This is a genomic window from Ensifer sp., assembly GCF_031989085.1.
Lineage (GTDB): Bacteria > Pseudomonadota > Alphaproteobacteria > Rhizobiales > Rhizobiaceae > Ensifer.
In genome coordinates this window covers 281057-332680 of sequence record NZ_DALZXU010000005.1, presented here as the reverse complement: position 1 = coordinate 332680, position 51624 = coordinate 281057, and the positions used below count along the sequence as shown (strand labels likewise).

The 51624-nt window shown below is 63.2% G+C and carries 54 protein-coding genes (1 of these 54 running past the window's edge); 33 read left to right on the top strand and 21 right to left on the bottom strand.

Annotated elements, in window-relative coordinates:
* The 3 genes from RTP54_RS22150 to dnaG form a co-directional block, all read right to left on the bottom strand.
* On the bottom strand, window positions 1-532 hold a 532-nt coding region (locus tag RTP54_RS22150; protein WP_312365798.1), incomplete at its 3' end, for an aminotransferase class I/II-fold pyridoxal phosphate-dependent enzyme.
* A 321-nt stretch (window positions 533-853) separates the two neighbouring features.
* Entirely contained in the window at window positions 854-2719 is a 1866-nt protein-coding gene (recQ, locus tag RTP54_RS22145) for a DNA helicase RecQ (RefSeq protein ID WP_312365797.1), read from the bottom strand.
* 142 nt (window positions 2720-2861) lie between these two features.
* Window positions 2862-4853, bottom strand: a complete 1992-nt coding sequence (gene dnaG, locus RTP54_RS22140) for a DNA primase (protein WP_112815399.1) — start codon at window positions 4851-4853, stop codon at window positions 2862-2864.
* A 237-nt stretch (window positions 4854-5090) separates the two neighbouring features.
* Here dnaG and RTP54_RS22135 point away from each other — a divergent pair, with 237 nt between their 5' ends.
* Complete coding sequence (locus tag RTP54_RS22135; protein WP_312365796.1) at window positions 5091-6008, top strand: hypothetical protein; 918 nt, start codon at window positions 5091-5093, stop codon at window positions 6006-6008.
* Here the strand turns inward: RTP54_RS22135 and RTP54_RS22130 are convergent.
* On the bottom strand, window positions 5989-6438 hold the full coding sequence (locus RTP54_RS22130) for a GatB/YqeY domain-containing protein (RefSeq protein WP_112812216.1): 450 nt from the start codon (window positions 6436-6438) through the stop codon (window positions 5989-5991). The two genes, RTP54_RS22135 and RTP54_RS22130, sit on opposite strands and share 20 nt — an antisense overlap.
* A gap of 327 nt (window positions 6439-6765) precedes the next feature.
* Between RTP54_RS22130 and carA the strand changes: the two genes are divergently transcribed.
* Window positions 6766-7971 carry a glutamine-hydrolyzing carbamoyl-phosphate synthase small subunit gene (gene carA / locus RTP54_RS22125; RefSeq protein ID WP_112815398.1) on the top strand — a complete coding sequence of 402 codons (1206 nt, stop codon included), beginning with the start codon at window positions 6766-6768 and terminating at the stop codon, window positions 7969-7971.
* Window positions 7972-8179: 208 nt separating this feature from the next.
* On the opposite strand, the gene RTP54_RS22120 is transcribed toward carA, so the two are convergent.
* Window positions 8180-9070: a LysR substrate-binding domain-containing protein gene (locus RTP54_RS22120; protein ID WP_312365795.1), complete on the bottom strand. Its 891-nt coding sequence runs from the start codon at window positions 9068-9070 to the stop codon at window positions 8180-8182.
* A 115-nt stretch (window positions 9071-9185) separates the two neighbouring features.
* Between RTP54_RS22120 and RTP54_RS22115 the strand changes: the two genes are divergently transcribed.
* The 3 genes from RTP54_RS22115 to RTP54_RS22105 all read left to right on the top strand — a co-directional run bounded on the left by RTP54_RS22115 (window position 9186) and on the right by RTP54_RS22105 (window position 11334).
* On the top strand, window positions 9186-9947 hold the full coding sequence (locus tag RTP54_RS22115; protein WP_312365794.1) for an SDR family oxidoreductase: 762 nt from the start codon (window positions 9186-9188) through the stop codon (window positions 9945-9947).
* Between the two features lie 19 nt (window positions 9948-9966).
* Entirely contained in the window at window positions 9967-10839 is an 873-nt protein-coding gene (locus tag RTP54_RS22110; protein ID WP_312365793.1) for an NAD(P)-binding domain-containing protein, read from the top strand.
* Window positions 10840-11028: 189 nt separating this feature from the next.
* Complete coding sequence (locus RTP54_RS22105) at window positions 11029-11334, top strand: helix-turn-helix transcriptional regulator (RefSeq protein ID WP_112812212.1); 306 nt, start codon at window positions 11029-11031, stop codon at window positions 11332-11334.
* A gap of 138 nt (window positions 11335-11472) precedes the next feature.
* Here the strand turns inward: RTP54_RS22105 and RTP54_RS22100 are convergent, their stop codons facing one another.
* On the bottom strand, window positions 11473-12675 hold the full coding sequence (locus RTP54_RS22100) for a pyridoxal phosphate-dependent aminotransferase (protein WP_312365792.1): 1203 nt from the start codon (window positions 12673-12675) through the stop codon (window positions 11473-11475).
* Between the two features lie 457 nt (window positions 12676-13132).
* On the opposite strand from RTP54_RS22100, the gene RTP54_RS22095 reads away from it, so the two are divergent.
* The 3 genes from RTP54_RS22095 to RTP54_RS22085 all read left to right on the top strand — a co-directional run bounded on the left by RTP54_RS22095 (window position 13133) and on the right by RTP54_RS22085 (window position 17410).
* Entirely contained in the window at window positions 13133-15478 is a 2346-nt protein-coding gene (locus RTP54_RS22095; RefSeq protein WP_409517180.1) for a marine proteobacterial sortase target protein, read from the top strand.
* Window positions 15468-16136, top strand: coding sequence for a class GN sortase (locus tag RTP54_RS22090; RefSeq protein ID WP_112812209.1), 669 nt, complete (start codon window positions 15468-15470; stop codon window positions 16134-16136). The genes RTP54_RS22095 and RTP54_RS22090 overlap by 11 nt, the downstream gene beginning before the upstream one ends.
* Before the next feature lie 125 nt (window positions 16137-16261).
* Window positions 16262-17410, top strand: a complete 1149-nt coding sequence (locus tag RTP54_RS22085) for a PQQ-dependent sugar dehydrogenase (protein WP_312365805.1) — start codon at window positions 16262-16264, stop codon at window positions 17408-17410.
* A 14-nt stretch (window positions 17411-17424) separates the two neighbouring features.
* Here the strand turns inward: RTP54_RS22085 and RTP54_RS22080 are convergent, their stop codons facing one another.
* Window positions 17425-17853, bottom strand: a complete 429-nt coding sequence (locus RTP54_RS22080) for a hypothetical protein (protein ID WP_312365791.1) — start codon at window positions 17851-17853, stop codon at window positions 17425-17427.
* Window positions 17854-17969: 116 nt separating this feature from the next.
* Between RTP54_RS22080 and RTP54_RS22075 the strand changes: the two genes are divergently transcribed.
* From RTP54_RS22075 to RTP54_RS22065, 3 genes are all read left to right on the top strand, one after another.
* Entirely contained in the window at window positions 17970-18866 is an 897-nt protein-coding gene (locus tag RTP54_RS22075) for a DMT family transporter (protein ID WP_112812207.1), read from the top strand.
* Between the two features lie 704 nt (window positions 18867-19570).
* The gene (locus tag RTP54_RS22070) at window positions 19571-19786 is read left to right on the top strand and encodes a cold-shock protein (RefSeq protein WP_077504822.1); all 216 of its coding nucleotides are present in this window, start codon (window positions 19571-19573) and stop codon (window positions 19784-19786) included.
* Between the two features lie 142 nt (window positions 19787-19928).
* Window positions 19929-20375: a BA14K family protein gene (locus tag RTP54_RS22065; RefSeq protein ID WP_112812206.1), complete on the top strand. Its 447-nt coding sequence runs from the start codon at window positions 19929-19931 to the stop codon at window positions 20373-20375.
* Between the two features lie 89 nt (window positions 20376-20464).
* On the opposite strand, the gene RTP54_RS22060 is transcribed toward RTP54_RS22065, so the two are convergent.
* Both RTP54_RS22060 and RTP54_RS22055 read right to left on the bottom strand, forming a co-directional pair.
* Complete coding sequence (locus tag RTP54_RS22060) at window positions 20465-21106, bottom strand: MBL fold metallo-hydrolase (RefSeq protein ID WP_077504821.1); 642 nt, start codon at window positions 21104-21106, stop codon at window positions 20465-20467.
* Between the two features lie 69 nt (window positions 21107-21175).
* Window positions 21176-21340 (bottom strand): hypothetical protein, encoded by a 165-nt coding sequence (locus tag RTP54_RS22055; RefSeq protein ID WP_312365790.1) that lies wholly within the window; start codon window positions 21338-21340, stop codon window positions 21176-21178.
* 243 nt (window positions 21341-21583) lie between these two features.
* Here RTP54_RS22055 and RTP54_RS22050 point away from each other — a divergent pair, with 243 nt between their 5' ends.
* Entirely contained in the window at window positions 21584-22204 is a 621-nt protein-coding gene (locus tag RTP54_RS22050; protein WP_112812238.1) for a DUF1236 domain-containing protein, read from the top strand.
* Window positions 22205-22546: 342 nt separating this feature from the next.
* A complete protein-coding gene (locus RTP54_RS22045; RefSeq protein ID WP_112812205.1) occupies window positions 22547-22813 on the top strand; it encodes a hypothetical protein in 267 nt (88 codons plus the stop codon).
* An 81-nt stretch (window positions 22814-22894) separates the two neighbouring features.
* Here the strand turns inward: RTP54_RS22045 and RTP54_RS22040 are convergent, their stop codons facing one another.
* Window positions 22895-23785 (bottom strand): branched-chain amino acid aminotransferase, encoded by an 891-nt coding sequence (locus RTP54_RS22040; protein ID WP_312365789.1) that lies wholly within the window; start codon window positions 23783-23785, stop codon window positions 22895-22897.
* Between the two features lie 271 nt (window positions 23786-24056).
* Between RTP54_RS22040 and RTP54_RS22035 the strand changes: the two genes are divergently transcribed.
* The 4 genes from RTP54_RS22035 (at window position 24057) to RTP54_RS22020 (ending at window position 27475) form a co-directional block, all read left to right on the top strand.
* On the top strand, window positions 24057-24539 hold the full coding sequence (locus RTP54_RS22035; protein WP_112812203.1) for a MarR family winged helix-turn-helix transcriptional regulator: 483 nt from the start codon (window positions 24057-24059) through the stop codon (window positions 24537-24539).
* A 45-nt stretch (window positions 24540-24584) separates the two neighbouring features.
* A complete protein-coding gene (locus tag RTP54_RS22030) occupies window positions 24585-25286 on the top strand; it encodes a response regulator (protein ID WP_065786378.1) in 702 nt (233 codons plus the stop codon).
* A 130-nt stretch (window positions 25287-25416) separates the two neighbouring features.
* A complete protein-coding gene (locus RTP54_RS22025) occupies window positions 25417-26799 on the top strand; it encodes an ATP-binding protein (RefSeq protein ID WP_312365788.1) in 1383 nt (460 codons plus the stop codon).
* A gap of 49 nt (window positions 26800-26848) precedes the next feature.
* A complete protein-coding gene (locus tag RTP54_RS22020; RefSeq protein WP_312365787.1) occupies window positions 26849-27475 on the top strand; it encodes a tetratricopeptide repeat protein in 627 nt (208 codons plus the stop codon).
* Here RTP54_RS22020 and RTP54_RS22015 read toward each other — a convergent pair.
* The 5 genes from RTP54_RS22015 to RTP54_RS21995 all read right to left on the bottom strand — a co-directional run bounded on the left by RTP54_RS22015 (window position 27374) and on the right by RTP54_RS21995 (window position 30326).
* Window positions 27374-27937: a dual specificity protein phosphatase family protein gene (locus tag RTP54_RS22015; RefSeq protein WP_112812200.1), complete on the bottom strand. Its 564-nt coding sequence runs from the start codon at window positions 27935-27937 to the stop codon at window positions 27374-27376. The two genes, RTP54_RS22020 and RTP54_RS22015, sit on opposite strands and share 102 nt — an antisense overlap.
* A gap of 4 nt (window positions 27938-27941) precedes the next feature.
* On the bottom strand, window positions 27942-28283 hold the full coding sequence (locus RTP54_RS22010; RefSeq protein ID WP_112812199.1) for a tRNA-binding protein: 342 nt from the start codon (window positions 28281-28283) through the stop codon (window positions 27942-27944).
* 15 nt (window positions 28284-28298) lie between these two features.
* Window positions 28299-29117 carry a pyrroline-5-carboxylate reductase gene (gene proC, locus RTP54_RS22005; protein ID WP_312365786.1) on the bottom strand — a complete coding sequence of 273 codons (819 nt, stop codon included), beginning with the start codon at window positions 29115-29117 and terminating at the stop codon, window positions 28299-28301.
* Window position 29118: 1 nt separating this feature from the next.
* A complete protein-coding gene (locus tag RTP54_RS22000) occupies window positions 29119-29619 on the bottom strand; it encodes a YbjN domain-containing protein (protein WP_112812197.1) in 501 nt (166 codons plus the stop codon).
* Between the two features lie 446 nt (window positions 29620-30065).
* Complete coding sequence (locus tag RTP54_RS21995; RefSeq protein ID WP_112812196.1) at window positions 30066-30326, bottom strand: accessory factor UbiK family protein; 261 nt, start codon at window positions 30324-30326, stop codon at window positions 30066-30068.
* Window positions 30327-30517: 191 nt separating this feature from the next.
* Here RTP54_RS21995 and lgt point away from each other — a divergent pair, with 191 nt between their 5' ends.
* The 6 genes from lgt to RTP54_RS21965 all read left to right on the top strand — a co-directional run bounded on the left by lgt (window position 30518) and on the right by RTP54_RS21965 (window position 36737).
* Window positions 30518-31363, top strand: coding sequence for a prolipoprotein diacylglyceryl transferase (lgt, locus tag RTP54_RS21990; protein ID WP_312365785.1), 846 nt, complete (start codon window positions 30518-30520; stop codon window positions 31361-31363).
* Between the two features lie 12 nt (window positions 31364-31375).
* On the top strand, window positions 31376-32521 hold the full coding sequence (locus RTP54_RS21985; protein ID WP_312365784.1) for a class I SAM-dependent methyltransferase: 1146 nt from the start codon (window positions 31376-31378) through the stop codon (window positions 32519-32521).
* A 212-nt stretch (window positions 32522-32733) separates the two neighbouring features.
* Window positions 32734-33528: a peptidoglycan editing factor PgeF gene (gene pgeF / locus RTP54_RS21980; protein ID WP_312365783.1), complete on the top strand. Its 795-nt coding sequence runs from the start codon at window positions 32734-32736 to the stop codon at window positions 33526-33528.
* 1 nt (window position 33529) lies between these two features.
* Window positions 33530-34681, top strand: coding sequence for a M24 family metallopeptidase (locus RTP54_RS21975; protein WP_112812192.1), 1152 nt, complete (start codon window positions 33530-33532; stop codon window positions 34679-34681).
* Between the two features lie 89 nt (window positions 34682-34770).
* Complete coding sequence (locus tag RTP54_RS21970) at window positions 34771-35598, top strand: hypothetical protein (RefSeq protein WP_312365782.1); 828 nt, start codon at window positions 34771-34773, stop codon at window positions 35596-35598.
* Window positions 35599-35804: 206 nt separating this feature from the next.
* The gene (locus tag RTP54_RS21965; protein ID WP_112812190.1) at window positions 35805-36737 is read left to right on the top strand and encodes a ribose-phosphate pyrophosphokinase; all 933 of its coding nucleotides are present in this window, start codon (window positions 35805-35807) and stop codon (window positions 36735-36737) included.
* An 85-nt stretch (window positions 36738-36822) separates the two neighbouring features.
* Here the strand turns inward: RTP54_RS21965 and RTP54_RS21960 are convergent, their stop codons facing one another.
* The 3 genes from RTP54_RS21960 to RTP54_RS21950 all read right to left on the bottom strand — a co-directional run bounded on the left by RTP54_RS21960 (window position 36823) and on the right by RTP54_RS21950 (window position 40186).
* Window positions 36823-37200 carry a DUF779 domain-containing protein gene (locus RTP54_RS21960; RefSeq protein ID WP_112815384.1) on the bottom strand — a complete coding sequence of 126 codons (378 nt, stop codon included), beginning with the start codon at window positions 37198-37200 and terminating at the stop codon, window positions 36823-36825.
* A gap of 186 nt (window positions 37201-37386) precedes the next feature.
* On the bottom strand, window positions 37387-38895 hold the full coding sequence (gene adh / locus RTP54_RS21955; protein WP_312365781.1) for an aldehyde dehydrogenase: 1509 nt from the start codon (window positions 38893-38895) through the stop codon (window positions 37387-37389).
* Between the two features lie 334 nt (window positions 38896-39229).
* On the bottom strand, window positions 39230-40186 hold the full coding sequence (locus tag RTP54_RS21950) for a helix-turn-helix domain-containing protein (protein ID WP_312365780.1): 957 nt from the start codon (window positions 40184-40186) through the stop codon (window positions 39230-39232).
* Window positions 40187-40435: 249 nt separating this feature from the next.
* Here RTP54_RS21950 and RTP54_RS21945 point away from each other — a divergent pair, with 249 nt between their 5' ends.
* The 6 genes from RTP54_RS21945 (at window position 40436) to RTP54_RS21920 (ending at window position 47127) form a co-directional block, all read left to right on the top strand.
* Entirely contained in the window at window positions 40436-41617 is a 1182-nt protein-coding gene (locus tag RTP54_RS21945; protein ID WP_312365779.1) for a benzoate/H(+) symporter BenE family transporter, read from the top strand.
* 246 nt (window positions 41618-41863) lie between these two features.
* Complete coding sequence (locus tag RTP54_RS21940) at window positions 41864-42469, top strand: 50S ribosomal protein L25/general stress protein Ctc (protein ID WP_112812186.1); 606 nt, start codon at window positions 41864-41866, stop codon at window positions 42467-42469.
* Between the two features lie 282 nt (window positions 42470-42751).
* Window positions 42752-45124: an EAL domain-containing protein gene (locus RTP54_RS21935; RefSeq protein ID WP_112815414.1), complete on the top strand. Its 2373-nt coding sequence runs from the start codon at window positions 42752-42754 to the stop codon at window positions 45122-45124.
* Window positions 45125-45154: 30 nt separating this feature from the next.
* Entirely contained in the window at window positions 45155-45889 is a 735-nt protein-coding gene (locus RTP54_RS21930; RefSeq protein ID WP_312365777.1) for a substrate-binding periplasmic protein, read from the top strand.
* Between the two features lie 62 nt (window positions 45890-45951).
* Entirely contained in the window at window positions 45952-46671 is a 720-nt protein-coding gene (gene pth / locus RTP54_RS21925; RefSeq protein ID WP_112812184.1) for an aminoacyl-tRNA hydrolase, read from the top strand.
* A gap of 3 nt (window positions 46672-46674) precedes the next feature.
* Window positions 46675-47127: a GNAT family N-acetyltransferase gene (locus RTP54_RS21920; protein WP_112815379.1), complete on the top strand. Its 453-nt coding sequence runs from the start codon at window positions 46675-46677 to the stop codon at window positions 47125-47127.
* A 3-nt stretch (window positions 47128-47130) separates the two neighbouring features.
* Here the strand turns inward: RTP54_RS21920 and clpS are convergent, their stop codons facing one another.
* Window positions 47131-47442: an ATP-dependent Clp protease adapter ClpS gene (gene clpS / locus RTP54_RS21915; protein WP_112812182.1), complete on the bottom strand. Its 312-nt coding sequence runs from the start codon at window positions 47440-47442 to the stop codon at window positions 47131-47133.
* A gap of 205 nt (window positions 47443-47647) precedes the next feature.
* On the opposite strand from clpS, the gene ychF reads away from it, so the two are divergent.
* Complete coding sequence (gene ychF / locus RTP54_RS21910) at window positions 47648-48751, top strand: redox-regulated ATPase YchF (protein WP_112812180.1); 1104 nt, start codon at window positions 47648-47650, stop codon at window positions 48749-48751.
* A 53-nt stretch (window positions 48752-48804) separates the two neighbouring features.
* Here ychF and RTP54_RS21905 read toward each other — a convergent pair whose 3' ends face one another.
* A complete protein-coding gene (locus RTP54_RS21905) occupies window positions 48805-49914 on the bottom strand; it encodes a hypothetical protein (RefSeq protein ID WP_112812235.1) in 1110 nt (369 codons plus the stop codon).
* 253 nt (window positions 49915-50167) lie between these two features.
* Here RTP54_RS21905 and RTP54_RS21900 point away from each other — a divergent pair, with 253 nt between their 5' ends.
* The 3 genes from RTP54_RS21900 to RTP54_RS21890 all read left to right on the top strand — a co-directional run bounded on the left by RTP54_RS21900 (window position 50168) and on the right by RTP54_RS21890 (window position 51517).
* Entirely contained in the window at window positions 50168-50620 is a 453-nt protein-coding gene (locus tag RTP54_RS21900) for a MaoC family dehydratase (RefSeq protein ID WP_312365775.1), read from the top strand.
* Window positions 50620-51090, top strand: coding sequence for a MaoC family dehydratase (locus tag RTP54_RS21895; protein WP_112812178.1), 471 nt, complete (start codon window positions 50620-50622; stop codon window positions 51088-51090). Before RTP54_RS21900 ends, RTP54_RS21895 begins: the two co-directional genes overlap by 1 nt.
* A gap of 214 nt (window positions 51091-51304) precedes the next feature.
* Window positions 51305-51517, top strand: a complete 213-nt coding sequence (locus RTP54_RS21890) for a hypothetical protein (RefSeq protein ID WP_112812177.1) — start codon at window positions 51305-51307, stop codon at window positions 51515-51517.
* Window positions 51518-51523: 6 nt separating this feature from the next.
* Here the strand turns inward: RTP54_RS21890 and RTP54_RS21885 are convergent, their stop codons facing one another.
* Window positions 51524-51624 carry the final stretch of an adenine phosphoribosyltransferase gene (locus RTP54_RS21885; RefSeq protein ID WP_112812176.1) on the bottom strand. Its footprint extends 445 nt past the window's final position, so the window shows 101 of its 546 coding nt (coding positions 446-546); its start codon lies off the right edge, out of view; its stop codon occupies window positions 51524-51526.

Here is a 51624-nt window from a genome sequence, read left to right as displayed (position 1 = left end):
TGGCAATCAGCTTGAAGCGGCTGCCTTCGGCCTTCTTCAGCTCTTCCTCCAGCGCTGCCATGTCGTTGTTGGCATAGCGGAAGCGCCTGGCCTTCGACAGCCGCACGCCGTCGATGATCGAGGCATGGTTGAGGGCGTCGGAGATGATCGCATCCTCTTCGCCGAGCAGCGTCTCGAACAGGCCGCCATTGGCATCGAAACAGGAGGAATAGAGGATCGTGTCCTCAAGGCCGAGGAACGACGAGATGCGCGCCTCCAGCTGCTTGTGTTCTTCCTGGGTGCCACAGATGAAGCGCACCGAGGCCATGCCGTAACCGTACCGATCAAGCGCCGCCTTCCCGGCTTCCGCCAGCTCCGCATTGTCGGCAAGGCCGAGATAGTTGTTGGCGCAGAAGTTCAACACCCGCTCGCCCGAGGCAACCTCGATCTCGCCCGCCTGCTTCGAGACGATCACCCGCTCGGACTTGTAAAGCCCCGCCGATTTGAGGCCGTCGAGCTCGGAGCGAAGATGGGAGAGAAAAGCTGATGTCATGGCTGGCCGCTTTCACCGTGAAGAGGACATTTCGTGCCAGACGAGTACCACGCCAGCTTTCCCGTTGCAGCAAAATCCAGCGATTTGAGGGGTTCGGGCGGCGTTCAACAGGGAAAACGACAGGGCATTGCATGATGGGCCCGCTCGCTCGACATTTTATGTCGCGTCCTCGTCCGCGCCGGAAAGATTGCTTCGGGGAAGTTGCGCATACGTGTGCGGACGACGAGGCTGGAACGGTGTGTCCACATGAGCGCCACCTATCGCGCCGCCGACGCGGCGCGATAGACTGAACGCTTGCCATGCCTGCGCTTTGGCGCGCCCTTAGCCTTCCAGATACCCGTCGATGACAGCCAGGAACGCCTCGCCGTAGCGTTCGCGCTTGCTTTCGCCGATGCCGGGGATATCGAGCAATTCGTCGAAACCGCGGGGGCGCTCCTTGGCGAGCGCGATCAGGGTGGCGTCCGGGAAGACGACATAGGGCGGGACGTTCAGGTCCTTGGCGATGGTGAAGCGTTCGGCGCGCAACAGTTCGAACAGCTCGAGATCCGAACCGGCGAGATCCGCGCGCTCGCGCTGGCTGCCGGATTTGGCCTGCCGTGCGGCCTTGCCGGTCTGCGGACGGTCCTTGCGAAACAGCACCTGGCGCTCGCGCTTGAATACGGCGCGCGCCTCCGGCTCGAGCTTGATCGCGCCGAAGGCCGTGTGATCGACGCTGACGAGACCGGCGGCCAGCAATTGCCGAAACACCGATTGCCATGTCCGGGCCGGCAGATCCTTGCCGGCGCCGAAGACCGGGATATCGACGTGGCCGAAGCGCTCGGTCTTTTCGTTGATCGTGCCCATCAGCACGTCGACGACATGGCCGGTGCCGAAGCGTTCGCCGGTGCGGTAGACGGCGGCGAGCGCCTTGATCGCGGCCTCGGTTCCGTCCCAGGTTTCGACCGGCTTCAGGCAGGTGTCGCAATGGCCACAGCGGCCGGGATGCGCCTCGCCGAAATGCGCGAGAATCGCCTGGCGGCGGCAGCCCGCCGTTTCGCAGATCGCCAGCAGCGCGTTGAGCTTGCCGCGCTCGATGCGCTTGATGTCGTCGGCGGCCCCGCCCTCATCGATCATCCGGCGGCGCTGCAACACGTCGGCCATGCCATAGGCCATCCAGACCTCGGACGGCTGGCCGTCGCGGCCGGCACGGCCGGTCTCCTGGTAATAGGCCTCGACCGACCCCGGCAGATCGAGATGGGCGACATAGCGCACGTCAGGCTTGTCGATGCCCATGCCGAAGGCGACGGTCGCGACCAGGCAGAGACTTTCCTCCTTGAGGAACGCGTCCTGGTTGGCGTCGCGCAGCGTCCGGTCCATGCCGGCGTGATAGGGCAGCGCGCGGATCCCCTGCCCGTTCAACCACTCGGCCGTATCCTCGACCTTGGCGCGCGACAGACAGTAAACAATACCGGAGGAGCCGCGAAAGCGCGTGAGGAAACGCAGCAGCTGCTGGCGCGGCTGGTCGCGCTCGACGATTTCATAGGCGATATTGGGACGGTCGAAGCTGGTGGTGAAGACTTCGGCGCCCTGCAACGACAGACGCTCGATGATGTCTTCACGGGTATGCGGGTCGGCCGTCGCCGTCAGCGCGATGCGCGGCACGCCGGGGTAGCGCTCGGCGAGAAGACCGAGCGTGCGGTATTCCGGCCGGAAATCATGGCCCCATTGCGACACGCAATGGGCCTCGTCGATGGCAAAAAGCGCGATGCGGGCATTGCCGATGAGGTCGGCGAAACCATCGGTGACGATGCGCTCAGGCGTGACGTAGAGCAGGTCGAGCGTACCGTCGGCGATCTGCCGGCGCACGGCTATGGCCTCCTCACGCGTCAGCGATGAGTTCAGCGCCGCAGCATTGACGCCGAGCTGCTTCAGGGCCTCCACCTGGTCGCGCATCAGGGCGATCAGCGGCGAGACGACGACGCCGAGGCCAGCGCGGCAAAGAGCCGGGATCTGGAAGCACAGCGACTTGCCGGCACCGGTCGGAAACAGAACGACGGCGTCACCGCCAGCGGCCACATGCTCGACCACTTCCTGCTGCCGGCCGCGGAAAGCCGAATAGCCATAGACGCGCTTCAGCACATCGAGCGGATTGCCAACACCTTCGGTCTCGAACAGGCGCGCGGCGGAGGAAGTCTGTGTGTGCTGCATGGAATCGCTTTCGTCGGGCGCCCAGTATGGGGTTTGGGCGGGGCGGATGCAAACTGACGGGCCGAAACCGTAGGGCCGTCCTCTATCCCGCAGGCGTGTAAAGGTGCCGGCAGGCGGATGGCCGGGGTATCGAGCGACAGGACTACCGGGCCGCCGGCCCCTTCACCCGTCCCGAAAGCACGCCGAATCCTTCGATGATCGCTTCCTGGTTTTCAAGCCGCGTCACTTCGAGCTGGACTTCCTGCAAGGTGCGCAGAAGCTGCGGCACGGCTTCGAGGTCTGCCTCCTCCGTTGCATGCGCCAGTTCGCGCTCGAGCTCGCGGCGCTGCCAGTGCAGTGCCTTGGAGCGCTGGTGCAGCGCCAGCGCCTGCAGGTAGCCCTCGCGGGCATCCTCAGGCGCTGCAGCCGCCGTCGCCGTCCAAAGGCGTGCATAGCGGATTTGCTGGTCGATCGCCGCAATCAGCGGGGCAAAGCCCTCGGCATCCAGCTGCTCCACCAGCCCCTCGCGCGTCAGGCGCGGGCCGTTGGCCGCAGCGGCATTCAGCACCGTCGCCCAGCAACGCTGCAGATCGCGATGGTCGAACTCGATCGTCGAGATCTCGTCATACTCGTCAAACAGCAACTGCGGGTGATTGACGATGGTGAGCGCCAGTACGCTTTCGCGCAGCGACGGCACCGCCTGCTGGCCGCTGACGAGCGACGAGCGCGCCAGCCGATCAGAGATAGCCGTCGGGCCTGACGTGTTCTGCTGCTGACGCCCGCCGGGGCCACCTCGCTGGCCGCCGCCCTGGCGATTGCCACGCTCGAACTGGCGCCGCTCACCGCCGCGGCCGGGGCTTGCCGCCTGCAGGAAGGCATGCAGCCGGTCGCGCATGTCCTGACCATAGTGACGCCGGACGCTTTCGTCGGCGATGACGGCGGTCACCTGCTTGAGTTTCGCTTCGAGCTCGGCGCGCTTTTCCGGCGTGTCGAACGAGCTGCCCTGGATTTCCCGCAGCCACACCATCTCGGCAAGCGAGCGGGCATTGGCCAGCACCTGGTCGAACGGTGCCCGCCCCTCCTGGCGCACGAGATCGTCGGGGTCCTTGCCGTCGGGCAGCATGGCGAACCGCACCGAGCGGCCGGGCTTCAGATGCGGCAGCGCCAGATCGACGCCGCGGTTGGCGGCGCGGATGCCGGCACCGTCGCCGTCAAAGCACAGCACGGGCTGCGACGTCATCTTCCACAGGAGGTCGAGCTGGTTTTCGGTGAGCGCGGTGCCAAGCGGGGCAACGGCATTCTCGACGCCGGCCTGATGCAGCGCGATCACGTCCATATAGCCTTCGACCGCAATGATGGTCGCCGCAGCATCCACCCCGGCCATCGCCCGCCGCGCCCGGGCAAAGTTGTAGAGCACGTTGCCCTTGTGGAAGAGCTCGGTCTCGTTGGAATTGAGATACTTCGCCGGCGCATCGGGCGACATGGCGCGACCGCCGAAAGCAATCACCTTTTCGCGCGACGACAGGATCGGAAACATGATGCGGTCGCGGAAACGGTCGTAGGAGACAGGCACATCGGGCCCATGCACCACCAGGCCGCAGGCCTCGATCTGGTCCTTGGCGATCCCCTTGCCGGCCAGAAACTCCTTCAGCGCATTGCGGCTGTCGGGCGCAAAACCCAGTCGAAAGGTCTCGATCGTGCGGCCGGTCAGCCCGCGTTCGCGCAGATAGGCGCGCGCCTTGGCGCCATTGGCCTGCTGCAGCTGGTCCTCGAAGTACTGCGTCGCCAGCTCCATCACGTCGAGCAGGCTGGTGCGTTCCTTCTCGCGTCTCTCGGCCTGCGGGTCGGGCTGCGGCATCGCAACGCCGGCCATGTCGGCGATCTGTTGCACCGCCTCCGGGAAGCTCAGGCCTTCCAGATCGGTCAGAAACCGAAAATGATCACCGGTGACGCCGCAGCCGAAGCAATGGTAGCGGCCCTTGCGGTCCTCGCAGTGGAAGCTCGGGGACTTCTCGCCGTGGAACGGGCAGCAGGCCCAGTAGTCGCCGCGCGAGACATTGGTCTTGCGCCGATCCCAGGTGACGCGTTTGGCGATCACGTCCGAAATCGGCACGCGGTCGCGTATCTCGTCAAGAAAGGTCTGTGAAAAGCGCATGGATACCCCTGGTCGATCTTCCATATAGGCGGGCAGAACGCCGGACGCCACAGCGCAAGGCAACCGTGCCCGCAATTCACAGGCTCCGGCCACCGCTATCTCTGCCCAGGCTTGACCGAGCGGGCCCGACGTCACACGCCAGACGCGAATGCACGCTTTGATGCTGACCGTCCGTCGATCTTGACTCTGATCGGATGCGATAGGATGAATTCGCCTCCTGCCCTCGGATCCCGCATCATGGCCATCTCCGTCGAAGCACTTGCATCCAACGCCGGGTTCTTCAACGCCGTGCTCAGCTATGCGCGCGGAATGGTGGCGATGTATGGCGCAAACCCGCGGCTCGCTTCGATCTTCGCCTCGCAGCAGCGCTGGCTGATGGCGCAGTCGGGCCTTGCCCTCTACCACGAGCGCAACCCGCAGGATCCGGCAAGCGGCCTCTATTCCGGCCGGTTCATCGACTATATCGTCGCAAACGAGATCGCCAGCCGCAACACGGCCGCCTCCTTCACCCAGGAGATGGTCGCCTATCGGTTCGCCCGGCATATCGCCGATCGGCCGGACAAACGGGCGCGACCGCTGGAGCCGACCGAGGCGGCGCTCGACTATGTCTGGAAATGGCTGCAGGCCCATCTGACTATACTGGACGCACTCGACGGCGGCGCAAGAGCGGTTGCGCTCGAGCAGGCGCCTGATGTCTTTGCCAGGCTGCAGCCGGCAATCGCCCATGCGCTCGTCGGCAACGAACGGGTACGCCGCCCGGGTCCGACCTTCGATCTCTTCACCTGGGTCAATTCCGGCGGCGTCGTCATGGACGACCTCTTTTCGCGCATCGCCGCGTTCGATCCGGACGCGCCGCGCACGGAAATCGGTGCCGTGTCATCGAGCGATCTCAGCGATCGCTTCATGATCTCCAAGACGCATCTGAAGCGCATCTTCGGCAAGGCCGCGGAATTGGGAAGCATGGGGTGGGAAGGCGCGCCGGGCCGTGGCAGCCTCTGGCTGTCGCGGGACTTCATCCGCGAATATTGGGACTATCAGGCAGAGAAATTCGCGCTGATCGACCTTGCCTGTGAAAGGCACTGCGGCACCGCCCGTGCCGCAACGGCGCCCGCTGCAGATGAGCGGGCGCTGTCGTTTACTTCAGCAGGTCCTTGACCAGGCCCGAGGCCTTGGCGAAGTCCATCTGGCCGGGATAGCGCTCCTTGAGCGCATTCATGCACTTGCCCATGTCGCGAAGCCCATGTGCGCCGGTTTCCTGGATGACGGAGGCGCAGAGTTCACGCACCTTGTCTTCCGACAGCTGTGCCGGCAGGAACTGGTTGATGATGGCGACTTCCTGGCGCTCCTGCTCGGCAAGCTCCGGCCGGCCGCCCTGATCGAACATGCGCGCGGATTCCTCGCGCTGCTTGATCATCTTGGAGAGGATCTGCAGGATCTCTTCATCCCCGACCGGGTCCTTGCCAAGACCACGGTTGGCGATATCACGGTCCTTGATCGCGGCCTGGATCAGTCGCACGGTCGAGGTGCGCCGCGTATCCTTGGCCTTCAGGGCTTCTTTCAGTACCTCAGCGAACTGGTCGCGCATGTCTTTACTCCATGTCGAAGCCGGCCCGCGGTGCTCATGCCCGGAACCGGTTCGATGCGTCAATGTTGTCGTCGTCTTAAACCAGTGTGGCAGGTGCAATCAAACGGATTACACAACCGCTTGAATTATAAGGAATTTTATTTCCGGACAATTCACAGCGGCCGGTTGACCGGGCTTTGCGCTTTGGCTATTTTCCCGCACCTGCACGACATCGGCATGTGAGCACTTTTCGCGGGGATTCCGCGCGTCCATGCCTGAGCACATGAAATGGCGATCAGCCGCCGGGCTTTCAAGCCCCGCGCTCCACGCCGCAACGGGATAGGAACGATGACCGCGACACCCGCATGGACCACTGAAAAACCCACCGCATTGCTCGTTCTGGCCGACGGTACCGTCATCGAGGGCAAGGGCATCGGCGCAACCGGCAAGGTGCAGGCGGAAGTCTGCTTCAACACGGCGCTCACCGGCTACCAGGAAATCCTGACGGACCCTTCCTATCTGAGCCAGATCGTCACCTTCACCTTCCCGCACATCGGCAACATCGGCGCCAATGACGAGGACATCGAAGACCTGACGCCGGCAGCACGCCACGGCGCGGTCGGCGTCATCTTCAAGGCCGACATCACCGATCCCTCGAACTACCGCTCCGTCAAGCACCTGGATGCCTGGCTGAAGGCCCGCGGCATCATCGGCCTCTGCGGCATCGACACCCGGGCGCTCACCGCCTGGATCCGCGAAAACGGCATGCCCAACGCCGTCATCGCCCACGACCCCTCCGGCGTCTTCGACATCGAGACGCTGAAGGCGGAAGCCAAGGCCTGGAGCGGGCTCGAAGGCCTCGACCTTGCCAAGGTCGCAACCTCCGGCCAGTCGTCGCAGTGGAGCGAGAAGCCCTGGGTGTGGGACGAAGGCTATTCCACGCTCGGCGAGACCGAGGCTGCCTATCACGTCGTCGCCCTCGACTACGGCGTCAAGCGCAACATCCTGCGCCTCTTCACCGGCCTCAATGCCCGCGTCACCGTGATGCCGGCAACGACGAGCGCCGAAGAGGTGCTTGCCCAGAAGCCGGACGGCATCTTCCTCTCGAACGGCCCGGGCGACCCGGCGGCAACCGGCAAGTATGCCGTGCCGGTCATCCAGGACCTGTTGAAGAGCGACATTCCGGTGTTCGGCATCTGCCTCGGCCACCAGATGCTGGCGCTGGCGCTCGGCGGCAAGACCGAGAAGATGCACCAGGGCCACCATGGCGCCAACCACCCGGTCAAGGATCACACGACAGGCAAGGTCGAAATCGTCTCGATGAACCACGGCTTCGCGGTCGATTCGAAGTCGCTGCCGGAAGGCGTTGAAGAGACTCACATTTCGCTGTTCGACGGCACCAATTGCGGCCTTCGCGTCGCCGGCAAGCCGGTGTTTTCGGTACAGCACCACCCGGAAGCCTCGCCAGGCCCGCAGGACAGCCATTACCTCTTCCGCCGGTTCATGAACCTGGTACGCGAGAAGAAGGGCGAACCGGCACTCGCAGAGCGCTGAGCGACCGACCGAGACAAGCTTTAAAGGCCCGCCACGTGCGGGCCTTTTGCATGAAGCGAGCCGTTGGCATGCCGAAAAAGCGTGAAGCCCGTTCAGTCCACTCTCATTCCGGCCTTGTGCCGGCGGCAACCGGGCTAATCGTGTCGGCCGTCTCGGGGTCTGTCTCGAACGGGACTGTTCGAGCAGGCGCCTGCACTGCCGCCCAACCTCACCCTTCCGGCACATGCGCGACAATAAAGTCGACCACGGCGCGCACCGATGGCAACTGCCCACGCCGGTGCGGCATCAACAGCGTCGTCGTCACGCTGCCCGCTTCCCAATCCGCAAGCACGCGCATCAGCCTGCCCGCCTCGATTTCCGCCCGGCAGATCTTGCGCGGCAGCGCGGTGATACCGAGACCTGACACGGCGGCCGACAGCAGCACATCGGATTCGTCGGCCACGAAGCGCGGCATGGGGCGAACCCGGACGACCACGCCTGCTTCGTTGCGCATCGTCCATCCCTCCGCAGTCAGGGAGGCGAGCAGTCCGTCATGACGGGAAAGCTCGCTCGGATCGCGCGGATGTCCGCTGGTTTCCAGATAGGCGGGTGACGCCACCAAGAGGATCGCATCCGTTGCCACCCGTCGCTGAACCATGCCGGAATCTGGCAGCGGCGCGAAGTGGTCGCGCACGGCAATGTCGAACCCCTCCTGCACCACATCGACGAAACGGTCGGTCGCGTGCAGCATCACTCGCATCTTCGGATAGGCCTGCGCCAGCGGCGGCAACAGCCCTGCCAGCATCATCTGCGCCGTCGGCACCGAGGCCGTGATCCTGACGGTGCCACTCGGCTCGGCAAGCCGCCCCTTGACGACCGCCTCGGCTGCCTCAGCCTCGATCAGCATCGCCGCGGCGTGCCGATAAAAATCCTCGCCGATCTCGGTCACGGTGAAGCGGCGCGAGGTACGGTTGATCAGCCGCACGCCGAGCGTTCGTTCCAGTTCGGCCACGCGCTTGCTCAGGGTCGATTTCGGCACGTTCAGCGCCCGTGCCGCTGGCGCGAACCCCTTGTGATCGACCACATGGGCAAAGACGATGAAGTCGTTGAGATTGCGCATCGCAGGCTCCATTGTCTACAAATGTGGACGATAGATCCACATTTGCCTATCTTACGCAATATCGTCCACGAAATTATCTCTTACCTATCGAAACCGAACATCGAAGGAAGAGACAATGGGTATCTATCAGGACAGGAAAGCGGTCGTCATCGGCGGCACGCACGGCATGGGCCTTGCCACAGTCGAGCGGCTCGTCGACGGCGGTGCCGAGGTGCTGTTGACCGGCAACAACGAGTCCAACCTCGCCCGGATCCAGCAGCGCTTCGGACCGCGCGTCCACGCGGTAAGGTCCGACATCTCCGACCTGGGTAAGATCGCCGTGCTCGGCGCGACGGTCGGGCAGAAGCTCGGCTCGATCGACCTCCTGCACGTCAATGCCGGCACGTCACTGCTGGAACCCTTCGATCAGGTGACGGAGGCTTCCTACGACCGCCAGTTCACCATCAACACCAAGGGCGCCTTCTTCACCGTCCAGCGGCTGGCGCCGCTGATCCGCGACGGCGGCTCGATCGTCTTCACCTCGTCCGTCGCCGACGTCGGCGGCCACCCGGGCATGGCGGTCTATAGCGGCAGCAAGGCGGCGCTGATCTCGTTTGCCTCCGTCTTTGCCGCCGAGCTTCTGCCGCGCGGCATCAGGGTCAACTCGGTCAGCCCCGGCTTCATCGACACACCGACGAAGGGCGTGGCCGGCGTTACCGATGCGGAGCGCGCCGAATTCAAGGCGCTCGGCGACGCCATAACGCCGATGGGCCGCAACGGTACGGCCGACGAAGTGGCGCGCGCCGTGCTGTTCCTCGCCTTCGATGCCACTTTCACGACCGGCGCTCGCCTGACCGTCGATGGCGGTCTCGGCCAGCAATTGTCGCCTGCAGCCTGAAACGGAGGGGAGAAGCGCTATGTCCAAAGCAAAGTCCATTTCCGTCATCGGCCTCGGCGCCATGGGTACGACGCTCGCCGGCGCCCTTATCGACACGGGCAACACCGTCACCGTCTGGAACCGTACCCCGGCGCGCGCTGACGCGCTTGCAGCCCGCGGCGCCAGTCGGGCAGAAACGGTTACTGAAGCCATCGCGGCAAGCGACGTCGTCATCCTGTGCCTCACCGACTACCCCGCAGTCGATGCGACGCTTGCAGACCTCGGTGCGGCGATCGCCGGCAAGACAATCGTCAATCTCACCAATGGTCGTCCGGACGAGGTCCGGGCGATCGCCGCCCGGCTTGGCGAACAGGGCGCGCGCTATCTCGACGGCGGCATCATGGCGACGCCACCGATGATCGGCACGCCGCACGCCTTCATTCTCTATAGCGGCGATCGCGCGGCATTCGAGGATGCCGAGGCGCTGTTGGCCACCTTCGGCCAGAGCCATTATCTCGGCGAGGATCCCGTTCTTGCTGCCGTCAGCGACCTTGCATTGCTGTCGGCGATGTACGGCCTCTTCGGCGGCTATCTGCACGCAACGGCACTCGCCGGCAGCGTCGGCTTTACCGCGAAACAGTTCCTTCCCCTGGTCGAGCCGTGGCTTGCCGCGATGATGACGGCGCTGCCCGACTATGCAGAGCGGATCGACAGCGGCGAGCACGCCCGAGACGTGATGTCGAACCTTCAGATGCAATCGGTGGCGATCGGCAACATCGTCGCCGCAAGCCGCAGCCAGGGCATCGACCCGGCGTTCATGGAGCCGATCGAACGGCTGGCGAAAAAACGTCTCGCCGCCGGCTTCGGCAACGATGAGGCCTCCGGCATCATCGAGGCCATGCGCGGGAAATAGGGGGCGCTGCGTGCCCCGGCCGCACCATCGGGTTGCCCGTTCGCCGAGGCGGGCCCTCGCCACCTTGCCGCGCGCAAAACCTCGCGCAAATGGCACGACAACGGCCCGCGGTCGAAACGCCGCGGGCCGCCTGCTGGTGGTTGACCCGGTGCCGGCCTTCACGCATCCTCGTTGCAACTGGAGGCGACGATGATCACAGGTTCACAGTGCCGGGCCGCCCGGGCGCTCATTGAAATTTCGCGCGAGATGCTGGCGACGTTCTCGGGCGTCGACGAAGACACGATCCAGAAATTCGAACGCAAGCTGGAGAAGCCGTCGGACGCGGTCATCCAGTCGCTAACACATGCGCTGGAAAATGCCGGCGCCATGTTTCTGCCAGAAGGCGAGCGTGGCATTGGCGTCTGCCTGAAGTTCACCCGTTCGGAGGCTCGCCGCCTCTCCATCCTCGAAAGCGAGGGCGGCGTCGTGGGCGACGACGAGGTTCCGGGCGCCTGAACCAAGGGCAAATCGAAACTGATTTCAACGCCTTAACCGGCGGGATTGAATCAATTTGACCGCTTGTTGAATCGGTTTGCCAACAAAAAAGCCCGCCGTTTCCGGCGGGCTTTTTCATCAGATGCAATGCCTTGAAGCTTACTTGCAGGCTGCGCAGAAGCGCTGGATGCGACGGCAGGCTTCCTCGAGCTGCGCTTCCGACGTCGCATAGGAGATGCGGAAGTTCGGGCCGAGACCGAAGGCCGAACCGTGCACGACGGCAACGCCTTCGGATTCGAGCAGCTCCGAAACGAAGTCTTCGTCGGTCTCGATGACCTTGCCCGATGGCGCGGTCTTGCCGATCAGGCCGGCGCAGGACGGGTAGACGTAGAATGCGCCTTCCGGCGTCGGGCATGCGATGCCCTTGGCCTGGTTCAACATCGACACCACGAGATCGCGGCGACCTTCGAAGATCTTCTTGTTCTCGGGGATGAAGTCCTGCGTGCCGTTGAGCGCCTCGACGGCGGCCCACTGGGCGATCGACGTCGCACCCGAAGTCTGCTGGCCCTGGATCATGTCCATGGCCTTGATGAGCTGAAGCGGGCCGGCCGCATAGCCGATGCGCCAGCCGGTCATGGCATAGGCCTTGGAGACGCCGTTCATGGTCAGCGTGCGATCGTAGAGGCCGGGCTCGACCTCGACCGGGGTGGCGAACTTGAAGTCGCCATAGGTCAGGTGTTCGTACATGTCGTCCGTCAGGATCCAGACATGCGGGTGCTTCATCAGAACGTCGGTCAGCGCCTTCAGCTCGGCATGGCTATAGGCAGCGCCCGACGGGTTGGACGGCGAGTTGAAGATGAACCACTTCGTCTTCGGCGTGATCGCCTTGTCGAGGTCGGCGGGCTGGAGCTTGAAGTTGTTTTCCTGCGTCGTCGCAACGGTCACCGGTGTGCCGCCGCACAGCGCCACCATCTCCGGGTAGGAAACCCAGTAAGGCGCCGGGATGACCACTTCATCGCCCGCGTTGAGCGTCGCCATGAAGGCGTTGAAAAGAATCTGCTTTCCGCCGGTGCCGACGATCGTCTGGGCGGCGGTGTAGTCGAGGTTGTTCTCGCGCTTGAACTTCTTGGCGATCGCTTCGCGCAGTTCCGGAATGCCCGAAACCGGCGTGTACTTCGTCTCGCCGCGGTTGATCGCGTCGATCGCCGCCTTCTTGATATTGTCCGGCGTGTCGAAATCCGGCTCACCTGCGCCAAGGCCGATCACGTCGCGTCCCTTCGCTTTCAGCTCGCGGGCTTTCTGCGAAACGGCGATGGTGGCGGAAGGCTTTACACGGGAAAGAGCATCGGCAAGGAAGGCCATGATGAAAGGTCCTGATCGTTTCGAGACGCGGTGAGCGCTACGGAACGAAAAAGCCAGGCTCCATAGCGGTTAGGTCTATGTCGAAAGACGCCCGGTCTTGCAAGCGCCAGGGTATGAAAAACCGCGCGAATCCGGGCAAAATGCGTCACCATGACAAAGTTTCATGAGTGTCATCAGAAATAGCGATCGTCGTCGGATCGCCGCTGCTTTGCCGCGCACAACTCTGACTGGACGCAACGGTCGCGGCACCAGTTGCCGGCAGCACCCGCGGCTCCAGTGGACAGGAACGTCCAGGTGTTGCGATTTATTCAGAAAAATCAGCGCAATTCCGCAATTTTCAGAAAGCCATAATTTAGCCACGACAACTGTCGCGGTCCGCCGCAATTCCGTCCAGCAACAGCCGGCTTCCGGGCCTTTCCTCCCATGATCCGAACGCATGGCATCACGGGGGTATGCAATGTTTCTCGACGACGAAATCGCTGAATCACGAACACGACGGAACGAGGCGCGCTGGGGCATGTATCTGGCGCTGGCAGCGCTTGCCGCCTGCATCGTGATGATCGTGGGATTGATGACCCAGGCCTCGGCCCAGACGGCAAATCCGCAGCCGCAGCAGATGGCCGGTTATGTCAGGCCCAACGACATGGGCACCGGCGCGCTGCTCTTTCCATCGAAGGAGCCCGGCTATTTCGTCGAGGCGCCGCGCCTTGCCACCGACGTTCAGATCGACGTCAACGGCCCGATCATGCGCACCCGGGTCACGCAGCGGTTCGAAAACCCGAGCAAAGGCTGGGTCGAAGGCACCTATGTCTTCCCGCTTCCCGATGATTCCGCCGTCGACACCCTGAAGATGCAGATCGGCGAGCGCTTCATCGAAGGTCAGGTGAAGCCGCGCCAGGCCGCCAAGGAGATCTACGAACACGCCAAGGCCGAAGGCAAGAAGGCAGCCCTCCTCGAACAGCAACGCCCCAACCTCTTCACAAACCGTGTCGCCAACATCGGCCCGGGCGAGACGGTCGTGGTGCAGATCGAGTATCAGAGCGGCGTGCGCCAGTCGAACGACGCCTTCAGCTTCCGTTTCCCGATGGTGGTTGCGCCGCGCTACAATCCGCAGCCGATCGTCCAGACCGTAGACCTCGACAGCCGCTCGGGCTATGCCGTCAGCGATCCGGTCCCCGATCGCCAGAAGATCGAGCCGCCGGTTCTCGACCCGCGCGAAAACGCCAAGATCAACCCGGTGACGCTGACCGTCAACTTGAAGGCCGGCTTCCCGATCGGCGAGGTCACCTCGGCCTTTCACGAGATCGACACAGTCACGACCGACCAGCTGTCCCGCAAGATCACGTTGAAAGCCGGCAGCGTTCCGGCCGACAGGGATTTCGAGCTCGGCTGGAAGGCGGTCGAAGGCAAGAGCCCCTATGCCGGTCTCTTCCGCGAGACCGTCGGCGGCAAGACCTATCTCATGTCCTTCGTCACCCCGCCGGTCACCGCCACCAATGCCGACAAGCTGGTGAAGCGCGAGGTGGTTTTCGTCATCGACAATTCCGGATCCATGGCCGGCCCGTCGATGGAGCAAGCGAAGGAAAGCCTGGCGCTGGCGATCTCGCGGCTGAAGCCGGAGGATCGTTTCAACGTCATTCGCTTCGACGACACGATGACCGTGCATTTCCCTGCACTTGTCGAGGCAACGCCGGACAAGCGCGAGAATGCCATCGCCTTCGTGCGCGGCCTGACCGCCAATGGCGGCACCGAAATGCTGCCGGCGCTCGAAGCAGCCCTGCGCACGCAGGGACCGGTCGCACCGGGCGCGCTTCGCCAGGTGGTATTCCTCACCGACGGCGCCATCGGCAATGAAGGCCAGCTGTTCCAGGAAATCCAGAACAACCGTGGCGACGCCCGCGTCTTCACCGTCGGCATCGGCTCGGCGCCCAACAGCCATTTCATGACCAAGGCTGCCGAATACGGCCGCGGCACCTTCACGCTGATCGGCTCGGAAAGCCAGGTGGCCGCCCGCATGGGCGAGCTGTTCACCAAGCTCGAAAGCCCTGTCATGACCGACATCTCGGCAACCTTCGAAGGTGCGGCCACGGGCGACATCACCCCCAACCCGATGCCCGATCTCTATCGCGGCGAACCGGTGGTGCTGACGGCCGAACTCGCGGGCGAAGCGCCGGAAGGCAAGATCCGAATCGTCGGCAAGGCCGGCGACCAGCCGTTCCGGGTCGAGATGGATATCGCCAAGGCGGCGTCAGGCGAAGGCATCGCCAAGCTCTGGGCCCGCCGCAAGATCGACGATCTCGAGGCAAGCGCCTCGGCAATCGCCGATCCGGCATCGCTCGACAGCCAGATCGAGGCAGTGGCGCTGGCCCACCACCTGGTCTCGCGCGTCACCAGCCTCGTCGCCGTCGATGCGGCGCCGTCGCGGCCGAGCGGTGAAAACCTGAGCGAAACCGATCTCCCGCTCAACCTGCCGGCCGGCTGGGACTTCGGCAAGGTCTTTGGCCAGAAGCCCGACGCAAACGGCACAGTCGACGAGCGCGAGGCTTCGGCGACAAGCCGCACGAAGCTGGCCATGATGACGGCAGACCGCATGCTGGCCGCGCCGACGGCGCGAGCCGCCGGCCTGATCGCCGAAGCCAACAATCAGGTGAACCTGCCGCAAACGGCAACCGAAGCCGACAAGCAGATCCTCATTGGCCTGATGCTGCTCGCCTTCGCACTTGTTGCCGGAAGCACCTTCGTCTTCTGGCGCGGGCAGATCGCCGCCCTCGTCGTTTCAGGGGTTCGACGCCATGGCCGCTGACGACGACCTGCCCGGGCCACGCCCGGGCTTCCTCGCCCGTCTCTCGGCGATCGAGACCGTCGTGGTCGCGATCATTGCCCTGTTCGCCCTTGCCGGCCTGATGCTGATCGGCAAGGGGTTTTACATGAAGGCCAAGGCCGAGGTCTCCCAGGTGCTCTTGAAGGAAAGTTTCGAGGCGCAGCTGCATGGAAAGACCGACGGCAAGCCCTGGCCCTGGGCCGATTTCGAGACCACCGCCGAAATCACGGCGCCGCGCATCAACCGCTCGGCGATCGTGCTGAAGGGCGCAAGCGGCCAGGCACTGGCCTTCGGCCCCGCCTGGCTCACCAACACCCCTCTTCCCGGCGACGAAGGCACTTCGGTCATCGCCGCGCACCGCGACACGCACTTCCGCTGGCTGAAGGATGTGTCCCCGGGCGACCTCCTGGTCCTGACCCGAAAGGATGGGCGCCGTTTCCTCTTCCGTGCCGGACAGGGCCGTGTCGCACGCTGGGACGAGAGCGGCATCAACGCCGCCGCCGGCGGTCACCACCTGGCGCTCGCCACCTGCTTTCCCTTCGATGCCATCGAGCCCGGGCCGATGCGCTACATCGTGACTGCCGAGCTCGTCGGCGAGCAACAGCCGGTGCCACTGACGACGGGCTCGATCTCGAAATAAAGCCTTTTTGATCCGATGTGACTTGAACGAACCGGTCGACCGCTCCAGCTTGCCCTGCAACGGCATGAACGCAGCGGAGATATCGAATGCGGCAGACACCGACGGCAAGGCTGGAAACGACCTCGATGACGCGGACCGTTCGTCCTCTTGCACTGCTCGCAGGCCTGATTGCCCTCACCGCACCCCTTGCCGCCAGCGCCCAGGAAACCCGCGAGTTCCCGTCGCAGCACGGGGATGTCCTGGTCGAGACGCTGGCAAGCGGCCTTGAACATCCCTGGTCCGTCGAAGCGCTTCCGCATGGCGGCTATATCGTCAGCGAGCGCGCCGGCCGGCTGCGCATCATCCGCGACGGCAAGGCTTCAGCACCGCTTGCGGGCGTGCCTGAGGTCGCCGAACAGGGCCAGGGCGGCCTGCTCGACATCGCGCTCGCCCCTGACTTTGCCACCAGCCGCACGCTCTACCTGACACTCGCCGCCAATGGCGACGGTGGCTACGGCACGGCGCTGGTGCGCGCGACGCTGTCGGCGGACGAGACGACGCTGACCGACGTCAAGGAACTCTTCCGGATGAACAAGCTGACCCGCAAGGGCCAGCACTTCGGCTCGCGCATCGCGATCGCCCCCGATGGCAGCCTGTTCTTCGGCATCGGCGACCGCGGCGACCGCGACCGCGCCCAGGATATGCGCGACCATGCCGGCTCGATCCTGCACGTCAACGCCGATGGCAGCATTCCTGCCAATAACCCCTATCGCAACGGCACCGAAGGCCTGGCGGAAATCTGGTCGAAAGGCCATCGCAATCCGCAAGGCATTGCCTTCGACCCGAAAGACGGAACGCTCCTGACCGTCGAGCACGGCGCCCGTGGCGGCGACGAGATCAACAACCCGCAGCCAGGCCACAATTACGGCTGGCCGGTGATCACCTACGGCAAGGACTATTCCGGCGCCGAGATCGGCGAAGGAACGACCAAGGACGGCTTCGATCAGCCGCTTTACTATTGGGATCCTTCGATTGCGCCGGGCGCGCTTGCGGTCTATCGCGGCGCGATGTTTCCCGAGTGGGACGGCAGCCTGCTGGTGGCGGCGCTGAAATATCAGCTGCTCACGCGGCTTGAGCGGGACGATACCGGTGCGGTCACCGCCGAAGAGCGCCTGTTCGACGGCGAGTTCGGCCGCATCCGCGATGTCGTCGTGGCGCCGGATGGTGCGCTTTTGATGGTAACGGACGAGGAGGATGGCGCGTTGCTGCGCGTCTCGAAGGCACCGACGCAATAGCCTGCCGGGCCGGTCTAGAGGCCGGCGCGGACCTCCCTGCGGAACACGAATTTCAAGCCGGACCAGATCGCATCGATAGCGCAGACCTTGGTATCGACCAGGCCGAGCGGCAGGAATATCGCGCGCAGGATGTCTTCCGTCAGCGTCGTCGGCACCTTCGATGCGCGCTTCCGCCACGAGATCCACATCATCCCGTCAGCCTTCAGGCTTGCGGCAAGCCGCAGCGCTGATGTTTCCAGCTCTGCCCTGTCCACCGCGAAGACGTGGATATAATCATGCCGACGCGACGCCGCCGCGCCGAGTGCGGTTTCGCAACCGGCGAACCCGGAAAAACCGGCAAGGTCGCGAAGGTCACCGGGGACGCCGAGCAACAATGCCGACTGCCCGTCCCTCAAGCCAAGCTTGCGGACAAGCGGTGTTCCGGAATAGCCGCTGTCGGTCATTTCCATTATCCGGCTCGCAGGTTTGTCGGCATTTCACGCGGATCGGTGCGCAACGATGAGCCTTGCCCGGGAAAATCGCAACTGATAGACGGCGAGGCATCTGAGGAGATGCCATCATGACCCGCGTTCAGGCCAATCTGTTCCTGCTGTTTTCCGGCGCCATCTGGGGTGCCGGTTTCGTCGCCCAGTCGACGGCAATGCAGGCGATCGGGCCGCTCTGGTTCATCACGCTCCGCTTTGCCATCGCGACGCTGGTAGCGCTTCCCCTCGCCGTCATCGAAACACGACGCGCGCCGCAGCCGCTGACTGGCAGGACGATACGCAATTTCAGCTTCGTCGGGCTCGCGCTTTTTGCCGGCGCCGTCACCCAGCAATATGGGTTGCTTACCACCAGCGTCACGAATTCCGGCTTTCTAACCGGCCTTTACGTCGTCTTCGTCCCGGTCCTGACGGTGATCTTCCTGCGGCGCAAACCACATTGGATCATCTGGCCCGGCGCCCTGTTGGCGCTGTTCGGCATCTTCCTCTTGAGCGGCGGCGCGCTGTCGAGCCTGACCGGTGGCGACTATCTGACCATCGTCTGCGCCCTGTTCTGGGCGCTGCAGATGATGCTGGTCGGCATGTTTGCAGCCGACAGCGGCCGACCGATGTTGCTGTCCATGACCCAGTTCGCCGTCGTGGCCGTGCTCAGCTGTGCCGTTGCCCTGGCAAGCGAACCCTTGAGCATGGAAGCGATCACGGGCGCGCTGCCGGAAATCCTCTATGCCGGCATCTTCTCGAGCGGCGTCGCCTTCATCTGCCAGGTCGTCGGCCAGCGCTACACGACGGCGCCGCAGGCGGCGATCTTCCTGTCGAGCGAAGCGCTGTTTGCGGCCTTCTTCGGCGTGCTCCTGCTCGGCGAGATCATCACGCCGATCGGCTATGTCGGCTGCGCCATCATTTTTGCCGCCATGCTTATCGTCGAAATCGTGCCGGAATTGACGAAGGGGCGGACCAAGGAAGCCGCGGCCTGACGGCTGGGCGGCACGGGGCGCGGCCGCGGCAGAACTATAAACCCTGCATTTTCCGGGTATTGCACTGCTGCGTTACTTGTCGCTGCGTCAGTCAGCAAAGCTGTTGCTTGACATTGAAACGGTTCGCTGCAACCGAGCGTTTTTCGAGTATTACTTGCAGGTTTTCTGCAAGACGGATTGGTATTGTCCAAAACGACCGCGCTTCGGCGAGAAGCCTCAAACATATCAGTCGCTTGCCTGAAAGGTCGGTCAGATCGAGCGCACTTGCGCCTCCCCGATTGCGTCAAAAAAGGGCGCAAGGCGCTCAACTTCTCGGTACATCCGTTCAAAAAGCTGTGATTTCAACAGCTTGCGATGCATCATGGATATCACCTGAAAAAATCGCAACTGACCGAATTTTGAGCAATGGCAAGACGCAATACCATTTCTGAAAAGTTTTGCTTGCCAATTCAAAATAAACCCATCAATCTTACTCTGTTCGGGCAATCTACGAGCATGGGAAGATCTTGAAATAAAAGCGGGCCGGAGACGCAAAAACTCCGGGTAGCCAGACTGGGGGGATGCTTCGAAGCAACCTTTCCGATGGCTGGCTGCGGTAACAGGAACCTTTCCTCAAACATCGAGACCTGCCTGCCCAACGCCCAACCGGGCACACTGCAATGCTACCCGTCCGTCAAACGGGTGGAGAGAAAAGGACCTGACGCATGGCCGAAACTGGCACTGTAAAATTCTTCAACACCGACAAGGGCTTTGGTTTCATCAAGCCTGACAACGGTGGAGCGGATATCTTCGTACACATCTCCGCTGTCCAGGCTTCCGGCCTGAACGGCCTGTCGGAAAATCAGAAGGTAAGCTTCGACACCGAACCGGATCGCCGTGGCAAAGGCCCCAAGGCGGTCAACCTGCAGGTCTCCGGCTAACCCCGGTCCTGCTGAAAGTTTCAAGTTGAAGCCCGGCAGCGATGCCGGGTTTTTTTGTTCAGGCTCCGTTCAGTTTGGCACGGCTAACTTTCGGTCATCATGAAGGCCGGAAACGCTCCGGACCCTGCACAGGATTGAAGCCATGAACAAGTTCATCAAAGCGACGGTTCTCTCGGTCATCGCCGCCGCCTCGGTTCTCCCAACCCTCGGCACGGCCGAGGCTGGTGACTGGAACCGCCACCGGCACTATGACCGTGGCGACGCCGTAGCGCTCGGCGCGCTTGGCCTGGCGACCGGCGTCATCATCGGCGGCGCGATCGCCTCGCAGCCGCCGCGCTATAGCGAGCGCGTCTATATCGACCCCGAGCCCGACTACTACGAGCCGCGCCCGGTTTACCGTCCCCGTCCGGTCTATCGTCCCCGTCCCGTTGTCGTCGACAACTACGGTGGCGGCGGCGGCTACGGTTCGCTCGAGCCTTGGACGCCGTCCTGGTACCGCTATTGCTCGCAGCGCTACCGTTCGTTCAACCCCGACAACGGCACCTTCCGCGGTTATGACGGCCGCAGCTATTTCTGCAACGCCGGCTGATCTCAAAGCCCCTACGCACGCCTTGAAACAAAAAGCGCATGCCTCCCGCGAGGCATGCGCTTTTTCATTGGCATCGCTGTCGGCGGGACTCAGAGGCCGCGCAGGTATGGATTGGTGCGACGCTCCTCGCCGATCTGGCCGCCGGGACCATGGCCACAGATGAAGCCGACCTGATCGCCGAGCGGCAGGATCTTGTCGCGGATGGAATCGAGCAGTTGCTGGTGGTTGCCGCCGGGAAGGTCGGTGCGGCCGATCGAGCCGTGGAACAGCACGTCGCCGACATGGGCGAAATTCTGCACCCGATTGAAATAGACGACATGGCCGGGCGCATGGCCGGGGCAATGCAGCACCTCGAACACATGATTGCCGAAGGAAACGGTATCGCCGTCTTCCAGCCACTGGTCGGGCACGACATTTTCGACCTTCATCGCCAGCCCGAACTTCTCGGCCTGTTCTTCCAGCCGCGACAGGAGCGGCAGATCGTCCTTGTGCGGTCCGATGATCGAAAGCCCAAGCGCTTCCTTCAGCTCCTTGGCGCCGCCGGCATGGTCGATGTGGCCATGTGTCAGCCAGATCGCCTTCAGCGTGATGCCGTTTTCCTTGATCGTCTGCAGGATCACGTCGACGTCGCCGCCGGGATCGACGATCACGCCTTCCTTGGTTTCTGCATCGAAGAGAACCGTGCAGTTCTGTTGGAAATGGGTAACCGGGATGATGCCCGCCTGTAACATGCCGTCTGCGCCTCGCTCGGATATCGATGCCACAGCTATAGCGCCAAACAGCAGAAGGCACAGCGCCATTTAGCGCAGGCTGGCAATTTCCGACGTGAAGGATTGTGGGGCGGGCAATTGGACTGTTGTCAGCAGCAGGGCCGCGACAAACACTTCGGCAGCAACCACGATCGCCACCACCGGGCGCAATCCGTTGACGGCGGGGTTTACCTGATTGATGGCTGCATTCGACATTGAACCTCCCTCTCCTGCCACGCTGACTGTCCATGCGCGGGGCAGATCGCTGATCGTTTCCCTCGGGCGCCTGCCCGACATGGACAGGAAAACACCTCGATCGCGAAACGGTTCCATCCGTACAAATGCAGATTGAACCGCTGCAGTCTCAGTATGTCGCGTCTTCACATTTCGTGACGTTCCCGAGGGAACATCCCCATCGGCGCCGCGTTTGCCCCTCAGCCATAAAGAAGGAGCATGATGATGAAGAACCTTACCCGCCCCCTGTTGCGAACTGCCGCGGCTGCGGGTTTCGTCCTCGTAGCCGGTTCTGCCGCCTTCGCTGACATGACCGCCACCACCGTTACCGACCTTAATGTGCGCGCCGGCCCTGGTCCGCAATATCCGACCGTTGGCCTGGCCACGCGCGGCAGCACCGCCGTGCTCGACGGCTGTATCGAAGGCAGCAAATGGTGCCGCATCGATGTAAACGGCCTGCGCGGCTGGGTCTATGCACAGTATCTGACATCGGATCTCGGCGGCGCGGCCGTCGTGGTGCAGGATCGGCGCTCCGACCTTGCCGTTCCCGTCGTAACCTATGAGGCACAGGCCGGCGATCCGGCGCTGCCGGCACCGGGTGACGAGCTCATCGGCCCTGTCGAAGATGTCGAGCCGATCGTGCCGCCGGATAACGTGCGCACCTATGTCACCACCAATGCCGGTGACACTGTCTACCTCAACGGCGAAGTCGTGGTTGGCGCCGAACTGCCGCAGGCGGTCGAAGTGCGCCGCGTGCCGGACTACACCTATGACTATGCCAGCATCAACGGCCAGCCGGTCCTGGTCGAGCCGGCGACGCGCCGCATCGTCTACGTCTATCGCTAAGCGATCCCCATCCGCATAGGCCAAATGTGCAACTCCAGCGGCTGACGTCGCTGGAGTTTTCGTTTGCGCTGCAGCGAATCACCCTGATCTTCCGGATTTATTGCTGCTTGAGCCGACGCCTCTACTCAAACGCCGTAGTAATTCTGTCGCTTTTCGCCTGGATGAGCAAAAAACGCATCGCCTTCCGGGTGAAATCGCAACATTTTAGCGAGCAAAGCCTTCGCTGAAGACGCCCATGACTTCCGCAAATTGACAAGACTCAGGATTAGGCCTCAACCTGTCCTTGCCGGATCATCGGCGCTTGGCGGCTCGTCTTCGACGAGCCTCGATACGGAGGGATCAATGGAAGCATTAATGCCCATCATTACCCAATTGATCGCGGGGGCGGCCGGCGGAAACGCGGCCAGCGCAGTGTTGAAGCAACAGGCTTTCGGTGTCGTCGCACGCACGATCGTCGGCGCCATCGGCGGCCTCGGCGGAGGATTCCTGATCCAGATGCTCGGCGGCGAAGCGGCCGCGACCGGTCTCGCCATGCAGGCGCTTGGCGGCCTGGTGGGCGGCGGCGTGCTGAGCGGCATCGTCGGTCAGTTCCTCGGCAAACAAGCCTGACGCCTTCCGAACGATATCCGTAGCAAGACAAAAGGCGGCCCCGGGCCGCCTTTCTTAGTTCAGGTCTGGAGAAAGGGCCGATTACTCGGCGGCGGCCGCAACCGGATAGACTTCCTTCATGTAGTCGTTCATCAGCGTTTCGCAGATGGTGGCCGGTGTGAAGCGATAGGGGCCGATCTCGGAAACCGGCGTGACTTCGGCGGCAGAGCCGGTGAGGAAGCACTCGCTGAAGTCGGAGAGTTCCTCCGGCATGATCGCCCGCTCGACGACCTGGTAGCCCCGGCGCTTGGCAAGCTCGATGACGGTGCGGCGCGTGATGCCGTCGAGGAAGCAGTCCGGCACCGGCGTATGGATGACGCCGTCCTTGACGAAGAAGATGTTGGCGCCGGTCGCCTCGGCCACTTGGCCGCGATAATCGAGCATCATCGCATCGGCATAGCCCTTGGCCTCGGCCGCATGCTTGGAGATGGTGCAGATCATGTAGAGGCCGGCCGCCTTCGATTTCGACGGTGCCGTCTTCGGATCGGGGCGACGCCATTCAGCGATATCGAGGCGAATGCCCTTGAGCTTCTCGGCCGGGTTGAAGTAGCTGCCCCACTGCCAGATGGCGATGGCGACATTGATGCGGTTATGCTGGGCGGATACGCCCATCATCTCGCTGCCGCGCCAGGCGATCGGCCGGACATAGGCTTCGGAAAAGCCCTGGCGCTTCAAAAGCTCGACGCTGGCCGCGTCCAGCTCCTCGACAGAGTAAGGGATCTTGAAGCCCAGAATTTCAGCGGAGTTGTGTAGGCGCTGATTGTGTTCGGTCAGCTTGAAGATACGGCCGCCATAGGCACGTTCGCCTTCGAACACCGCGCTTGCATAGTGCAGGCCGTGGGTCAGCACGTGGACCTTGGCGTCCTTCCACGCGACAAACTCGCCATTGAACCAGATTTCGCCGTCCAACTGATCGAAGGGAACCGCTGCCATGATGTCGTCCTCCGGCGCGTGTGCGCCATTCTTGCTGTTGATTATCTTCCCGTTTTCAGTTTATCGGCAAACTGATTGTGGGAAAATTCAATTTCGAGATTTTGGATTTGCGATCAATGCGGCGCAGCATATCCTCATGAGATGTTATCGCCGCCAAATGTCTCGCTTACCGAGCATGAACGCTAACAACGCAGTAAAAATATGTCAATAAAGCTGACATATTTTTTCGATTGTTTCGTAAGTTGCAACTTGGCTGAAAGGAAATGACCGCGTGGCCGGCCAATCCAAGGAAAACACCCGATATGTGGGCGACACCGTCGCGCACGACGATGACACGATCGACTTCGAGATCATCGAGTTGCTTTTCTTCGCCTATCGCGACTTCACGTCGGATCCGGATGCGATCCTGGAGAAGAGCGGCTTCGGCCGCGCCCACCACCGCGTCGTGCACTTCGTCGACCGCGAGCCGGGCATGACCGTGGCGAACCTCCTTGAAACGCTGAAGATCACCAAGCAAAGCCTTGCCCGCGTGCTCAAGCAGCTGATCGATTCCGGTTATATTCGCCAGGTGACGGGCCCTGAAGACCGGCGCCAGCGCATGCTCTATACCACCGAGGAAGGTCAGGCGCTGGCTCGCGCACTGGCAGAGCCACAGTCCCGCCGCATAGCCGATGCATTGGCAAAGACGGGTCCCGGCGCGCGCGAAACCATCAAGCGCTTCCTTGCCTGCATGAAAAACGGTGCCGGGGACTGAAATGTCGAGGGCTCGCGATCGGCGGGCGACGGGGGAAAGCCAGGCATGACAACAAAAGCGACAGTCTCCGACGACGCCGCCCACCTGCTCGTCGTCGATGACGACCGGCGTATCCGCGACCTGCTCAACCGGTATCTGGTCGAGCAGGGTTTTCGCGTCACCACCGCCGCCGACGCCGACGAAGCCCGGCGTAAGCTCGTCGGTCTCGATTTCGACCTTCTGATCGTCGACGTGATGATGCCCGGCGAAAGCGGCATCTCGCTGACCCAGAGCCTCAGGCAGATCAAGACCGTGCCGATCCTGATGCTGACGGCGCTGGCGGAATCGAACTCCCGCATCGAGGGTCTGGAAGCGGGCGCCGACGACTATCTCTCCAAACCGTTCGAGCCGCGCGAGCTGGTGCTGCGCATCAGCAACATCCTCAGGCGCAACCAGCCGGCCCAGGCGCCCAAGGTCGACCAGGTCATCTTCGGGCCCTACACCTTCTCGGTGGTGCGCAAGGAGCTTCGCCGCGGCGCCGATCATATTCGCCTCACGGACCGCGAACAGGAGATCATGACGCTGTTTTCCCAGCGTGCCGGCGAGACGATCCCGCGCCACGAACTGATCGGCGACGACGCCGAGGTCGGCGAGCGCACCATCGACGTCCAGATCAATCGCTTGCGGCGCAAGATCGAGGACGACCCGTCCAATCCCGTCTGGTTGCAGACGGTCCGCGGCATCGGCTACAGGCTGAGCGTGGACTGAGACATGTCGCAGACGCCGAGCGACCTTGCGCGGCATGCGCAGAAACACGAAATTAGGGCGCGCGGCGCGACAGCAGGAGATCGTGGCGCGCTTTCGAGAACGAACCTCCCGATGAGCGCGGCAAAAACCGATGGCAAGCTTTGACAGCATCCGGCGCGAGGCGGCAAACCCGCCCGACAACCCGTGGAAACGCTTTACTCGCTGGCTGCGCCGGCGCCTGCCGATGGGTCTTTACGCCCGTTCGCTGCTCATCGTCATCATCCCGATGGTGCTTCTGCAGTCGGTCGTCGCCTTCGTCTTCATGGAGCGGCACTGGCAATTGGTGACGCAGCGCCTCTCGGCTGCCGTGACCGGAGATATCGCCGCAATCGTCGATCTCATCGCCACCTTCCCGGCGGATCGCGATATCAACGAAATCGTGCGCATCGCGCGCGATCAGCTCGATCTCAGCATTTCCGTCGAACCGGGCGGCGAGCTGCCGCCGCCGCGGCCCAAGCCCTTCTTCGAGATCCTCGACCAGATCCTGAGCGAGGAGATCTCCAATCAGATCCGCCGCCCCTTCTGGATCGATACGGTCGGCAATTCCAACCTCGTGGAAATCCGCATCAAGCTCGACGATGGCCGCATGCTGCGCGTCTATGCCCGCCGCAACCAGGCCTATGCCTCCAACACGCACATCTTCATCGTCTGGATGGTCGCCGCGTCGCTGGTGCTGCTGTCGATCGCAATCCTGTTCCTGCGTGGGCAGATCCGGCCGATCCTGGCGCTGACAAAAGCGGCAGAAGCCTTCGGCAAGGGCCAGAAGATCGACGACTTCGCCCCGCGGGGCGCTGTCGAAATCCGCCGTGCCGGCCTCGCCTTCATCCAGATGCGCGAGCGCATCGAGCGCCAGATCGAGCAACGCACCGCCATGCTCACCGGCGTCAGCCACGACCTGCGCACCATCCTCACCCGCTTCCGGCTGCAGCTGGCGCTTGCCGGCAACAACCCGGACCTGGAAAGCCTGAACCAGGATGTCGACGACATGCAGAACATGCTCGAGGGCTATCTCGCTTTCGCGCGTGGCGAGGCGGAGGAGGATGTCGGGCAGCTGAAGCTGAGCGACCTGATGACGCGGCTTGCCGCCGAAGCCGAACTGCATGGCAAGACGTTGACGACTTCGGTCGAAGGCGAAGACGAGGTCCGCGTGCGGCCGAACGCCTTCACCCGCCTTGTCGCCAACCTCGCATCCAACGCCTATCGCTATGCCAACCGCGTCAACATCGACGCGCGCCACAGCGCCAAATGGGTGACGATCACCGTCGACGACGACGGTCCCGGCATTCCCGAGCGCTCGCGCGAGGACGTGTTCAAGCCGTTCTTCCGCCTCGACGAGGCCCGCAATCTCGACAGCTCCGGAACCGGCCTCGGCCTTGCGATCGCCCGCGACATCGCCCGCAGCCACGGCGGCAATGTCACGCTCGGCGACAGCCCGCTCGGCGGCCTGCGGGCGATCGTGCGCGTTCCGGCGTAGCGTCGCAGCCTCCGTCGAACGTGAGCCCACGCCCAAGGAGACAGCCGATATGTCCGACAGTTTCGACAGGGACGATTGGGAACAGCGGCTCGCCCTGCACTGGGCCGATTTCGGCCAGATGGATGGGCAGGCCTTCGTGGACGTCCTCGACACGCTTGCGGCCGAATTGCCCGAGGGAGACCCGATCGGCCTGTTCGAACGGGCGTCGGCCCAGGATTCGCTCGGCAACGAGGCGAATGCCGAGCCCCTGTACCGGCAGGCGCTCGCAGGCGGGCTTTTCGGCATTCGCCGTCGCCGCGCAACGATCCAGCTTGCCAGCACGCTTCGCAATCTCGGGAAGGTCGATGAAAGCATCGTGCTGCTGGAAGCAGAGCGCCTGATGCCATCGGACGAACTCGACGATGCGGTGGTGGCCTTTCTCGCGCTCTCGCTCGTCGACGGCGGGCGCGCACGGGAGGCAGCACATTGCCCTTGGCCGGCTGGCGCGCCATCTGCCGCGCTACAATCGCTCGCTCAAGACCTACGCCGAGGCGCTGATGGTGGAGCCACGTGCGACCGACAGAGGGCCGGACGGTTAGCGCGAATAGATCGAGGTCATGCCGCGCCGCTCGTTGAAGCGGTGCCAGGCATCGATCCGTCGCGGATGCCGGGCACGCATCGCGTCGAGCGGGGCTAGAAGCCGGCCCTCGCGACCGAGCGAGGCATCGAGGATTTCGATGATCCGGCGGTTCGGCCAGGGCTTTCTGGTGATCGTCAGCAGCGCCCGGAACGCCTCGTCCTCACGGCCAGCGCCGAGCTGGTGGGCAATCAGCCCGTAGGCAAAGGCGGTCGAACGGCTGACGCCGGCATGGCAATGCACCAGAATTCGGCTCGACGCGTCGTCGGCCACTGGCCGCATCGCCTCGAACACCTCCAGCACCAGATCGGGAAAGTGCTGCGTGGCGAGAGCGTTTTCCTGGTCGCGCATGCGCACGACCCGGTGGTTCGCCTCGGCGATGACAGGCACGTCGGTGTCGGGCAATTCCGGGTCGAGCAAGGACAGGACGTGGCTGGCACGCCAGTCGCGCGCAGCGTCGCTCGCGCGCCAGAGGCAGGAAACCTTCACGCGCTCGGGGATCAGATCGAAATGAATGGTCATCGGATCACATCAGCTTTCGGCCGTTGGGGATCGGCTTGTCGATGGCGGCAAGCACGATCGCGCCGGCCTCGTCTTCAAAGCCCAGCGTCAGGACTTCGGACCGGACGGGACCGATCTGGCGTGGCGGAAAATTGACCACGGCCATGATCTGCCGGCCGACGAGATCCTCTGGCTGGTAGTGCACGGTGATCTGCGCCGATGACTTTTTTATGCCGATTTCGGGGCCGAAATCGATTTTCAGCTTGTAGGCCGGTTTGCGCGCCTCGGGAAAAACCTCGGCTTCGACGATGGTGCCGACGCGAATGTCGACCCGCTCGAAATCTGGAAAAGTGATCGTTTCCGACATGGCACTGCTCTTGGATTAACCGGCCAGTTCTTCGGCGCGCTTGCGGGCAGCGGCAATGGCCTGATCGAAAAGGGGCTGCATGCCATCTTCGGCCATCAGCACCGCAAGGGCTGCAGCAGTCGTGCCGCCTGGCGACGTCACGTTCTGGCGCAGCTTCGAAGCATCGTCGGGGGACTGATGAAGGAGTTCGCCAGCCCCCGCGACGGTTTCCCGCGCGAGACGCATGGCGAGGTCCGCCTTGAGACCGGCCTTGCGGCCAGCCTCCGCCATGCACTCGACGAGGTAGAAGACATAGGCCGGTCCACTGCCGGAAACGGCGGTGACGGCATCGATATCGCCTTCGGTCTCGACCCACTCGACCGGGCCGCTGACCTTGAGGAGATCATGTACCTGGCTGCGCTGTGCGTCGCTGACGCGGGCATTGGCAAAGGCGCCGGTCACACCGCGGCCGATCATCGCCGGCGTGTTGGGCATGGCCCGCACGGTGGCGGCCGCACCCAGATGCGTTTCGAGGAAGGCGAGCGTCTTGCCGGCGGCGACCGAAACGATGACCGTGCTTGGGCCGACGAGCGGCTTCAACGGCGGCAGCACCGCCTCCATCACTTGCGGCTTGACGGCAATGAAGATCACCGCAGCCTCGACGCCATCGGGGGCGGAAGTCGCGTGGCGGACGCCATTGTCGGCAATCAGCTTGGCCATCGCCGGCGGCGGGCCGGGATCGATCACCAGAATGTCGGCGCCGTTGACGCCGCTCTTCAGCCAGCCGGAGAGCATCGCGCCCCCCATGTTGCCGGCGCCGATGAGAACGATGGGACCGGAAGCGACGGCAACCATGTCAGGCCTCCCCGACCGTTTCGAACAGGACGGCATTGACGGCGCTCTGCGCGTCCATGCCCGACCAGACGACGAACTGGAATGCCTGGAAATAGGACTCGCAGGCATCGAGCGCGCTCGAGAGCAAGACTTCGACCTGCTGGTTGGTGGGCTCGGCGCCGCCGGCCAGAAGCAGGGACTGACGGAAGATCACCACCTCTTCCTGACGCCACAGATCGAAATGCCCCATCAGGACCTGACCGTTGATGTGCGACAGAAGACGGATGACTTCGTTGACGCGGCTGTCGGGCACCTTGATGTCGAAGGCGCAGGCCAGATGCAGCGCCTCGAACTCTTCCATCCAGGAGAAGGAAACGTGGTAATCCGCCCACTTGCCCTCGACGGTCATGGCGATCTCGTCCTCGCCCGACCGCTCGAACGACCAGTCATTGGTGGCGGCCACAAACTCGATCATATCGACCGGATTGGACTGACGCTCGATTTCCATTTCCAAAAGGCTCATGCATCACCCTAGTAGGCGCGACACAGGCGCGCGTTATCACGTTCACAAGACGCAACTCTGCAAACCTGGCACTGAATAAAAACACACTATGATTGCTGAACTCACATCCATCCTGGCTGACTTACCCTGCCTGGAGCTTGCGTGGTCCGTTTCGAATCATCATTTAAAATCAGTGTATAATGGCGGAGTCAGGCTGCCAGCCCCCCGGCCGAAAAATAGCCGGGTACAACCGTTTGCCCGTTGTCATTTCCATTCAGCCCGGATGCTTAAATGACTCTGGCATAAGGGTTTTTTGCCAGTGTCCACAGGTGGAAAACTTTTCAGGTTTTATTAACCTCCCCGTGCAGCGCTCTTGTCGCCCAGGAATAGCGACAGCAAAACGCCCGCAGAATCGATCCGCGGGCGAAGTAAAAACGTTGAAAAGCCGTTAGTTGGCGGGAGTAGCGTTACTTGCCGCTTTCGCCGAGGCGCGCTTCCAGGGCCTCGATACGGGCCAGGAGCGCATCGTTTTCCTCGCGCGCCTTGATCGCCATTTCCTTCACCGCCTCGAACTCCTCGCGCTTGACGACGTCGAGCGAATTCATCGCGCGCTCGGCCTGGGCGCGAAAAGCGGTCTCGACTTCGCGGCGCACGCCCTGGGCAGCCCCTGCGGCATCGGTCATCAGCTTGGCGAAATCGTCCATGATACGGTTGGCGCCAGTGCTCATCGTTCTGATCTCCATGTTCAGCCGCCGCTTCGCACGGCGATGCGGTCCTGGTTTTCAGGTAGGGTCAGGCGCGGACGGATGCAAGAAAAATCACGAAAGCGTGGCCGCCGGGTGGCGTCAGGCGGCCTTGACCCCGCCGGATTCGATCGCCATGTTCCGGCAAAACAACCGGTCCGGAACGAGAAGACATTTTGGAAACCATCGCGACCCGCCTCGCCATTCTCCCCTTCCCTGAAATCGACCCTGTGATCTTCCAGATCGGCCCGCTTGCCGTGCACTGGTACGGCCTTGCCTATGTCGCCGGCATCCTGATCGGCTGGTACAATGCCCGCCGCCTGGTTCAGAACACCGCGCTGTGGCGCAACGGCGAACCGGCGGCGACGCTCGCGCAGCTCGACGACTTCCTGCTCTGGGCCGCCGGCGGCATCGTGCTCGGCGGCCGCATCGGCTACATCCTCTTCTATGATCTCGGCTCCGTCCTCGAAAACCCGATCCGGGCGCTGGAGATCTGGAACGGCGGCATGTCGTTCCACGGCGGCTTCATCGGCACGACGCTGGCGATGATCATCTTTGCGCGCCGCAACGCCATCCCCATCTGGAGCATGTTCGACATCGTCGCCGCCGTGGTGCCGATCGGCCTGTTCTTCGGCCGCGTCGCCAACTTCATCAATGGCGAACTCTGGGGCCGTCTGTCCTCGGCGCCCTGGGCCATGGTCTTCCCGACCGGCGGACCTTTCGCCCGTCACCCGAGCCAGCTTTATGAAGCGGTCCTCGAGGGCCTGGTGCTGCTCGCCGTCATCGCCTGGTTCATCTATCGCCGCCACGCGCTGAAGTCGCCGGGCCTCGTGACCGGCATCTTCGTGCTCGGTTATGCCGCGAGCCGCATCTTCGTCGAATTCTTCCGTGAACCGGACGCTCAGATCGGCTATCTTGCCGGCGGGTGGCTGACCATGGGCATGCTGTTGTCACTGCCGATGGCGCTTGCCGGCATTTGGGCGATCGCCCGGGCACGCCGGGCGGCTGTCGCCGCCGCATAACGGGACGGATGCATGACGACACCACTCGCTGAGAAGATCAAGACGCTGATCAGGACCAACGGCCCGATCAGCGTCACCGACTATTTTTCGCTTTGCCTGGCGGATCCCGAGCACGGATATTACCGCGTGCGCGAACCCTTCGGTAAAGCCGGCGACTTCACCACCGCACCGGAAATCAGCCAGCTCTTCGGCGAGATGATCGGCATCTTCCTCGTCCACGCCTGGCAGCAGCACGGCACGCCGGAAAAGACGGTGATCGTCGAAATCGGCCCCGGGCGCGGCACGATGATGTCGGACGTCTTGAGGGTCGTCAGGCGTCTGTCTCCCGAACTCTACGCCGCCGCCAGCGTGCATCTGGTCGAGACGAGCGACCGCCTGCGCAAGGTCCAGGCGGAAACGCTGGTCGCCCATGGCGAAAAAGTCGAATGGCACGCCAGCTTCGAAACGCTGCCGGAAGGCTTCCTGCTTCTGGCCGCCAACGAACTTTTCGACGCCATCCCGATCCGCCAGTTCGTTCGCACACCGCAAGGGTTCCGCGAGCGCATGGTCGGCCTTGATGCCGCCGATCAGCTGGCATTTGCCGCCGGCGTCGCCGGCATCGATCCTGCCCTGCTGCCTGCGCCGGCACAGGCGGTCGCCGAAGGCACGATCTTCGAGATCGCGCCCGCCCGCGACGCCGTCATGGCAGCCCTTTGCGAGCGATTGAAGATCGGCGGCGGCACCGCCGTCATCATCGACTACGGCTATCTGGCGACCAACTACGGCGATACGCTCCAGGCGCTGCTCGACCATCAATACGACCCGCCGCTTGCCAATCCCGGCCGCGCCGACCTCACCAGCCATGTCGACTTCGAGCAGCTTGCGCGCCGTGCAAAGAGCGATGGCCTTCAGATCAACGGCCTTGTGCACCAGGGCGATTTCCTCATCGGCCTCGGCCTCCTGGAGCGCGCGGCAGCGCTTGGCCGCGACAAGGACGAAGCAACCCAGGAGGGCATCCGCCAGGATGTCGAACGGCTTGCAGGATCCGGCGAAGGCAAGATGGGCGAATTGTTCAAGGTTCTGGCCGTCAGCAGCCCGCCGATTGCGCTGCCGCCGTTTCGCAAAACCCAGGGCATGAGTGCCCGGGCACGGTGGACGACGGCAAGATCATGCCTGTAGGACAGGGCGTGGCGACCACCTCCGGGCGCCGCTTCCGACCGGTTTCACCACCGTGCGCCAGCCTTCTCCCGAAGGCACCCCCCTCGTTCGGCAATTGACAGCCCAGCCATCGCGGGTCAACATCGCGCCGGCAAATCAACCGCCATCCACCGGGCCAAACGAGCCCCCAACCCCATTTGAAACTCACGTCAAAGCAAAGGGCGAAACCACCGATGCAGCACGATGCCGCGCTTTCCCCCGTGCAGAGCTCGCTCTTCAGCGACAAGGCCGGTCCGGCGATCGCACATGGTTATTTCACCCGCCAGGGCGGCGTTTCCGAAGGCATCTATCGTGGCCTGAACGTCGGCCTCGGCTCGAACGACGACAAGAACAGGGTCGGTGAAAACCGGGCCCGTGTCAGCCGCTGGTTCGGCGCCGCCCCGGAGCGGCTCGCCACCGTGCATCAAGTCCATTCTCCCGATGCGGTCGTCGTCGACGGCAATTACAACGGCACCCGGCCGGATGCCGATGCACTGGTGACGTCGACGCCCGGCGTCGTGCTCGGCGTGCTTTCGGCCGATTGCGGGCCCATCCTGTTTGCAGACGCCGACGCCGGCGTCATCGGCGCTGCCCATGCCGGCTGGAAGGGTGCCCTTGGCGGCGTGCTCGAAAGCACCATCGATGCGATGCTGACGCTCGGCGCACGGCGTGAGCGCATCGTCGCCTGCCTCGGTCCCTCGATCAGCCGGCGCAACTACGAGGTCGGCGCCGAATTCGTCGACCGGTTTCTCGCGACCGACAGCGCTTACGACAAATTCTTCGGCCCTTCGGAGCGCGACGGCCACGCGATGTTCGACCTGCCGGCGCTGACCCTGGCGCGCCTGACGGCCGCCGGCGTCACCGCCGAAAACCTCGACATCTGCACCTATGTCGACGAGGACCGCTTCTTCTCCTATCGCCGCACCACGCATCGGCAGGAGCCGGACTACGGCCGACAGATATCTGCAATTTGCATACGGGAGACCTGACATGGCGCTGCAATTTGCCCAGGAGGAATATGCCGCCCGCCTCGAGCGGCTGACCGCGAAGATGCGTGAAGACAAGCTCGACGCGGTCCTGCTCTTTGCCCAGGAAAGCATGTACTGGCTGACGGGCTACGACACCTTCGGCTACTGCTTCTTTCAGACCCTGGTGGTCAAGAAGGACGGCTCGATGGTGCTCCTGACGCGTTCGGCCGACCTGCGCCAGGCCCGCCACACCTCCAACATCGAGCGCATCGAGATCTGGGTCGACCGGGTCAACGCCGACCCGACGATGGACCTGAAGAACCTGTTGAGCGAGATGGACCTGCTCGGCAACCGCATCGGCGTCGAGTACGACACCCATGGCATGACCGGCCGTACCGCGCGCCTCGTCGACCACCAGCTTTCGACCTTCGGCGAGCTCGTCGATGCCTCGCTGCTCGTCAGCCGCCTGCGCCTGATCAAGAGCCCGGCAGAAATCGCCCATGTGGAAAAAGCCGCAAGCCTTGCAGACGACGCCCTCGACGCGGCGCTGCCGCTGATTGGCCCTGGCGGCAACGAAGCCGATATCCTGGCGGCGATGCAGGGCGCGATCCTTGCCGGCGGCGGCGATTATCCCGCCAACGAATTCATCATCGGCTCCGGCGCGGACGCGCTGCTGTGCCGCTACAAGGCCGGTCGCCGGCTGCTCGACAGCCAGGACCAGCTGACACTGGAATGGGCAGGCGTCAGCGCTCACTATCACGCCGCCATGATGCGCACCGTCGTCATCGGCGAGCCGACCAACCGGCACCGCGAGCTTTACAGCGCCTGCCGCGAGACCATCCAGGCAATCGAGATGGTGCTGCGTCCCGGCAACACCTTCGGCACCGTCTTCGACGTGCACGCGAGAATCATGGACGAGCGCGGCCTTGCCCGGCATCGGCTGAACGCCTGCGGCTATTCGCTCGGCGCCCGGTTCTCGCCCTCCTGGATGGAGCACCAGATGTTCCATGTCGGAAACCTGCAGGAGATCGAGCCCGACATGTCGCTGTTCGTGCACATGATCATCATGGATTCCGACAGCGGCACCGCCATGACGCTCGGCCAGACCTACATCACCACCACCGACACGCCGCGCGCTCTTTCTCGTTATGGGCTGGACTTCATTTCTGCTTAGGGAAATCCGCCTACACTCGCGTTGAAATGGCAGACAACAGGAGCTCACTTCACAGAACTGCCGCGAAGGAAAGACGGACGGTTTGAACGATGCGAAAGCTTTTGATGCCCCTTGCAAGCCTTGGCCTTGTCATCGCCCTGGCAAGCTGCAACAGCACGGACGCGCTGATACCGCAGGTGGATGTCGGCGGCGGAACGTTTCGCTCGCCGCCCGTCACGCAATCCGATCTCGAGTCGATGTCGACGCAGACGGCCGTCGTTCCGGTACAGAGTTCGCCGGTTCAGCGCACCCAGGCCTTCGCCTCGCAGCCGGCGCCCGTCAGCATGCCGACGGAATATGCGACCGGCGACAGCACCTACACCGATCCCGCCGGCTCTCTTGAGGCGCAGGCAAACAGGCTCGCCTCCGGCGCAGAACCGGTCCAGAACACCGCGATGCTCGCCGAGCCCGCACCGGTCGAAACATCCGATCCTGCTGAGCAAGAGGTTCAGCAGCCAGCACAACAGCAGCAGCCGGCCGTCGCCTCCGTGCCGTCGGCAAGCACGGCGACGAGCGGCACAATCCGTTTCCTGCCGATCATCGGTGCGCCGGTCACCGCCGTCACGCCGCTCTCCAAACAGCTTGGCGCCGAGGCGCGCAGCCATGGCCTGACGATCAAGGGATCGGCCGATGCCAGCAGCGAACACATTCTCAAGGGCTATTTCTCGGCGCTGAAGGACAACGGCAAGACCACCATCGTCTATGTCTGGGACGTGCTCGACGGCAGCGGCAACCGGCTGCACCGCATTCAGGGGCAGGATACCGTGGCGACCGCCGGAGCCGACCTCTGGGAGGGCGTTCCGGCCGGAACCATGCAGGCGATCGCCACCAAAACCATCAACGCCTACCTCGAATGGCGGCAATCCAGACCCGGTTGATACAAAGTTTTTAGGATAAAGCGCTTCGCGGCGCAGCATTCCCCTTGCATTCAAGTTCAGTGTCGCTAAAAAGCGGCCGATCAGCTCTGAACGGCGGCCATCCGCAAAGAATGTCCGCGATTGGAATGGCTCTCGGAATCTGCGCGGAAAATGCCGCTCCCGGACAAACCCGGACGGTCGCCGCGCCAGCTCAAGGCGGTCCGTCAATGAAGGTTTTCGCAGGCAACTCGAACCGGCTGCTGGCCGAAGCGATCTGCAACTATCTCAACCTGCCTCTTGGTAAAGCGACCGTAAGGCGGTTTGCCGACCAGGAGATTTTCGTCGAGATCGGCGAAAACGTGCGCGGCGAGGATGTTTTCATCATCCAGTCGACCTCGTTCCCCACCAACGATCATCTGATGGAACTGCTCATCATGATCGACGCCGTTCGCCGTTCCTCGGCGCGCCGCATTACCGCGGTTCTTCCCTATTTCGGCTATGCCCGCCAGGATCGCAAACCCGGTCCACGCACGCCGATCTCGGCCAAGCTCGTGTCCAACCTGATCACCGAGGCCGGCGCCGACCGCGTGCTGACCCTCGATCTTCACGCTGGCCAGATCCAGGGCTTCTTCGACATCCCGACCGACAACCTCTATGCGATCCCGATCCTCGCTCGCGACGTCAAGGAAAACTATGACCTGAAGAACGTCATGGTCGTCTCGCCTGACGTCGGCGGCGTGGTGCGCGCCCGTGCGCTCGCCAAGCGTCTCGACTGTCTGCTTGCCATCGTCGACAAGCGCCGCGACCGCCCGGGTGAATCGGAAGTCATGAACGTCATCGGTGACGTGAAGGGCAAGGACTGCCTGCTGATCGACGATATCGTCGATTCCGGCGGCACGCTCTGCAACGCCGCCGAGGCGCTTTTGAAGAACGGCGCGACCAGCGTCACCGCCTATATCACCCACGGCGTGCTGTCGGGCGGTGCAGTGGCGCGTGTCACCTCGTCGAAGCTGAAGGAACTTGTCATCACCGACTCGATCCAGCCGACGACGGCAGTCCAGTCCGCCCACAACATCCGTGTCATCACCACGGCGACCCTGCTCGGTGAAGCGATCAACCGCACCAGCCAGGAAGAATCGGTTTCGAGCCTCTTCGACTGAGGATCCGAAACAGGAAATACCAGAAACGCCGGTGCTCACGCGCCGGCGTTTTGCTTTGCAGTTGCGACTTTCGGCAAAAGCAAGATCAACGACTGCTGGTCGCCGGGATCAGACAGGCCTCGCCGCCACCAAAGAGGCGCGAGCGCGTCAGGAAGCGGCGCTCGCGGCCATTGTCGAGCGAGAACATGCCGCCCCTGCCCGGCACCACGTCGATGATCAGCTGCGTGTGCTTCCAGACCTCGAACTGGCTGGCGCTAATATAGACCGGAACGCCGCCGATCTCGCCGAGCTTCACGTCGTTGTCGCCGATAATGTAGTCGTCGGCCGGATAGCACATCGGCGACGAGCCGTCGCAGCAACCGCCCGACTGATGAAACAGGATGTCGGGATGATCTCGCCTGATCTCGGCGATGAAATTAAGGGCCGCGTCGGTCGCAAGCACCCGCGGTTCGGTGGCGGTCATGTGGAGCCTCCTGCGCCGGTCGCGCCAAACTGTGGAGTTGTTCTGCGGTGGTGACCAAAGGCGCGACATGAAGTGCCGCGCCTTGCGATCGCGAATTCAGGGGGCCGAGGGCGAGAGCTGGAGGAGAACCCTCGGCCCGCCTGGGAGGCCCTTCCCGCCAAAGGCGGAGAGGGTGATGAAGTTGGCTCAGAAGAAGCCGAGCGCCTTCGGGCTGTAGCTCACCAGCATGTTCTTGGTCTGCTGGTAGTGGTCGAGCATCATCTTGTGGGTCTCACGACCGATGCCGGACTGCTTGTAGCCGCCGAAGGCCGCATGGGCCGGATAGGCGTGGTAGCAATTGGTCCACACGCGACCAGCCTGGATCTCGCGGCCAAAGCGGTAGCACCGGTTGGCGTCGCGGCTCCAGACCCCGGCGCCAAGGCCATAGAGCGTGTCGTTGGCGATCTCCAGCGCCTCGGCTTCCGTCTTGAAAGTGGTGACGGATACGACCGGTCCGAAGATCTCCTCCTGGAACACCCGCATCTTGTTGTGTCCGCGAAAGACCGTCGGCTTGACGTAGAAGCCTTCCGCCAATTCGCCTTCGAGCAGGTTGCGGCCGCCGCCGGTCAGCACCTCGGCGCCCTCCTGTCGGCCGATGTCGATATAGGAGAGGATCTTTTCCAGCTGCTCGCTGGACGCCTGCGCCCCGATCATGGTGGCGCTGTCGAGCGGGTTGCCCTGGCGGATCGCCTCGACGCGCTTCAGCGCCCGCTCCATGAAGCGGTCATAGATGTTTTCCTGAACCAGCGCCCGGCTCGGGCAGGTGCAGACTTCGCCCTGGTTGAGCGCGAACATCGCAAAGCCCTCGAGCGCCTTGTCGAAATAGTCGTCGTCCTCGGCCAGCACATCGGCAAAGAAGATGTTCGGCGACTTGCCGCCGAGCTCGAGCGTGACGGGAATGAGGTTCTGGCTGGCATATTGCATGATCAGCCGCCCGGTCGTCGTCTCGCCGGTAAAGGCGATCTTGGCGATACGCGGGTTGGTGGCGAGCGGTTTGCCGGCTTCAAGGCCGAAGCCGTTGACGATGTTGAGGACGCCCGCCGGCAGGAGGTCGCCGATGAGATCGGCCCAGACGAGGATCGAGGCCGGCGTCTGTTCGGCCGGTTTCAGCACCACGCAGTTGCCGGCGGCAAGGGCCGGCGCGAGCTTCCACGCGGCCATCAGGATCGGGAAGTTCCAGGGAATGATCTGGCCGACAACACCCAGCGGCTCATGGAAATGATAGGCAACCGTATCGTGGTCGATCTCGCCGATCGAGCCTTCCTGGGCCCGGATGCAGGCGGCGAAATAGCGGAAATGATCGATCGCCAGCGGAATGTCGGCGGCCATGGTCTCGCGGATCGGCTTGCCGTTGTCGAAGGTTTCGGCGCGCGCCAGCAGCTCCAGATTGTCTTCCATCCGCTGGGCGATCTTCATCAGGATGTTCGACCGCTCCGCGGCCGCTGTCCGCCCCCACTTGTCCTTGACCGCATGGGCCGCATCAAGGGCAAGCTCGATGTCGGCCGCGTCCGAGCGCGCCACCTGGCACAGCACGCCGCCGGTTACCGGCGTCGTGTTGTCGAAGTAGCGCCCGGCCACCGGCTCGCGCCATTCGCCGCCGATGAAGTTTCCGTATTTCTGCTTGAACGGGCTCTCGACGATCTTCTGATGCAGCATGTCCATTCCTCCCTGAAAACCAGCAACCAAAGCTGTGAGAGGAAGGTGATCGCGAACGTGTGTCTTCGATAGGGAGGTGCCAGGCCGAGCGGCGTGATCTGTTTCAGAAGTGAGACAGATGGTGCGAGGCCACTGTGCTGCAGCGCAACAATTAGGGGTCGGCGACCTGCATCCGCCCCTCATCCCCCTGCCGGGACCTTCTCCCGGCAAGCAGGGAGAAGGAGCAAGCGGTTCGCTATCCGCGCCACACCAAGCTCCGACCCGCGATGGCCGGGCACGTCCCCTCTCCCCGCTGGTGGGGCGAGGGTTAGGGTGAGGGGCTGAGGTAGAACGATCAGTTGACCGACAACCGCTTCATCTTGCGATAGAGCGTAGCGCGGCTGATGCCGAGCAGTTCGGCTGCCATCGAGACATTGCCGTTGGCCCGCGACAGCACGCGGCGAAGGGCCGCTCGCTCGGCGTCCGGAAGCTCGGCGCCATCCGCCGGTGTGCCTTCCTTCAGCAGATCGGAGGCCGGAATGCCCGACGCGATCCGTTTGTCGTCGAGACCGAGCCATTGCCGCGCAGCGCGCGTTGCACCTTGCACCAGATCGTCGCGATCGACTGCGAGCAGCGCCGGCCCTGAACGGTCGACCGGGACGAGCACGATGCGCGATCCGGCAAACGCCCTTCGAAACAGCCCCGCCTCGATGCGGGCGGCGGCATCGCGCACCGCCTGCGACAGAAGCGAGATGGTGATTTCCGAGGCATCGTCGCGGCAGGTGGAGATATCGATCGCCGCCGCCATCCGGCCGAGATGGTCGCGGATCGGTGCCGTCGTGCAGCTAAGCCCGATATTGCTGCTGAGGAAATGCTGGTCGCGCTGGATGATGACGGCGCGTTCGTCGGCGATCGCCGTGCCGATGCCGTTGGTGCCGACGCTTGCCTCGCTCCACACCGTTGCCGACCAGAGCCCGACATCGCGGAAATCCGCGTCATCACCGACAGCGCCGCGCCGCTCGAGCGCCACACCCTTGTCGTCAGTCAAAAGCAGGCAGCAACCGGCCCTGCCGACCATGGCAAACAACCGGTCGAGCTCGACGCCCGCCTCGGCGATCAGCTCGGCCGAACGCTGCCGCGCCAGTCGGAATTCACCGTCGGACAATCGCAGCGGCGTGCGCCGTTCCTCCGGCAAAAGACCATGAAGCGTCATGCAGCGGCGCCAGGATGCAGCCACCGGCGAGCTTGCCGCGGCCGACGACTGATGCGCCACCTGGTAGACATATTCCGTATGATCCCTGACGGCAGGCATCGGTTTCCTCCCTGCAAGCAACGTCCGGCGACGGCGTGTCGCGACCGCTCTCCCAAACGGCGGCAACTGCCTTGCCGGCACTATAGGCATCGATTGGACGGGAGGTCCAGCAAGACGAAGGTCCACGATCGCCTTGGCATCAGCGCCTTTGATGCGTTCATCACGCCGCCGGTATCGACACGCTCCGGGAATGTGATAGGCGAGTTCAAGCATCACCCGACGCACCACCACAACAATCGGTTGCCAGCCATGCTACGTGACTTCTCGCTGCAAAGCCTGTTCATGGGCCTGCTCATCGCCTTCGTGGGCTTTGCCAGCTCGTTTGCCGTTGTTCTGCACGGCCTCGGCGGTGTCGGCGCGACGGAGGCACAGGCCGCGTCCGGGCTGATGGCGCTATCGGTCTCGATGGGTGTCTGCGCCGTGATCCTCAGCGCGGTCACGCGGCTGCCGATCAGCATTGCCTGGTCGACGCCGGGTGCCGCCCTTCTCGCCAGTTCCGGCGTGGTCGCGGGCGGCTTCAACGCCGCTGTCGGCGCATTCCTCGTCTGCGGCATGCTCATCGTCGTTGCCGGCCTCTGGAGGCCGCTCGGCCGCATGGTCTCGGCCATACCGACGGCGCTTGCCAATGCCATGCTCGCCGGCGTGCTGCTCAGCCTTTGTTTTGCCCCCGTGAGGGCGATCGGCTTCAATCCGCTCTTGGGTTTGCCGATCCTGCTCGCCTGGGCGGTCGTCGGCAGCGTCAACAAGCTTTATGCGGTGCCCGCCGCCCTCTTGGCCTTCGTGCTCGTCATCGCCTTTGGCGTCGACATTCCGGCCGATGCCCTGGGCGCGCTGTCCTCGGCGCTTGTGCCGCGGCCGGAATTCGTGGTGCCGGCGTTCACGACACCGGCGATGATCAGCATCGCTCTGCCGTTGTTCATCGTCACCATGGCGTCGCAGAACATTCCCGGCATCGCCGTCCTGAAGGTCAACGATTACAACCCGACACCCGGACCGCTGTTTGCCACGACCGGCCTGTTTTCGATGCTGGGCGCGGTCTTCGGCGGCCATGCCGTCAACCTTGCGGCAATCACGGCCGCCATGGGTGCCGGCGCCGACAGCCACCCGGATCCGGCCAGGCGCTACTGGTCGACGATCATTGCCGGCGTCTTCTATGTGATCTTCGGCCTGCTTGCTGGCGCCGTCACCACCTTCGTCAGCCTCGCGCCGTCGGTGCTGATCGAAGCGGTTGCCGGTCTCGCCCTCGTCGGAGCCTTTGCCGGCTCTGCCATGGCTGCCTTCACCGACGCAAAGACGCGCGAGGCGGCGGCGATCACGTTCCTGGTCACGGCCTCGGGGGTCAGCTTCGGCGGCGTCTCCGGCGCCTTCTGGGGGCTGGTCGCCGGCGGGCTGATGCTGGCGCTCGCGCGCTTCACCCGCAAGAAGGCCTGACCCCTCGGCACGTGCGACACGCCTTCGCAACTCGATTGTGCCAATGTGATTGCGGCAGAACCGCTGGGCATTTTGAGGCGATATGCTTTGAAACCACGGCAAAGCTTGCATTTGCGGGCGATGTCGTCTATGCACCGCCCGTCCGCGTAGACACCCTTGGAGGCAACGCGGATGAAGCCCTTGCGGCTTCGGTTCTTCTGCTATTGCGGATGAACTCTCCAGAATTAGACACAGAAAGGTCTATCCATGAGCCACGCATCTTATGAGCTCAAGGCCGAGACGCGCGAACGGGTTGGTAAGGGGTCCTCCCGTGAACTTCGTCGCAACGGTCTTATCCCGGCTGTCATCTACGGTGACAAGCAGGCCCCCATCTCGATCGCGCTTTCCACCAAGGAAGTGACGATGAAGATCCACGCCGGCGGTTTCATGACCACCGTTGCGGTCATCGACGTCAACGGCGAAAAGATCCGCGTCCTGCCGAAGGACTACCAGCTGGATCCGGTTCGCGACTTCACCATGCACGTTGACTTCCTGCGCGTCTCCAAGGACAGCAAGGTCACCGTTCAGGTTCCGGTTCACTTCGTCAACGAAGAGAAGTCCCCGGGCCTTAAGGCCGGCGGCGTCCTCAACATCGTTCGCCACGAAGTCGAGCTGGCCGTTGCTGCCGACGACATCCCGGAATTCCTGACCGTCGACCTGTCGGGTCACAAGGTCGGCGACGCGATCCACATCTCCAACATCAAGCTGCCGAAGGGCGCGACCCCGGTTATCACCGACCGCGACTTCACGGTTGCCACGATCGCTGCTCCGGCTGGCGGTCTGAAGGAAGAAGAAGGCGAAGCAGAAGCCTGATTCACCTAACGGTGAAACGGCAATCCGGCTTTGGCCGGATGTCTGCAATCCCTATCGAGAGGCCCGCCCCGGCAACGTGGCGGGCCTTTTTCGCGTTGAACGCTCCGGTTGCCGTGCTGCACCCGCCCCTCACGATCGATCGGCACGCCTCGCGAATTGTAATGCAGCAATTTCAGCAACATTTAAGGTTTTGATGATGTTCTTGCAGCGGGGAAATCCGTAAGCAAGCGTCTAAAGAGAAACTGAAATGAAGCGAGTGGCAGCGCCTGGGGGATGCGTCCGATGATGCATTCCGTCGAGAACCGATTTATTGCGATTGTATGCGGTGCAATGCTGGTTTTCGTTGCCCCCCTCTTCGTGCTCTTCCTCAGCATCTCCAGCGAACGCGTCGCGCGGGAACGCCAGCACAACATCGAGCTGCTGATGGGTGCGAGCGCCGAGGCGCTCGGCAAGCCGATCTGGGATTTCGACAGCGACGGCATCAAGCGCATCGCCCGCTCGCTGATGAACGACACCGATATTCTCGCCGTCACCATCCGCGACACCTCAGGCTCGGTCCTGGCACAACTGCCCCCGGGCGGCCTTGCCGCCGGCAACGACAACCCGGCGCTCACGACACCGATCTCCTACGACGCGATCGAGGGCCTCAAGGAAATCGGCAACCTCGAAGTGCGGGTTCCGACGTCGGGCCTGCTGTCACGGTTCAGCAAGGATGAGCTGGCGATCCTTGCCATCCTGCTGATCGCGGTCGCCACCGTCTTTGCCGCAGCCCTCATCGGCAACCGCTTCACCGTCATCCGCCCGCTCATGCGCCTTACGGCCGCCATCGAGGCGACGCGACGGCTGGGCTCGCGCCACCGCGTCGACTGGACCTCGGACGACGAAATGGGTGCGCTGGCTGCCAACTTCAACGAAATGCAGGACCGTCTCGAGCGCGAGTCGATGGAGCTGAAAAGCGCCCATGAGCGCGCCACCGACATCTACAACCTCACGCCTGCCATGCTGTTTTCGCTCGATACCGACAATCGCCTCTGCGCCGTCAGCGACTACTGGCTGCTGGCGACCGGCTATCACCGCGAACAGGTGATCGGCGAAGATTTCACCGATTTCATCGACCCGCACTGGCACGAGACCTACCGCAGCCACGCCAAGGCCATCGCTGTCGGCGACCACAACATCTGCGAGGTTACCGTCCCGTTCCGCAAGGCCGACGGCGAATTCATGACCGTGCTGATCCTGGAGACGGAAACGACGGGCGAAGGCGACCTGTCGCTGTCCGTCATGACCGATGTCACCGCCCTCAAGCAGGCGGAAAGCCGCAATCACGCCCAGGCGATCACCGATCACCTGACCGGGCTCCTCAACCGCCAGGGCTTCGAGGCAGCGCTCGACGAGGCGATCGTCGTCGCCGATGCCTCCGGCATCCAGGTTGGCTGCCTGTTCATCGACCTCGATCGGTTCAAGTGGATCAACGACAATTTCGGCCACGCGGCGGGCGACGAGGTTCTGCGCCAGACCGTCGAGCTGATCCGCGCCACCCTGCGCCCGGACGATACCATGTCACGGCTCGGCGGCGACGAATTCGCAATCCTGGTTTCGGACATGGATGTCGCGGCACTCGCCAGCGAAATCGGCGAGCGCATCGTCAATGCGCTGCGCGAACCCATGCACATTGCCGGCAACGAGCTGTTCGTCAGCGCCAGCGTCGGCATCTCCGTCTATCCCGAGCATGCCGAGGACGCCTCCGACCTGCTGCTCAAGGCAGACATGGCGATGTATGCCCGCAAGCACGACGGCAAGAACGGCCTGCAGGTGTTCGATGCCAGCATGCTGGATACAGCGCGGGAGCGCCACGAGATCGAACAGTGTATCGAGGCTGGCCTCAAGGACGATCACTTCGAAGCCTGGCTGCAGCCGATCGTCAGCCTCAATGATGGCCAGATCGCCGGCTTCGAGGCACTGATGCGTCTCAACCACCCGGAAAAAGGCATCATGCCGCCCGGCAAGATCATCGGCATTGCCGAGGAAACCGGAACGATTGCCCGCATCGGTGACTGCATCCTCGAAAAGGCCATCCGGCATCTGGCGGCGATCTCGGCCCTCGACGGCACGCAGAACACCTATCTCGCGGTGAACTTCTCGCCGCTGCAGTTCGAACTGACGCTGCCGCACAAGCTCGCCGCTCTGCTGCTCAAGCATCATATCTCGCCGAACCGGATCGTCATTGAAATCACCGAGGCGGTGCTGATGCTCGACAATCCGGAAGTGCATGCCGTCTTGAAGCAGCTCAACGAATTCGGCTGCCGCATCGCGCTCGACGATTTCGGAACGGGCTATTCGTCGCTGAGCTATCTCAACCGCTTCCCGGTCGACATCGTCAAGGTCGACCAGTCCTTCACCCGCTCGCTGAGTTCCGGCACCGCCGACATCCGCCGCAAGAGCCGTATGCTGATCAAGGGCATCCGCACGATTTCGCACCAGATGGGTTGCACCGTGGTCGCCGAAGGCATCGAGACGAAGGAGCAGTGGCAACTCCTGCGCAAGCTTGGTGTGGATTGTGGGCAGGGTTACCTCTTCAGCCGCCCCATGCCCATCGGCAAGATGCTGGCGATGCTGGAGAGCGATTCCGAAGTCAAGGCAAACACTCAAGGCTAGCCGCCGGACACCGGCGCGAAGGAGCAAGGCGTGAAAGAGCTGATTCTGGCATTTTTCCTCTGCCTTTCGACTGCTGCCCAAGCGCAGACGATCAAGTTCGTCACCGAGGACTACCGGCCCTACAATTTCCCGACCGCCAGTGGCGCCAGCGGCTCATCGGTCGAGCAGGTCGCGGCGATCATGAAGGGACTGAACCTTCCCTATACGATCGAGGTCCTCCCCTGGGCCCGCGCCTACATGCTCGCCGAAACCGACGCCTCCTATTGTGTCTTTACCACCGGCTTCAATGCCGAGCGCGAAAAGCTGTTTCAGTGGGTACAGCCGCTGCTCGTCGACCACATGATCATGGTCCGGCGCAAGGGTTCGGACATTGCGCCTGCTTCCATCGACGCCGCCAGGCGCTTCACGATCGGAACGCAGCGGGAGGATTTCTCCGCCACCTACCTCGTGGAGCACGGCTTCCAGAAGATCGATTACGCGACCAATCTGGACTCGACGCTGAAGAAGCTGATTGCCGGCCGCATCGATCTGATGATGACGTCGGAAAAGACCTTCGAGAGCATGCGCGACGAAGGAAAGCCCGTCGAGGCGGCGCTGATGCTGGAGGGAAAATCCTACGGCATCGCCTGCCACCGCGACATGGACAAGGAGACGGTGAGCAGGATGCAGCGCGAGCTTGACCGCCTGATCGGCGACGGCACCCAGGACGCGATCTTCGAGCGCTACGGCGTTCGCCCGAGCGGAAGCGTGCAGGCGACGAAATAAGGATTGACTCAGGCGGCGTTTCGCGGTCGTGAAGCGGGGAATGCCCGACGGAGCGTAACGACATGCTGATCATCGCAGGACTTGGCAATCCAGGTTCGAAATATGCCGCAAACCGCCACAATATCGGTTTCATGGCCGTCGACGTCATCCATCGTCGCCACGGCTTCAGCTCCTGGTCGAAGAAGTTCAAGTCCGAGATCGCCGAAGGCGAAATCGGCGGCGAGCGCGTGCTCTTGATGAAGCCGCAGACCTTCATGAACCTGTCGGGCGAAGCGGTCGGCGAGGCCATGCGCTTCTACAAGCTCGCGCCGAAGGACATTACCGTCATCTATGACGAGCTGGACCTGCCGGCGGCGAAGGCGCGCATCAAGGTCGGTGGCGGCCATGGCGGCCACAACGGCATCAAGTCGATCGACGCCCATTGCGGCAAGGAATATCGGCGCCTGCGGCTCGGCATCGGCCACCCCGGCGTCAAGGATCTCGTGCACGCGCATGTGCTCGGCGACTTCGCCAAGGCCGACCAGGCCTGGCTGGTGCCGCTGCTCGACGCCATCGCCGACAATGCCGACATGCTGGTGCGCGGCGAAGATTCGCAGATCCTCAACAAGATCGCGCTCGCCACCGGCGGCAAGCCGGACGAAGACAAGCCGCAAGCCCAAAAGAAGCAGGGCGCCCAATCCCATATCCACCAGGCACGCAATTTCGCCCAGCCGAAGAAGCTGCCGACAAGCGGCCCGATGGCCGACATGCTGAAAAAGCTGTTCGGTCCGAAGGGCGACTGAGACGTGTCGGCCCCGCCCTGTGCCATCCGGCCCGCTTCGGAAACCGATCTGTCCGGGCTTCTTGCGCTTTATGGTGAGCTCAACCCGGCCGACCCTCCACTCGATCACGCCTTTGGCGCCGACCGTTTCAAGGCGATCCTCGCCCATCCCGGCATGACGGTTTTCATCGGCTTTGTCGGTGAAATCGCGGCGGCGTCGGTGACGCTGGTCATCGTGCCCAACCTGACGCGCGGCGCTTCACCCTATGCCCTGATCGAAAATGTGGTGACGTCGTCCGCCTTTCGCCGGCGCGGCCTTGCCGGCGCGCTGATTGCCCACGCGATCGCAGAGGCCTGGTCCGCCGGCTGCTACAAGGTGATGTTGCTGACGGGATCGAAGGATCCGGCGACGCTGCGCTTTTACGAAAACTGCGGTTTTCGCCAGGACAAGACGGGCTACCAGATCCGACGCCCCTGATTGTCACTCCTCCGGCTCGGTCATGAACATCAGCGGGAAGCCGGCGTCCTTGGCGAGATCCGTCGCTTCCTTCGCCTTGGTCTCGGCAATGTCGCGCACGCAGACGACGACGACAGAAACCCCGAGCTTGTGCGCCGTCATCATCACCCTGTAGCCGGCCTCTTCGCTCATCCGGAATACCGACTTCAGCACCATCACGACGAAGTCGCGCGGCGTGTAGTCGTCGTTGACGAGAATGACCTTGTAGAGTTTCGGCCGCTCCAGTTTGGGTTTCGGCTTCAGCTTCGGTTTTGCGGCAAGATCGTCGTCACTCATCGGAAATCCACCCGTTGATGACAGGAAAGGCGGTCGTGGTCGGCCACGCGGCACCAGGACGCTGGCATTCAATATCCTACGTCAGACGCCTCCAATCAAGCAAAAGCCCACTGCTTCGCCGCGCCGAAACGCGCGAAGGCTTGACCGTTCCGCTCCTTTATCCCATAGCCACGCCCAACGAATTCGAGAACGACAGGTTTTAGCCATGGGCTTCAAATGCGGTATTGTCGGGCTGCCGAACGTCGGCAAGTCCACCCTCTTCAACGCGCTCACCAAGACGGCGGCGGCTCAGGCCGCCAACTATCCGTTCTGCACGATCGAGCCGAACACCGGCGAAGTCGCGGTTCCCGATCCGCGCATGCGCAAGCTCGCCGACATCGCGAAGTCGAAGGAAATCATCCCGACCCGCATCTCTTTCGTCGACATCGCCGGCCTGGTGCGCGGCGCGTCGAAGGGCGAAGGTCTCGGCAACCAGTTCCTCGCCAACATCCGCGAAGTGGATGCTGTCGTGCACGTCCTGCGTTGCTTCGAGGATGACGACATCACCCACGTCGAAGGCCGCATCAACCCCGTGGCCGACGCCGAGACGATCGAGACCGAGCTGATGCTCGCCGACCTCGACAGCCTGGAGCGCCGCACGGAACAGACCCGCAAGCGCGCCGGCGGCAAGGACAAGGATTCCGTCGCTCAGCTGCCGATCATGGAAGCGTCCCTGAAGCTGCTGCAGGACGGCAAGCCGGTGCGCACGCTGCTCGCCAAGCTCGACGCTGAAGAACTGCGCATCCTGCAGGGCCTGAACCTCTTGACCGCGCATCCGGTTCTCTACGTCTGCAACGTCGCGGAAAGCGACGCGGTCGACGGCAACGAGTACACGCGCGCGGTTGCCGAAATGGCAAAGGCGCAGGGTGCCGAGAGCGTCGTGATTTCGGCGGCAATCGAATCCGAAGTGGCACAGCTGCCGGAAGAGGAAGCCAAGGAATTCCTGAGCGCGCTTGGCCTGGAAGAAGCCGGTCTCGACCGCCTGATCCGCGCCGGCTACAAGCTGCTCGACCTCATCACCTATTTCACCGTCGGCCCGAAGGAAACACGCGCCTGGACGATCCAGCGCGGCACCAAGGCACCGCAGGCGGCCGGCGTCATCCACACCGACTTCGAGCGTGGCTTCATCCGCGCCAACACCATCGCGTTTGACGACTACATCGCGCTCGGCGGCGAAGTCGGCGCCAAGGAAGCCGGCAAGGCGCGCGACGAAGGCAAGGAATACGTGGTCCAGGACGGCGACGTCATCCACTTCCGCTTCAACACGTAAGACATAGCACTTGCGGCGCGCCTCAGGCGCGCCGCCGATGGCACGACCCTATGTTACGGCGCGGCATGCAACCGCGCCGTCATCGTTTCCGGCAACAGCCTCATGACGATGCGGCGCAGTTTCTGCCAGAAAATGCCGATGACGAGCACGGTGACGCCAACCACGGCGAAGGCGATGAAGACGTAGTTGTCGAGCGACGCGCCGGTTTGGCTGAGCATCGTCCAGATCGCGCCCCCCAGCGACAAGAGCCCTGACGTGACGAAGGCACGACGGTCTATGACCAGGCCGACCAGCATGAAGAGCGCCACGATCACAATGGCTGTCATCGCCTGACCGATCCCGGCCTGCCCATCCCACCAGGTGCCGTTGCCGCCGTTGGACACAAAGACCAGACCGATCAGCGCGTAGAGCAGCGCGGGTGCAGCGGCCAGGTGCAGCCAGAACGCCGTATCCGAGCGGGTGGTTACGCGCTGCGGATCAGAAACGTCGAAGCGCATGGCGACCGCAAAGAGGCCCAGCGCCCCGACAAGGACGGTGAGCGCGAGAAGCACGAAGTGGTTCTCGTTGGCAAGATCGATCTGCAGAACCCTCTCCAGGCCAAGAAGGATCGCGACCACGCCGATAAGGGCGACCGAGAGCATGAGGCAAGCGAGAGCCAGCGGAACACGATAGCGCCAATAGAACAGGGCGAGCGGGATCGGAAACGCCGAGAGGTAGGCGAGTGTAAAGACAAGCGGCTTCCACGCCTCCTCGTGCTCGCCGACGAACAAGAATGCCGTCGTCCCGACCCAATGCACGAGTGCAAGCGTCAGCGCCACCGACGGCAGGGCCAACCGTTGGCGCCTCACCAGGATCTCGGCAAGGATGAGAATGACCGGCAGCGTAAAGAGTGGACCGCTCAGGCCCCAAAGGCCGATCAGGACGACGACGACGCCGATGGTGATCAGGATATCGTGAAAACCCCGAACAAACCGCGGCTGCTCGCTGTCTTCGGCAGCAAGCGCGTCGAGGGCGGCGTCATCCCGCTCCGCGACCGCGTCCGTTGCCGCCGGCCCGAAGTTGATACCGCGATCGGTAAGATAGGCTTCGAGATCGCCCGCCTGATGGGCAGAGATGATCCCCTTTTCGGCGGCACCCGCGAGCGCCCTGTTCAGTTCGGTCACGTGCATTCCTCAATCAAGAGCCGGTCGAGACAACGATTGGGACAGGTGGTTGCATGAACATGCGGCATACGCAACCTTGAAATCCGCGCAGGCGCTCACGTCAACTGACGGGAGAACGTCGCGCGCCTCGCATGACACATCGCGGGGTGCCGCAACCTTTGAAAGGTACTGCTTAATTTCGCGCTCAAACCGATTCCGATTCCCGAAATTATGCAGTAGGTAATGCGACATACGACACACAGGACGACGCAGCATGCTGTATTTCGAGGATTTTTCCGACGGGCGGCGGTTCGACTACAAACCGGTCGAAATGAAGCCCGCGGATATGATTGCCTTTGCCCGCGAATTCGACCCACAACCGATGCATCTCGATGAAGACGCCGGCAAGCGCAGCATCCTCGGCGGCCTCTCCGCCTCGGGATGGCACACCAGCGCCGTCGGCATGCGCATGATGCTCGACGCCTTCATGGGCCAGTCGACGTCCCAGGGCTCGCCCGGCATCGATTTCATGGGCTGGAAGAAGCCGGTTCTTGCCGGCGACGTCCTGACGGGATTCAGCCAGGTGATCGAGGCGCGCCGTTCGAAGTCGAAGCCCGGCCTAGGGATCGTCAAGTTCCGCAACGAAATCGTCAACCAGGCCGGAGAGCCGGTGGCGGTTTCCGAGTGTTCCGTGCTCTTCCGCTGCCGTGACAAGGTGCAGAACTGATGATGACGATGGAGGAGTTTTACGCCACGGGCCGCAGGACCGTCATCGGCAGCCTGACCTTTACGGCCGAGGATATTATCCGTTTCGCCCGCGACTTCGATCCGCAGTCCTTCCACCTCGACGAGGAAGACGCTCGCCACTCGCTGTTCGGTGGCCTGTGCGCCTCCGGCTGGCACACATCCGCCGGCTGGATGCAATGTTTCGTCCGGTTCTGGAAGGACGAGCAGCGGAGGCTTGCCGCCGAGGGCCTGCAAGCGCCGAGGCTCGGCCCCTCGCCCGGTTTCAAGGATCTGCGATGGCTGAAGCCTGTCTATGCGGGCGACACCGTGACCTATGCCGTCACGTTTCTTGAAAGCCGCACCCTTGCCTCGCGGCCGGGTTGGCGGATCAATTCGATCCTGTGCGAAGGCGAAAACCAGCATGGCGAGCCGGTGATCCGTTTCGAAAGCAAGGTCATCGAGTTCGTCTAGAGCATTTTCAGGAGGAGCGCGAAGCGGTCTTCCGTCCGGAAATGCAAGGAGCTAGATCGGCGAGATTGCCGTCCGGAAATGGAGCAGCAACCTTCTAATTCCTTAAGCCGGGAACGATTTGGGCGTAGAATCCGTTCGGCCTTGAAGGCTGCGCGCCAGGGCAGGTTGGCCCTGGCGGCGAGAGGCCTCGACAGGGCATAGCGGAGGGCTATCGATGGAAAAGACCCATGTTCGCGAATTGGCGGAGGAATATCTTCGCCTTGGCGGCCATCGCCGGGTGGCGATCGACGACAACGAGACCTCGATCAGAAGCTGGGAAGACGAGCCGCCGGAGGCCGATGCCTACTGGCGCGAGAATGTGGAAACGCTTTCGCCGGCAACGCAGCGCGAGGTGCAACTGATGCTGCCGACGATCAACCGCGCGTGAGCGCGATCAGTGGCCGTCGAACTCGATCAGCGTGCGGACGTTGACGCCGAGCGCTTCGAGCTTCTTGCGACCGCCGAGTTCCGGCAGGTCGATGACGAAACAGGCAG

What these genes read in the sequence shown, in the direction of transcription:
- recQ (WP_312365797.1), bottom strand. Translation starts at nt 2,719, where the DNA reads ATGCAGCACACACAGACTTCCTCCGCCGCGCGCCTGTTCGAGACCGAA.
- dnaG (WP_112815399.1), bottom strand. Translation starts at nt 4,853, where the DNA reads ATGCGCTTTTCACAGACCTTTCTTGACGAGATACGCGACCGCGTGCCG.
- RTP54_RS22135 (WP_312365796.1), top strand. Translation starts at nt 5,091, where the DNA reads ATGGCCATCTCCGTCGAAGCACTTGCATCCAACGCCGGGTTCTTCAAC.
- RTP54_RS22130 (WP_112812216.1), bottom strand. Translation starts at nt 6,438, where the DNA reads ATGCGCGACCAGTTCGCTGAGGTACTGAAAGAAGCCCTGAAGGCCAAG.
- carA (WP_112815398.1), top strand. Translation starts at nt 6,766, where the DNA reads ATGACCGCGACACCCGCATGGACCACTGAAAAACCCACCGCATTGCTC.
- RTP54_RS22120 (WP_312365795.1), bottom strand. Translation starts at nt 9,070, where the DNA reads ATGCGCAATCTCAACGACTTCATCGTCTTTGCCCATGTGGTCGATCAC.
- RTP54_RS22115 (WP_312365794.1), top strand. Translation starts at nt 9,186, where the DNA reads ATGGGTATCTATCAGGACAGGAAAGCGGTCGTCATCGGCGGCACGCAC.
- RTP54_RS22110 (WP_312365793.1), top strand. Translation starts at nt 9,967, where the DNA reads ATGTCCAAAGCAAAGTCCATTTCCGTCATCGGCCTCGGCGCCATGGGT.
- RTP54_RS22105 (WP_112812212.1), top strand. Translation starts at nt 11,029, where the DNA reads ATGATCACAGGTTCACAGTGCCGGGCCGCCCGGGCGCTCATTGAAATT.
- RTP54_RS22100 (WP_312365792.1), bottom strand. Translation starts at nt 12,675, where the DNA reads ATGGCCTTCCTTGCCGATGCTCTTTCCCGTGTAAAGCCTTCCGCCACC.
- RTP54_RS22095 (WP_409517180.1), top strand. Translation starts at nt 13,133, where the DNA reads ATGTTTCTCGACGACGAAATCGCTGAATCACGAACACGACGGAACGAG.
- RTP54_RS22090 (WP_112812209.1), top strand. Translation starts at nt 15,468, where the DNA reads ATGGCCGCTGACGACGACCTGCCCGGGCCACGCCCGGGCTTCCTCGCC.
- RTP54_RS22085 (WP_312365805.1), top strand. Translation starts at nt 16,262, where the DNA reads ATGACGCGGACCGTTCGTCCTCTTGCACTGCTCGCAGGCCTGATTGCC.
- RTP54_RS22080 (WP_312365791.1), bottom strand. Translation starts at nt 17,853, where the DNA reads ATGACCGACAGCGGCTATTCCGGAACACCGCTTGTCCGCAAGCTTGGC.
- RTP54_RS22075 (WP_112812207.1), top strand. Translation starts at nt 17,970, where the DNA reads ATGACCCGCGTTCAGGCCAATCTGTTCCTGCTGTTTTCCGGCGCCATC.
- RTP54_RS22070 (WP_077504822.1), top strand. Translation starts at nt 19,571, where the DNA reads ATGGCCGAAACTGGCACTGTAAAATTCTTCAACACCGACAAGGGCTTT.
- RTP54_RS22065 (WP_112812206.1), top strand. Translation starts at nt 19,929, where the DNA reads ATGAACAAGTTCATCAAAGCGACGGTTCTCTCGGTCATCGCCGCCGCC.
- RTP54_RS22060 (WP_077504821.1), bottom strand. Translation starts at nt 21,106, where the DNA reads ATGTTACAGGCGGGCATCATCCCGGTTACCCATTTCCAACAGAACTGC.
- RTP54_RS22055 (WP_312365790.1), bottom strand. Translation starts at nt 21,340, where the DNA reads ATGTCGAATGCAGCCATCAATCAGGTAAACCCCGCCGTCAACGGATTG.
- RTP54_RS22050 (WP_112812238.1), top strand. Translation starts at nt 21,584, where the DNA reads ATGAAGAACCTTACCCGCCCCCTGTTGCGAACTGCCGCGGCTGCGGGT.
- RTP54_RS22045 (WP_112812205.1), top strand. Translation starts at nt 22,547, where the DNA reads ATGGAAGCATTAATGCCCATCATTACCCAATTGATCGCGGGGGCGGCC.
- RTP54_RS22040 (WP_312365789.1), bottom strand. Translation starts at nt 23,785, where the DNA reads ATGGCAGCGGTTCCCTTCGATCAGTTGGACGGCGAAATCTGGTTCAAT.
- RTP54_RS22030 (WP_065786378.1), top strand. Translation starts at nt 24,585, where the DNA reads ATGACAACAAAAGCGACAGTCTCCGACGACGCCGCCCACCTGCTCGTC.
- RTP54_RS22025 (WP_312365788.1), top strand. Translation starts at nt 25,417, where the DNA reads ATGGCAAGCTTTGACAGCATCCGGCGCGAGGCGGCAAACCCGCCCGAC.
- RTP54_RS22020 (WP_312365787.1), top strand. Translation starts at nt 26,849, where the DNA reads ATGTCCGACAGTTTCGACAGGGACGATTGGGAACAGCGGCTCGCCCTG.
- RTP54_RS22015 (WP_112812200.1), bottom strand. Translation starts at nt 27,937, where the DNA reads ATGACCATTCATTTCGATCTGATCCCCGAGCGCGTGAAGGTTTCCTGC.
- RTP54_RS22010 (WP_112812199.1), bottom strand. Translation starts at nt 28,283, where the DNA reads ATGTCGGAAACGATCACTTTTCCAGATTTCGAGCGGGTCGACATTCGC.
- proC (WP_312365786.1), bottom strand. Translation starts at nt 29,117, where the DNA reads ATGGTTGCCGTCGCTTCCGGTCCCATCGTTCTCATCGGCGCCGGCAAC.
- RTP54_RS22000 (WP_112812197.1), bottom strand. Translation starts at nt 29,619, where the DNA reads ATGAGCCTTTTGGAAATGGAAATCGAGCGTCAGTCCAATCCGGTCGAT.
- RTP54_RS21995 (WP_112812196.1), bottom strand. Translation starts at nt 30,326, where the DNA reads ATGAGCACTGGCGCCAACCGTATCATGGACGATTTCGCCAAGCTGATG.
- RTP54_RS21985 (WP_312365784.1), top strand. Translation starts at nt 31,376, where the DNA reads ATGACGACACCACTCGCTGAGAAGATCAAGACGCTGATCAGGACCAAC.
- pgeF (WP_312365783.1), top strand. Translation starts at nt 32,734, where the DNA reads ATGCAGCACGATGCCGCGCTTTCCCCCGTGCAGAGCTCGCTCTTCAGC.
- RTP54_RS21975 (WP_112812192.1), top strand. Translation starts at nt 33,530, where the DNA reads ATGGCGCTGCAATTTGCCCAGGAGGAATATGCCGCCCGCCTCGAGCGG.
- RTP54_RS21970 (WP_312365782.1), top strand. Translation starts at nt 34,771, where the DNA reads ATGCGAAAGCTTTTGATGCCCCTTGCAAGCCTTGGCCTTGTCATCGCC.
- RTP54_RS21965 (WP_112812190.1), top strand. Translation starts at nt 35,805, where the DNA reads ATGAAGGTTTTCGCAGGCAACTCGAACCGGCTGCTGGCCGAAGCGATC.
- RTP54_RS21960 (WP_112815384.1), bottom strand. Translation starts at nt 37,200, where the DNA reads ATGACCGCCACCGAACCGCGGGTGCTTGCGACCGACGCGGCCCTTAAT.
- adh (WP_312365781.1), bottom strand. Translation starts at nt 38,895, where the DNA reads ATGCTGCATCAGAAGATCGTCGAGAGCCCGTTCAAGCAGAAATACGGA.
- RTP54_RS21950 (WP_312365780.1), bottom strand. Translation starts at nt 40,186, where the DNA reads ATGCCTGCCGTCAGGGATCATACGGAATATGTCTACCAGGTGGCGCAT.
- RTP54_RS21945 (WP_312365779.1), top strand. Translation starts at nt 40,436, where the DNA reads ATGCTACGTGACTTCTCGCTGCAAAGCCTGTTCATGGGCCTGCTCATC.
- RTP54_RS21940 (WP_112812186.1), top strand. Translation starts at nt 41,864, where the DNA reads ATGAGCCACGCATCTTATGAGCTCAAGGCCGAGACGCGCGAACGGGTT.
- RTP54_RS21935 (WP_112815414.1), top strand. Translation starts at nt 42,752, where the DNA reads ATGATGCATTCCGTCGAGAACCGATTTATTGCGATTGTATGCGGTGCA.
- pth (WP_112812184.1), top strand. Translation starts at nt 45,952, where the DNA reads ATGCTGATCATCGCAGGACTTGGCAATCCAGGTTCGAAATATGCCGCA.
- clpS (WP_112812182.1), bottom strand. Translation starts at nt 47,442, where the DNA reads ATGAGTGACGACGATCTTGCCGCAAAACCGAAGCTGAAGCCGAAACCC.
- ychF (WP_112812180.1), top strand. Translation starts at nt 47,648, where the DNA reads ATGGGCTTCAAATGCGGTATTGTCGGGCTGCCGAACGTCGGCAAGTCC.
- RTP54_RS21900 (WP_312365775.1), top strand. Translation starts at nt 50,168, where the DNA reads ATGCTGTATTTCGAGGATTTTTCCGACGGGCGGCGGTTCGACTACAAA.
- RTP54_RS21895 (WP_112812178.1), top strand. Translation starts at nt 50,620, where the DNA reads ATGATGACGATGGAGGAGTTTTACGCCACGGGCCGCAGGACCGTCATC.
- RTP54_RS21890 (WP_112812177.1), top strand. Translation starts at nt 51,305, where the DNA reads ATGGAAAAGACCCATGTTCGCGAATTGGCGGAGGAATATCTTCGCCTT.